Annotated in this window: 59 protein-coding genes (2 of these 59 only partly in view); 31 read left to right on the top strand and 28 right to left on the bottom strand. The window is 44.7% G+C overall.

What is annotated here, in order from left to right; all coding sequences use genetic code 11:
- A protein-coding gene (locus tag LZG72_RS01295; protein WP_233866576.1) for an aldo/keto reductase crosses the window boundary here: on the top strand, positions 1–793 show its 3' portion. The gene continues 230 nt to the left of window position 1, outside the view; only the last 793 of its 1,023 coding nucleotides appear in the window; the start codon falls outside the window, past its left edge; its stop codon occupies positions 791–793.
- Between the two features lie 114 nt (positions 794–907).
- Here LZG72_RS01295 and pyrE read toward each other — a convergent pair whose 3' ends face one another.
- Both pyrE and LZG72_RS01285 read right to left on the bottom strand, forming a co-directional pair.
- The gene (pyrE, locus tag LZG72_RS01290; protein ID WP_233866573.1) at positions 908–1,549 is read right to left on the bottom strand and encodes an orotate phosphoribosyltransferase; all 642 of its coding nucleotides are present in this window, start codon (positions 1,547–1,549) and stop codon (positions 908–910) included.
- Position 1,550: 1 nt separating this feature from the next.
- Entirely contained in the window at positions 1,551–2,855 is a 1,305-nt protein-coding gene (locus LZG72_RS01285) for a hemolysin family protein (RefSeq protein ID WP_255700870.1), read from the bottom strand.
- Positions 2,856–2,955: 100 nt separating this feature from the next.
- Between LZG72_RS01285 and LZG72_RS01280 the strand changes: the two genes are divergently transcribed.
- Positions 2,956–3,648: an NUDIX hydrolase gene (locus LZG72_RS01280; RefSeq protein WP_233866570.1), complete on the top strand. Its 693-nt coding sequence runs from the start codon at positions 2,956–2,958 to the stop codon at positions 3,646–3,648.
- Between the two features lie 2 nt (positions 3,649–3,650).
- Here the strand turns inward: LZG72_RS01280 and coaD are convergent, their stop codons facing one another.
- From coaD to LZG72_RS01260, 4 genes are all read right to left on the bottom strand, one after another.
- Positions 3,651–4,133, bottom strand: coding sequence for a pantetheine-phosphate adenylyltransferase (coaD, locus tag LZG72_RS01275; protein ID WP_233866567.1), 483 nt, complete (start codon positions 4,131–4,133; stop codon positions 3,651–3,653).
- 14 nt (positions 4,134–4,147) lie between these two features.
- Positions 4,148–5,053 (bottom strand): DUF3822 family protein, encoded by a 906-nt coding sequence (locus tag LZG72_RS01270; protein WP_233866564.1) that lies wholly within the window; start codon positions 5,051–5,053, stop codon positions 4,148–4,150.
- Between the two features lie 19 nt (positions 5,054–5,072).
- Complete coding sequence (locus LZG72_RS01265; RefSeq protein WP_233866561.1) at positions 5,073–5,576, bottom strand: NUDIX domain-containing protein; 504 nt, start codon at positions 5,574–5,576, stop codon at positions 5,073–5,075.
- A gap of 131 nt (positions 5,577–5,707) precedes the next feature.
- Complete coding sequence (locus tag LZG72_RS01260; protein ID WP_409017651.1) at positions 5,708–6,130, bottom strand: CBS domain-containing protein; 423 nt, start codon at positions 6,128–6,130, stop codon at positions 5,708–5,710.
- 158 nt (positions 6,131–6,288) lie between these two features.
- On the opposite strand from LZG72_RS01260, the gene LZG72_RS01255 reads away from it, so the two are divergent.
- Entirely contained in the window at positions 6,289–7,716 is a 1,428-nt protein-coding gene (locus LZG72_RS01255) for an ATP-dependent RecD-like DNA helicase (protein WP_233866555.1), read from the top strand.
- A gap of 3 nt (positions 7,717–7,719) precedes the next feature.
- Here the strand turns inward: LZG72_RS01255 and LZG72_RS01250 are convergent, their stop codons facing one another.
- On the bottom strand, positions 7,720–8,676 hold the full coding sequence (locus LZG72_RS01250; RefSeq protein ID WP_233866551.1) for an L-threonylcarbamoyladenylate synthase: 957 nt from the start codon (positions 8,674–8,676) through the stop codon (positions 7,720–7,722).
- Between the two features lie 166 nt (positions 8,677–8,842).
- Between LZG72_RS01250 and LZG72_RS01245 the strand changes: the two genes are divergently transcribed.
- Together LZG72_RS01245 and LZG72_RS01240 are read left to right on the top strand one after the other, a co-directional pair.
- The gene (locus LZG72_RS01245) at positions 8,843–10,582 is read left to right on the top strand and encodes a GMC family oxidoreductase (RefSeq protein ID WP_233866548.1); all 1,740 of its coding nucleotides are present in this window, start codon (positions 8,843–8,845) and stop codon (positions 10,580–10,582) included.
- A 28-nt stretch (positions 10,583–10,610) separates the two neighbouring features.
- The gene (locus LZG72_RS01240; RefSeq protein ID WP_233866545.1) at positions 10,611–11,246 is read left to right on the top strand and encodes a gluconate 2-dehydrogenase subunit 3 family protein; all 636 of its coding nucleotides are present in this window, start codon (positions 10,611–10,613) and stop codon (positions 11,244–11,246) included.
- 79 nt (positions 11,247–11,325) lie between these two features.
- Here LZG72_RS01240 and LZG72_RS01235 read toward each other — a convergent pair whose 3' ends face one another.
- The 5 genes from LZG72_RS01235 to folP form a co-directional block, all read right to left on the bottom strand.
- Positions 11,326–12,939, bottom strand: coding sequence for an ABC-F family ATP-binding cassette domain-containing protein (locus LZG72_RS01235; RefSeq protein ID WP_233866542.1), 1,614 nt, complete (start codon positions 12,937–12,939; stop codon positions 11,326–11,328).
- Between the two features lie 132 nt (positions 12,940–13,071).
- Positions 13,072–14,346, bottom strand: a complete 1,275-nt coding sequence (locus tag LZG72_RS01230) for a WD40 repeat domain-containing protein (protein WP_233866539.1) — start codon at positions 14,344–14,346, stop codon at positions 13,072–13,074.
- Between the two features lie 160 nt (positions 14,347–14,506).
- On the bottom strand, positions 14,507–14,770 hold the full coding sequence (gene rpsT / locus LZG72_RS01225) for a 30S ribosomal protein S20 (protein WP_233866536.1): 264 nt from the start codon (positions 14,768–14,770) through the stop codon (positions 14,507–14,509).
- A 96-nt stretch (positions 14,771–14,866) separates the two neighbouring features.
- The gene (cdaA, locus tag LZG72_RS01220) at positions 14,867–15,670 is read right to left on the bottom strand and encodes a diadenylate cyclase CdaA (RefSeq protein WP_233866533.1); all 804 of its coding nucleotides are present in this window, start codon (positions 15,668–15,670) and stop codon (positions 14,867–14,869) included.
- Positions 15,671–15,707: 37 nt separating this feature from the next.
- The gene (folP, locus tag LZG72_RS01215) at positions 15,708–16,559 is read right to left on the bottom strand and encodes a dihydropteroate synthase (RefSeq protein WP_233866529.1); all 852 of its coding nucleotides are present in this window, start codon (positions 16,557–16,559) and stop codon (positions 15,708–15,710) included.
- 24 nt (positions 16,560–16,583) lie between these two features.
- Between folP and LZG72_RS01210 the strand changes: the two genes are divergently transcribed.
- The 3 genes from LZG72_RS01210 to LZG72_RS01200 are packed head-to-tail and all read left to right on the top strand — an operon-like array spanning position 16,584 to position 18,779.
- Positions 16,584–17,132, top strand: a complete 549-nt coding sequence (locus LZG72_RS01210; protein ID WP_233866526.1) for a DUF1599 domain-containing protein — start codon at positions 16,584–16,586, stop codon at positions 17,130–17,132.
- A gap of 51 nt (positions 17,133–17,183) precedes the next feature.
- Complete coding sequence (locus LZG72_RS01205; RefSeq protein ID WP_233866524.1) at positions 17,184–18,275, top strand: BT_3928 family protein; 1,092 nt, start codon at positions 17,184–17,186, stop codon at positions 18,273–18,275.
- Entirely contained in the window at positions 18,276–18,779 is a 504-nt protein-coding gene (locus tag LZG72_RS01200) for a shikimate kinase (protein ID WP_233866523.1), read from the top strand.
- 55 nt (positions 18,780–18,834) lie between these two features.
- Here the strand turns inward: LZG72_RS01200 and LZG72_RS01195 are convergent, their stop codons facing one another.
- Together LZG72_RS01195 and LZG72_RS01190 are read right to left on the bottom strand one after the other, a co-directional pair.
- Positions 18,835–20,391 (bottom strand): OmpP1/FadL family transporter, encoded by a 1,557-nt coding sequence (locus LZG72_RS01195; protein WP_233866522.1) that lies wholly within the window; start codon positions 20,389–20,391, stop codon positions 18,835–18,837.
- A gap of 116 nt (positions 20,392–20,507) precedes the next feature.
- Positions 20,508–21,812 carry a hypothetical protein gene (locus LZG72_RS01190; RefSeq protein ID WP_233867505.1) on the bottom strand — a complete coding sequence of 435 codons (1,305 nt, stop codon included), beginning with the start codon at positions 21,810–21,812 and terminating at the stop codon, positions 20,508–20,510.
- A gap of 181 nt (positions 21,813–21,993) precedes the next feature.
- Between LZG72_RS01190 and proS the strand changes: the two genes are divergently transcribed.
- Positions 21,994–23,469, top strand: coding sequence for a proline--tRNA ligase (gene proS / locus LZG72_RS01185; protein WP_233866521.1), 1,476 nt, complete (start codon positions 21,994–21,996; stop codon positions 23,467–23,469).
- A 58-nt stretch (positions 23,470–23,527) separates the two neighbouring features.
- Complete coding sequence (locus tag LZG72_RS01180; protein ID WP_233866520.1) at positions 23,528–23,959, top strand: peptidylprolyl isomerase; 432 nt, start codon at positions 23,528–23,530, stop codon at positions 23,957–23,959.
- A 52-nt stretch (positions 23,960–24,011) separates the two neighbouring features.
- On the opposite strand, the gene LZG72_RS01175 is transcribed toward LZG72_RS01180, so the two are convergent.
- Entirely contained in the window at positions 24,012–24,641 is a 630-nt protein-coding gene (locus tag LZG72_RS01175; protein ID WP_233866519.1) for a helix-turn-helix domain-containing protein, read from the bottom strand.
- Between the two features lie 4 nt (positions 24,642–24,645).
- Positions 24,646–25,770 carry a DNA-processing protein DprA gene (dprA, locus tag LZG72_RS01170; protein WP_233866518.1) on the bottom strand — a complete coding sequence of 375 codons (1,125 nt, stop codon included), beginning with the start codon at positions 25,768–25,770 and terminating at the stop codon, positions 24,646–24,648.
- A 119-nt stretch (positions 25,771–25,889) separates the two neighbouring features.
- Between dprA and LZG72_RS01165 the strand changes: the two genes are divergently transcribed.
- Positions 25,890–27,713 (top strand): alpha-amylase family glycosyl hydrolase, encoded by a 1,824-nt coding sequence (locus tag LZG72_RS01165; protein WP_233866515.1) that lies wholly within the window; start codon positions 25,890–25,892, stop codon positions 27,711–27,713.
- 47 nt (positions 27,714–27,760) lie between these two features.
- Here the strand turns inward: LZG72_RS01165 and lepB (LZG72_RS01160) are convergent, their stop codons facing one another.
- From lepB (LZG72_RS01160) to LZG72_RS01125, 8 genes are all read right to left on the bottom strand, one after another.
- Positions 27,761–28,939, bottom strand: a complete 1,179-nt coding sequence (lepB, locus tag LZG72_RS01160; protein ID WP_233866513.1) for a signal peptidase I — start codon at positions 28,937–28,939, stop codon at positions 27,761–27,763.
- 133 nt (positions 28,940–29,072) lie between these two features.
- Complete coding sequence (lepB, locus tag LZG72_RS01155) at positions 29,073–30,209, bottom strand: signal peptidase I (protein WP_233866511.1); 1,137 nt, start codon at positions 30,207–30,209, stop codon at positions 29,073–29,075.
- 27 nt (positions 30,210–30,236) lie between these two features.
- Entirely contained in the window at positions 30,237–30,956 is a 720-nt protein-coding gene (gene dapB / locus LZG72_RS01150) for a 4-hydroxy-tetrahydrodipicolinate reductase (protein WP_233866509.1), read from the bottom strand.
- Between the two features lie 28 nt (positions 30,957–30,984).
- Complete coding sequence (locus LZG72_RS01145) at positions 30,985–31,686, bottom strand: DUF5683 domain-containing protein (RefSeq protein ID WP_233866507.1); 702 nt, start codon at positions 31,684–31,686, stop codon at positions 30,985–30,987.
- Between the two features lie 4 nt (positions 31,687–31,690).
- Complete coding sequence (locus LZG72_RS01140; RefSeq protein WP_233866504.1) at positions 31,691–32,605, bottom strand: ParB/RepB/Spo0J family partition protein; 915 nt, start codon at positions 32,603–32,605, stop codon at positions 31,691–31,693.
- 31 nt (positions 32,606–32,636) lie between these two features.
- Positions 32,637–33,428, bottom strand: a complete 792-nt coding sequence (locus LZG72_RS01135; RefSeq protein ID WP_233866502.1) for a ParA family protein — start codon at positions 33,426–33,428, stop codon at positions 32,637–32,639.
- A gap of 164 nt (positions 33,429–33,592) precedes the next feature.
- Positions 33,593–34,615 carry an SPASM domain-containing protein gene (locus tag LZG72_RS01130; RefSeq protein WP_233866499.1) on the bottom strand — a complete coding sequence of 341 codons (1,023 nt, stop codon included), beginning with the start codon at positions 34,613–34,615 and terminating at the stop codon, positions 33,593–33,595.
- Between the two features lie 82 nt (positions 34,616–34,697).
- The gene (locus LZG72_RS01125) at positions 34,698–35,159 is read right to left on the bottom strand and encodes an Lrp/AsnC family transcriptional regulator (RefSeq protein ID WP_233866496.1); all 462 of its coding nucleotides are present in this window, start codon (positions 35,157–35,159) and stop codon (positions 34,698–34,700) included.
- A gap of 175 nt (positions 35,160–35,334) precedes the next feature.
- Here LZG72_RS01125 and ald point away from each other — a divergent pair, with 175 nt between their 5' ends.
- From ald to LZG72_RS01110, 3 genes are all read left to right on the top strand, one after another.
- Positions 35,335–36,447, top strand: a complete 1,113-nt coding sequence (ald, locus tag LZG72_RS01120; RefSeq protein WP_233866493.1) for an alanine dehydrogenase — start codon at positions 35,335–35,337, stop codon at positions 36,445–36,447.
- A 442-nt stretch (positions 36,448–36,889) separates the two neighbouring features.
- Positions 36,890–38,674, top strand: coding sequence for a DEAD/DEAH box helicase (locus LZG72_RS01115; protein WP_233866491.1), 1,785 nt, complete (start codon positions 36,890–36,892; stop codon positions 38,672–38,674).
- A 64-nt stretch (positions 38,675–38,738) separates the two neighbouring features.
- Complete coding sequence (locus LZG72_RS01110; RefSeq protein WP_233866487.1) at positions 38,739–39,260, top strand: DinB family protein; 522 nt, start codon at positions 38,739–38,741, stop codon at positions 39,258–39,260.
- Positions 39,261–39,266: 6 nt separating this feature from the next.
- Here the strand turns inward: LZG72_RS01110 and LZG72_RS01105 are convergent, their stop codons facing one another.
- On the bottom strand, positions 39,267–40,136 hold the full coding sequence (locus LZG72_RS01105) for a zinc dependent phospholipase C family protein (protein WP_233866486.1): 870 nt from the start codon (positions 40,134–40,136) through the stop codon (positions 39,267–39,269).
- Positions 40,137–40,645: 509 nt separating this feature from the next.
- Between LZG72_RS01105 and LZG72_RS01100 the strand changes: the two genes are divergently transcribed.
- Complete coding sequence (locus LZG72_RS01100) at positions 40,646–41,050, top strand: Dabb family protein (RefSeq protein ID WP_233866484.1); 405 nt, start codon at positions 40,646–40,648, stop codon at positions 41,048–41,050.
- 62 nt (positions 41,051–41,112) lie between these two features.
- Here the strand turns inward: LZG72_RS01100 and ung are convergent, their stop codons facing one another.
- Entirely contained in the window at positions 41,113–41,778 is a 666-nt protein-coding gene (gene ung, locus LZG72_RS01095) for a uracil-DNA glycosylase (RefSeq protein WP_233866482.1), read from the bottom strand.
- Between the two features lie 147 nt (positions 41,779–41,925).
- On the opposite strand from ung, the gene apaG reads away from it, so the two are divergent.
- The 11 genes from apaG to LZG72_RS01040 all read left to right on the top strand — a co-directional run bounded on the left by apaG (position 41,926) and on the right by LZG72_RS01040 (position 52,376).
- Positions 41,926–42,312, top strand: coding sequence for a Co2+/Mg2+ efflux protein ApaG (apaG, locus tag LZG72_RS01090; protein ID WP_233866479.1), 387 nt, complete (start codon positions 41,926–41,928; stop codon positions 42,310–42,312).
- 7 nt (positions 42,313–42,319) lie between these two features.
- On the top strand, positions 42,320–43,096 hold the full coding sequence (locus tag LZG72_RS01085; protein ID WP_233866476.1) for an O-methyltransferase: 777 nt from the start codon (positions 42,320–42,322) through the stop codon (positions 43,094–43,096).
- Positions 43,097–43,201: 105 nt separating this feature from the next.
- Positions 43,202–44,179 (top strand): DUF2157 domain-containing protein, encoded by a 978-nt coding sequence (locus tag LZG72_RS01080; RefSeq protein WP_233866472.1) that lies wholly within the window; start codon positions 43,202–43,204, stop codon positions 44,177–44,179.
- Complete coding sequence (locus LZG72_RS01075) at positions 44,163–45,305, top strand: hypothetical protein (RefSeq protein WP_233866470.1); 1,143 nt, start codon at positions 44,163–44,165, stop codon at positions 45,303–45,305. The genes LZG72_RS01080 and LZG72_RS01075 overlap by 17 nt, the downstream gene beginning before the upstream one ends.
- A gap of 53 nt (positions 45,306–45,358) precedes the next feature.
- Positions 45,359–46,366, top strand: coding sequence for a glycoside hydrolase family 43 protein (locus tag LZG72_RS01070; protein WP_233866468.1), 1,008 nt, complete (start codon positions 45,359–45,361; stop codon positions 46,364–46,366).
- Between the two features lie 40 nt (positions 46,367–46,406).
- Positions 46,407–48,401: a sialate O-acetylesterase gene (locus LZG72_RS01065; protein ID WP_233866466.1), complete on the top strand. Its 1,995-nt coding sequence runs from the start codon at positions 46,407–46,409 to the stop codon at positions 48,399–48,401.
- 113 nt (positions 48,402–48,514) lie between these two features.
- On the top strand, positions 48,515–49,288 hold the full coding sequence (locus LZG72_RS01060) for an EcsC family protein (protein WP_233866464.1): 774 nt from the start codon (positions 48,515–48,517) through the stop codon (positions 49,286–49,288).
- A 39-nt stretch (positions 49,289–49,327) separates the two neighbouring features.
- Complete coding sequence (locus LZG72_RS01055) at positions 49,328–50,116, top strand: ABC transporter permease (protein WP_233866462.1); 789 nt, start codon at positions 49,328–49,330, stop codon at positions 50,114–50,116.
- A gap of 2 nt (positions 50,117–50,118) precedes the next feature.
- Complete coding sequence (locus tag LZG72_RS01050; RefSeq protein WP_233866460.1) at positions 50,119–50,883, top strand: ABC transporter ATP-binding protein; 765 nt, start codon at positions 50,119–50,121, stop codon at positions 50,881–50,883.
- Positions 50,884–50,886: 3 nt separating this feature from the next.
- Positions 50,887–51,900, top strand: coding sequence for an MlaD family protein (locus LZG72_RS01045; protein ID WP_233866457.1), 1,014 nt, complete (start codon positions 50,887–50,889; stop codon positions 51,898–51,900).
- 107 nt (positions 51,901–52,007) lie between these two features.
- Complete coding sequence (locus LZG72_RS01040; protein WP_233866454.1) at positions 52,008–52,376, top strand: Hpt domain-containing protein; 369 nt, start codon at positions 52,008–52,010, stop codon at positions 52,374–52,376.
- Positions 52,377–52,404: 28 nt separating this feature from the next.
- Here LZG72_RS01040 and LZG72_RS01035 read toward each other — a convergent pair whose 3' ends face one another.
- Together LZG72_RS01035 and LZG72_RS01030 are read right to left on the bottom strand one after the other, a co-directional pair.
- Positions 52,405–53,583: a glycosyltransferase family 2 protein gene (locus LZG72_RS01035; protein ID WP_233866451.1), complete on the bottom strand. Its 1,179-nt coding sequence runs from the start codon at positions 53,581–53,583 to the stop codon at positions 52,405–52,407.
- A 2-nt stretch (positions 53,584–53,585) separates the two neighbouring features.
- The gene (locus LZG72_RS01030) at positions 53,586–54,503 is read right to left on the bottom strand and encodes a glycosyltransferase family 2 protein (RefSeq protein ID WP_233866448.1); all 918 of its coding nucleotides are present in this window, start codon (positions 54,501–54,503) and stop codon (positions 53,586–53,588) included.
- Between the two features lie 227 nt (positions 54,504–54,730).
- Between LZG72_RS01030 and LZG72_RS01025 the strand changes: the two genes are divergently transcribed.
- The 5 genes in view from LZG72_RS01025 to LZG72_RS01005 are tightly spaced (at most 3 nt apart) and all read left to right on the top strand, a layout consistent with a single transcriptional unit that may run on beyond the window.
- Entirely contained in the window at positions 54,731–55,234 is a 504-nt protein-coding gene (locus tag LZG72_RS01025) for a hypothetical protein (protein ID WP_233866446.1), read from the top strand.
- Positions 55,231–56,397 (top strand): response regulator, encoded by a 1,167-nt coding sequence (locus tag LZG72_RS01020; protein WP_233866443.1) that lies wholly within the window; start codon positions 55,231–55,233, stop codon positions 56,395–56,397. The genes LZG72_RS01025 and LZG72_RS01020 overlap by 4 nt, the downstream gene beginning before the upstream one ends.
- Positions 56,394–56,732 (top strand): STAS domain-containing protein, encoded by a 339-nt coding sequence (locus tag LZG72_RS01015; protein ID WP_233866440.1) that lies wholly within the window; start codon positions 56,394–56,396, stop codon positions 56,730–56,732. Before LZG72_RS01020 ends, LZG72_RS01015 begins: the two co-directional genes overlap by 4 nt.
- A 3-nt stretch (positions 56,733–56,735) precedes the next feature.
- Entirely contained in the window at positions 56,736–57,302 is a 567-nt protein-coding gene (locus tag LZG72_RS01010; protein WP_233866437.1) for an anti-sigma regulatory factor, read from the top strand.
- Between the two features lie 2 nt (positions 57,303–57,304).
- On the top strand, positions 57,305–57,671 hold the 5' portion of the coding sequence (locus LZG72_RS01005) for an acyltransferase (protein ID WP_233866434.1). 746 nt of this gene lie beyond the right edge of the window; the window shows 367 of its 1,113 coding nt (coding positions 1–367); its start codon is at positions 57,305–57,307; the stop codon falls past the right edge of the window.

Raw genomic sequence — 57,671 nt, 5'->3', positions numbered from 1 at the left:
GGTTCTGGCTACCAAGTTTACGCTCAAAGACCGCAATGATGATCTGAATTTTGCAGGCAACCATCGCAAGAATATGATCCGGTCCGTCGCATCCAGTTTGAAACGTCTGAATACGGAATACATTGATTTACTGTGGGTTCACATGTGGGATAATACGACTCCGGTAGAAGAAGTGATGCGCGGCCTCGACGACCTTGTTTCCCGCGGAATGGTGCATTACATCGGGATCTCCGATACACCCGCCTGGATTGTTTCGCAAGCCAACACCATCGCCGACTTCCGGGGCTGGAATGCATTTGCAGCCATTCAGTTCGAATATTCTCTTTTGCAAAGAACACCCGAGCGGGACCTGATCCCCATGGCAAAAGCACTCGACCTGGCAGTAACCCCGTGGGGTGCGATCGGCGGCGGCGCGTTGACCGGAAAATATTTACGTGGTGAAAAGGGCCGTGTGCCGGACAACAGCGTCCGCAGGAGCGAACACAGTAGCATTATTGCTCAAACTGTGGTAGATGTTGCCAACGATTTAGGCGTCACACCCGCCCAGGTCGCCATTAACTGGACCAGGCACCGCGATCAGGTGATGATACCGATTATTGGTGCCTCAAAAGATACCCAAATGAAAGATTCCCTGGGCTGCCTCGACTTCCAGATTCCACAAGAAGCATTGAATAAACTCAACGAGGTCAGCAAGATCGAACTTGGTTTCCCTCATGAATTCTTAAAATCAGACGGGGTCAAAGAAGAAGCATTCGGGGGATTATTTGAGAAACTGGACAATCATAGAGGGTGACTAGGGGAATGGAAGTGATTTTTGACGATTGACCATCGACGATCGCCCTCCATGGTCAATCGTCGATGGTCAATCGTCAAATATCCAAGCCGATAACCGACTGCCGATAGCCTCCTACTTTCCCCACACCTCCGGCGCCAGTCTCCATGCGCTCAGGCTTTCTAATTGAGATTCGTCGATATAATTGTGTTCGAGGGCCGTTTCGATCAATGCGTTGTAATTACTTATCGTACTGAGCTTTACATTTTTTTCCTTGAAGTTGTTTACCGCGATTTCAAAGCCATATGTGAAGATCGCAACCATGCCCGCAACATGGATCCCTGCCTCGCGCAATACGTCGACCACCTTTAATGAACTCCCACCTGTCGAAATCAGATCTTCCAGTATAATCACTGACTGGCCGTTTTCGAGTCTGCCTTCGATCTGATTACCCATTCCGTGTTTCTTGGGTTCCGGGCGAACATAGGCAAAAGGAAGTTCCAAGAGATCGGCAACCAGCGCACCCTGCGCGATCCCGCCAGTCGCAACGCCTACCACAGCCTGCACATCGGGATATTCGGTCCGGATTAGTTCAGCAAGCGTTTTCTTTATAAAAGTCCGTGTGTCAGGATATGAAAGTGCGACGCGGTTATCGCAATAAATGGGCGAAAGCCACCCGGAACTCCATTGAAACGGTTTGTCGGGGCTTAGTTTAATGGCTTTGGCTTCAAGCAGTAGTTCTGCGATTCTTTTTGTGATATCCTGATTTGTCAACATATTACTCTTCCGATTCTTCTTTATTATGATGGTTTACTACTAAAAGCTTGTCAATCCGGCTACGGTCCATATCGATCACTTCGAAATCGAAATGCTTCCATTTGAATTGCTCGCCGGTTTTGGGAATATTCTCCAGAACATGCAAAACGAAGCCACCCAGCGTATTGAAGCCCACCAGTTCTCTCCGGTCGGATTCAGGCATATTTACATTGAAATACTGTAAAAACTCATCAAATGGCAATTGGGCATCGATAAGGTAACTTCCATCGTCGCGTTTGACGATTTCTGACGCTTCCTCAATATCTTCGGAAATATCCCCTACCAGCGCGTCCATAATGTCGTGCATGGTCACTACGCCAAGCATTCCGCCATATTCATCGACGATAATTCCAAAATATACCCGCTGTTCCTTAAATTTTTCCAGTGCCTGGTAAGCCCGGTTACTTTCCGGAAGATAGACCGGATCACGAACAATGTTGGTTAAATTGCCAAGTTGCTCATCAATATCCGTGGCAATCAGGTCTTTTACGTACACCAATCCAACAACATCGTCGACCGTACCACGGCAAACCGGATAAATGGAATGTCTGGATTCGAAGATCTTGGCCTTATTCTCCTCTACCGAATCTTCCAGGTCGAGCCAGGTGATTTCCTGGCGGTTGGTCATCAGAGATGTAACTTTCCTGTCACCCAATTGAAATACATTGTGAACAATTTCCTGCTCAATTTCTTCAAAAACGCCCCCGGATGTTCCTTCCTGGATCAGGCTTTTTATTTCCTCCTCCGTCACTGAATTTTCACTCTGGCGGATGTTCAAGACTTTAATAATAAGGTCACTGGAAAAGCCGAGAAGTGAAATAAACGGCGCGGTGAGTTTCGACAGCAAATTCATGGGGGTGGCCATGAATTTCGAGATCGCTTCGGGGTTTGCCATTCCAATACGTTTCGGAACCAGTTCGCCCAAAACCAGAGACAAATAAGTAATGAAAACCAGCACCGTACCCACGGCCAGAGAATGGCTATATGCTGCAAGGGCCGGCACATTTGCTATAATGCGCTCAAAATCAGCGGTGATATTATCTCCACTGTACATCCCCGTTAAAAGACCTATCAGTGTTATTCCAATCTGGACGGTCGATAAAAATCGGGTTGGGGAATTGGCAAGGTTGAGTGCCGCTTTTGCGCTGGAATCTCCATTTTTGGCAGCTGCTTCGAGACGGGATTTGCGGGAAGAAACAAGTGCGATCTCAGACATGGAAAAAATACCGTTGAGCAGCACAAGAAGTAGAATTATCAGGAGTTCCAAGAACCGTGTATTTGATACGGTACAAATTTATCAATAATAATCTCTGCCTAAACTAAACTCTTTACTTAATTTTGGCATCGATTCACGTACCATTTGAAAAATGATCATTTTTTTTGACGACCGTCCATTCAAAATTGTACGGACCAATAAACTCACTGTGGGGAAGGCCCAATTCGATCACATTGTCGATTTGAGGCTGGAGAAGTTGCAAAAGACGATGTTAAAAGGCCATGTTCTGTTCCTCAATTCCACGGTTACAACTGCTTTCCAGGTGATTCAGTTTTTGGAAAAAGAGATTCCGAAGGAAATGCTGTCCATTACGATGGCTACCAAAGAAGAATCGGAGATTGAAGCGAAGATCAAGGGATATTATAAGGTGATCAAAGCTGCAGGTGGTGTAGTGGTAAAAGATGGAAAATGGCTGTTTATGTTCCGACGCAAAAAATGGGACCTTCCCAAAGGCAAGCTGGATAAAGGAGAGGATTCGAGAACGGCTGCGATCAGGGAAATTGAGGAAGAAACAGGCGTAAAAGCATTAGTCCGTAAAAAAATCTGCACTACATGGCATACCTATACATTAAATAATAACCGCATTCTGAAGCGTACCAAGTGGTACCTTTTCGATTGTATCGACGATTCAAAAATGACGCCTCAGGCTGAGGAGCAGATTGAAAAATTGGATTGGTTCACGCATTCGGAGGCAAAGGCACTTTTGATCAACTCATACAGCTCCATTCGGTATGTTGTCGACAGCCTCACTAAAATGGCAAAAATCAAAGAGTCTGATAAGTAAGCTCAGCTTTCCTGGCTGAGTTTATCAAGCTCGGAAAGGGAGTACGGGAGAAAATCGTCCACGCGTTGTCCGTACCGGTGAAGGTCGCGGATAATGCTTGAACTAATGGGAGCAAAGTTGGGCGAGGTGATCAGGAAAACGGTTTCAATTTCTTCGTAGAGGTACCGGTTAACCTGAGAAATGCCGTTTTCATACTCAAAATCGGTTGTATTTCGTAAGCCTCTCAGAAGAAACGTGGCTCCCAATTCGCGGGCGGTATGTGCGGTGAGATCGTCATATGTAATGACTTTTACATTTTTTTCACCTGAAAAGGTCTTCTCAATCATCTCCTTCATCACTTCCAGGGCGAAGTAACGCTTTTTGGTGGCATTATTACCGATACCAATCACTACCTGATCGAACAACCGCAAGCCCCGTAAAACGATGTCTTCATGTCCTTTTGTGAAAGGATCAAAAGATCCCGGAAATAGTGCTACACGATTCATAACGTCGGTTTACATTAAGATGAAACAAGATAGGTATTGAAAAGCCCAAAATAACGGTGACCAGGCACTTCTGCACATTGGCTACTGTACTTCAAGGTACTCGGTCTGCTGCCGATCTGCAAATTTGGAAAAAAGCGGGAAAGCTCCTGGAAAACGTCCGAAGATGCACTCACCTCGCCGTAACACAACACTTTCAGTTCTTCGGGAAGCAGGTTCAACTGATTCAAGGTAAACAGGATAATGTAAGCTAGCTCCTGTATCTGACTGTATCTGAAACGGTTGCACAAGATCAGCTGCTGACTCTCGGTAACCACCAGTGTGAAATGATCTTTTTCGAGATACAGGGAAACGATCCTGATTTCCTGATGTTCCAGATGACTTACCAATGCGCCGATTATGAGCGGGCTGGTCAAATGGTAGAATGTAATATTGGAAGATCCGAAATGATTGATGATCCAGTCATACCAAACCTGGGGAATGCTGAACACATTGTTGGCATGAACCAGCGGCAAATCATGGAATAACACTTTTTCCTGCGCCGGAACGGCTGTTCCCAATGCAAACGACAGATAGTCTTTGCTCGACTCTTGATCGAAGATCGCATTCGGGATCAGGCTGAATGCATTTGAGTTCACGGCAATCCGCACGTTTTTCCAACTACCCGACGACCAAAGTACGTGACCCGCGAAGATCTTTTTCAGTTTCTCAAAAATTTCACCGGGACTAAGAATAGTATCAAAACTGTAGTCTTCCAGCCAGATACATTCCATGTTCTCGTCCCTGATCACGCAGAATCTGATCCGGCGTTCGTCCACCTCAATGCACAACGTACAAAGTGGGATGCTTGCCGGGTCAAAAGAGCTATCGCCCACAAGCAATGCAGGGATTATCTCAATGACCTGGTTTTCAGAATTTGCCACATTAACTCGTTAAATGGTACTAAAAATGATTATTAACACCGGAAATGTATTTGCCAAGCTTCCGGAAACCCTCTAATGAAGCAAGTCGGCTAAAAACGCTATGAACCTGATCACTATCAAATTCACGAATGTCATTCCAGCCCATAAATTTCACTTCTTCGATGATTTGCCCGCTGTTCGAAATTTCCGGATCGTTTCCTTTTGATAAAACACCCTGAAAGGATCTGATTTCGAAAAACAGTTCGACCGCATGTAATGGAGCCTGGATATGTTCATTTACAAACAACAACTCCCCTACCTCGACAGTTAAACCTGTTTCTTCACGAAACTCTCTTTGTAAAGCCTCCACCGCCGACTCGCCAAACTGGATCCCGCCACCCGGTGGTGCCCAGAAAAATCCGTTTTTGCTGTAAAGCGAATGATTCACCAGGAGAATTTTGCCGTCGCTGATGCATATCCCGCAAACCCGGACACGCACAAAACCGCCGTAAAGTTCCTTTATCTCATCATTTACAGTTTGCAAGCCTGGTTTTTTTGAGGGGCAAAGATAACGATCGAACCCAAATTGACAAGTAACTATGAAACCGAAAAGGTTGGCGTGGCAACAAATAAGAAGCGCCGCCAGCCTTACAGGATATGTTAAATGGAAAAGTCTCAGGAATAAGGACTTCCGGAAATGTAGCTTTCCAGTGTAGAAATATGTTCTTTTTGTTCGTGAATGATTGCAGATACGATGTCATTAATGGATATGATCCCGATCAGCACGCCATCCCGGTTTACCGGTAAGTGACGAATGTGTTTATCGGACATGATCTGCATACATTCCTCAATCTTCTGATCTGTTTCAACGGTGATCACCTTGCTCGTCATAACGTCCCGGATCAATGTATCGCGCGATGCCCTGCCCTGCAGAATCACTTTTCTGGCATAATCCCTCTCGGAAAAAATACCGATTAGCAGATTGTCTTCCAAAACCAAAACCGCACCAATGTTTTTTTCGGCCATGAGTTCAAGAGCCTCAAACACTGTGTTGTCCTGGGTGATCGACCAAAGCGCATTGACAGGCTTGTTGCCCATTACATGTTGTACTAGCATAGATGTTCAGGTTAGGCAGTTGTGAGAATAAGGGATCCTAATATAGGTATTAGACGTATTAAAGTCCAATTAATTCTGAGTATATTTTTGTAACAGAATTCTGTTTTGAATTTCGTTATCCTTCCGTTAGATTCGTTGGTATGGATCCCGAAAAAATTATTCCCTCAGTCTTACTCCGAAAAAAATTTCCTTTCAAACCTACTGATGGTCAGCTCCGTTTCTTTGAACAAACCAATGATTTCCTGATTGAAGAAAAAGGGCTCGAACGTTACCGGGATTGTTTTTTACTAAAAGGCTACGCAGGTACTGGCAAAACCACGATTATCAGTACGCTGATTAAAGTACTTAAAAATTTCGGTTATAAATCGGTTTTGCTTGCCCCGACGGGCCGGGCTGCGAAGGTAATGTCCGGTTATGCAGACAAGATTTCGCTGACGATACACAAGAAGATCTACAAGCAAACGGCTGATGCATTCTCTGGAACACTGAGTTTTCAACGTCAAAAAAATTACCACGACAATACGCTTTTCATCGTGGACGAGGCATCGATGATCACCGATGAGGCGGATTTCGGCAGTCGCAGCTTGCTGGCCGATCTGATTGAGTTCGTGTTCGAAAATCCGGGCAACAAGCTCATGTTGGTTGGCGACGTGGCCCAGTTACCGCCGGTAGGCCGTGAACTTAGCCCGGCACTGGATCGCGATTATCTTGAAAAAACATTCTATATGTCTGTTTTTCAGGAGGAATTAAAGGAGGTAATGCGGCAGGACGAGCAATCGGGAATCCTTTATAATGCGACGGTACTTCGGAACCAGCTTGCCTCGGAAAAACCCGAAATCCAGATTACTACCCGCTCATATCGGGATGTTTTTAAAATGACCGGGGAAAAGTTGGAGGAAGGCCTGCGTTATGCATATGATAAATACGGGCAGGAAAATTCCATCATTCTAACACGTTCGAACAAAACGGCGGTCCAGTATAATGAATATATCCGGCGCGCCATTCATTTTTCGGAAGAAGAACTGGATGCGGGCGACAGACTGATGGTAGTCCGGAACAACTATACTATTCTCGATGAAGATTCTCCCGCGGGATTCATAGCGAATGGCGATTTCGTTGAGCTGCTCAAAATCCGAAAAACACAGGAAATGTATGGTTTCCGGTTTGCAGACGTCACATTACGGTTGACGGATTATGAAAAGCAGCCTGAATTTGATGCCAAAATATTTCTGGATACGTTGCATTCTGCCTCGCCATCAATGTCTGTCGAAGATAACCGGAAGCTCTATGAAAGTGTGCAGGCGGATTATTTTCATATTCAATCAAAAAAAGAGCGGATTGAGGCGCTCCGGAAAGATCCTTTTTTAAATGCGTTGCAGGTGAAATTTGCTTACGCACTCACCTGTCACAAGGCCCAGGGGGGACAATGGAGTGCTGTTTTTATTGATCAGGGATATTTGCCGGAAGAGCAGATCAATGCAGAATTTATAAGGTGGCTTTATACCGCCATTACCCGAGCGACCGATGAAGTTTTTTTAATGAATTTTCATTCACACTTTTTCAAATAACTGTTATTCCGTGGCTGCTGCGCGCTGCAATCTGTCATTAATGGCGAGCCCAAGCCCACTCATAGGAACCCGTTCTGCTTTGATGAAATTCACATCCATTGCATCCAGTTCCCGCAAATAGGCGAACAAATTATGCGCTGCTTCTTTCAGATCACCCGACGGGCTCAATAACCGCTGGTATTTTTTATCTACATTTTCGAGGTACGTATCAAACAAAAGATATCCGGTCTGATCGGGATCAAAAACTGAAATAGACGCTCGTTTTTCAAGATAAAGTGGTTTCCGCGGAGCATAATGACTTTTCAGCATGCCGGGTGCTTTTGGGTCCGAAGATGAATGCGGCATAAAGCTTACCTCCCCGATCAGGTCACGAATCTGGTCAATTTCCAGACCTCCGAGCCGGTAGATGATCGTTTCGTTATTTTCAAAACCGATAATCGTCGATTCGATACCGACCTCGCATTCACCACCATCCAGAATGTAGGAAATCTGGTCGCCAAGTTGCGCATTGACGTGTGTTGCATTGGTAGGACTAATGTATCCGAACGGATTCGCACTCGGTGCCGCCAGTGGAAAATCCAGCTGACTTAACAGATCCAATGCAACAGGATGTTTGGGAATACGTACCGCAACCGTATCCAGGCCGGATGTTACCAAATCCGGAATGATGATTTTTTTAGGTAAAAGAAGCGTTAACGGGCCGGGCCAAAAATGACTGGCGAGCGTTCTGGCCTTTTCCGGAATCTCTGACACATACTGCTCAATTTTCGAAATGGTATCGGTATGTATGATTAATGGGTCAAAGGCAGGCCTGTTTTTTACCTCAAAAATCGAAAGGACAGATTGCTCATTTAATGCGTTCCCCGCTAGCCCATATACCGTTTCCGTCGGTATTGCTACTAACTCACCTTTCATTAAAAACGCTTTCGCAACACGTATGTCAGTCCCGGTAACAGCCAAAATAGAGTCAATTTAAAATGCAAAATTACTTCTCTGAGCTTTAATTCCGAGTATTCTCATTTAGATTGTTTTTAAATAACCCTGAAAGTGCAACGCATCTATATCTGTTATCTATTCCCTGTTTATATTTATTGATTGAATAATACTCTAAAAAATCCCAATAATTATGTTTCAAATCAAAGAACAACCTGCCGTTTTCGACGTCTGCATCGTAGGCTCGGGAGCAGGAGGTGGAATGGCGGCTTATCAACTTGCAAAAGCGGGCGCCAAGGTTGCACTTTTGGAGGCCGGTGGGTACTTTGATCCTGCTGATCCTAAATATATTACGCAATTAAAATGGCCATACGAATCGCCGAGACGTGGCGCGGGTAACCACCGTCCTTTTGGAGATTTTGACGCAGCATGGGGAGGTTGGGAGATTGAAGGTGAACCTTACACACGCAAAAACGGAACCCAGTTTGACTGGTTCAGGTCGCGGATGCTGGGCGGGCGCACCAACCACTGGGGTAGAATTTCCCTGCGTTTCGGCCCAAAAGACTTTAAAAGAAAAAGCATCGATGGCCTTGGCGACGATTGGCCGATCAGCTATGATGATGTGAAACCCTATTATGATCGGGTTGATAAGCTGATCGGAGTTTTCGGAACGGTCGAGGGAATGGACAATGAACCGGACGGTATTTTCCTTCCTCCCCCAAAGCCTCGGTTACATGAGCTGTTTATAAAACAAGCTGGTAAAAAAGCCAATATCCCTGTTATTCCTTCCAGGCTTTCGATTCTTACAAAACCGGTCAATAACGAGCGTGGGGTTTGTTTTTATTGCAGCCAGTGTTCTCGCGGATGCCAGGCTTACGCGGATTTCTCGGCATCATCAGTTCTTTGTATTCCTGCTATCAAAACTGGTAATGTAACGCTGATCAACAATGCAATGTGTCGCGAAGTACTCAGCGATCCCGTAACCGGCCTTGCTACCGGCGTGTCATACATTGATCGTGAAAAACTGACGGAACATACTATTAAGGCCAAAGTGGTGGTTCTTGCCGCCAGTGCTGCCGAATCTTCGAGATTGCTGCTTAACTCAAAATCAGAACGTCACCCAAATGGAATGGCGAATTCAAGTGGCGTGGTTGGGCATTACCTGCACGATTCTACGGGTGCTTCCCGCGGCGCATTCTTGCCCCATTTGATGGACCGTAAAAGGTATAATGAAGATGGTGTCGGTGGAATGCACGTGTATACTCCGTGGTGGCTGGACAACAAAAAACTGGATTTTCCACGTGGCTACCACATTGAATACGGAGGCGGAATGGGAATGCCGAGCTACGGATTTGGCTCGGGAATTGAGAACCTGAATGGCAAGTACCCGACTAAAAGTGGCGGAATGAAGCCAGCCGGTGGCTACGGCGCATCTCTCAAGGATGATTATCGCCGGTTTTACGGTGCAAATATTGGAATGGCCGGTCGCGGGGAAGCAGTTCCGGACTTCAACAACTATGCTGAAATCGATCCGAATGTGGTGGATAAATATGGCATACCAGTATTGCGGTTCCATTACAAATGGTCTGATTATGAGATCAAACAAGCCAAACACATGCACGATACGTTTGAAGAAATGATCCATGCATTGGGCGGAGTTCCGACCGGAACGAAGCCGGGGGCTGATACGAATTATGGTATCGCCGCTCCCGGACGTATTATCCACGAAGTAGGAACGGTACGGATGGGTGATGATCCGAAAACATCTGCATTAAACAAGTATTCCCAAGCCCACGAAGTTAAAAATGTGTTTGTCGTAGACGGAGGTTCATTTGTTTCACAAGCCGACAAAAATCCAACTTGGACGATTCTCGCATTGTCTATGAGAGCGTCGGAATACATCATTAATCAGGTTAAACAGAAAAATATCTAGTTGGAACGCAGTTTCAATTCATACTTATATGAAACGTAGAGATACACTTAAAGCACTGACCCTAAGTTCTCTGGGGCTCACAGCAATGAACCCGCAGGTTGCATTGGCTGAACAAAGAGAGCTGGATTTGCAGTCGCCTCCGGAAACGCCGATCAAGATACCGGGAGGCAGGCTCAAAGAAGAAGCGATCCGGGACGCAAAACTGATGAAGGAAAAGTTCTTTACGGTCGCCGAGCTGGCTACGGTGAAGGTTTTGGTTGATATCATTATTCCGGCAGACGAAAAATCGGGAAGTGCCTCACAGGCCGGAGTTCCTGATTTTATCGAATTCATCGCGAAAGATATGCCTCAAAATCAGACGCCGCTTCGCGGAGGTTTGAAATGGCTTGACCGTGAATCGAACAAACGGTTCAGCAAAATCTTCACACTTTGCACCAAAGCGCAGCAATTGCAGATCATTGACGATATCGCGTATCCCGAAAAAGCAAAATCCATTTACAGCCAAGGAGTTGCATTCTTTAATCTGATGCGTAATCTAACAGCATCGGGCTTTTATACATCGAAAATCGGGATTGCAGATCTTGGCTATATGGGTAATACGCCCAATATCTGGGAAGGAGTCCCGGCAGATGTGTTGAAACAATATGGTTTGAGCTACGATTAAGCGAGGGTTGGAACTTAGTTAAAAGCAAACGGGGCTGGTGAGAATTTTCACCAGCCCCGTTTGCTTTTAACTTAAGATATCAATACAACTTCTGACGCTGCTGTTTCACCGTTTCGTCCTGCAAAAACTCATCGTAGCTCATAAGCTTGTCCAAAATACCTTTCGGTCCGATTTCTATGATCCGGTTCGCGATCGTATGTACGAACTGGTGATCATGGGAATAGAATAAAAGGCAGCCCGAGAAATCGATCAGGCCATTGTTGAGTGCTGTAATGGATTCGAGATCCAAATGGTTGGTTGGATCATCGAGTACCAATGCATTAGCTCCCGAAAGCATGGTCCGGGAAAGCATACAACGCACTTTTTCACCTCCTGAAAGTACTTTTGCTTTCTTCAACGACTCTTCCCCTGAAAACAGCATTCTTCCCAGGAAGCCACGAATGAAACTTTCGTCCTTTTCTTCGGAATATTGACGAAGCCAATCGACAAGGTTCAGATCAACATCGAAAAACTGCTGCGGATCCTTTGGAAAATACGACTTCGTGATCGTAACTCCCCAGGTGTAAGTTCCTTTATCCGCCTTCTGAACTTCGCTAATGATGTCAAAAAAGCTGCTGATCGCATTTACATTCCGACTTACGAATGCTATTTTATCACCTTTATTGATGTTAAAATTAAGGTTATCGAAAAGCTTGGTTCCATCATCGGCCGTTTTGGATAACCCTTCCACCCTTAAAAGCTGGTCGCCTACTTCACGCTCGGATTTGAATGCGATATACGGATACTTCCGGGATGATGGTTTGATGTCGTCGATGGTGAGTTTTTCAAGAAGCTTGGCGCGGGACGTAGCCTGTTTCGATTTGGAAGCATTCGCGCTGAACCGGCGGATAAAATCTTCCAGTTCCTTCCGTTTATCTTCCGACTTTCTGTTCGCATCCTGACGCTGCTTCAATGCAAGCTGGCTGGATTGATACCAGAAAGAATAGTTTCCGGAAAACATCTGGACTTTACTAAAATCAATATCGACAACGTGCGTACAAACTTCATCAAGAAAGTGACGATCGTGGGATACTACGATCACGGTATTTTTAAAATCGGCCAGGAAGTTTTCCAGCCACAATACCGTTTCTACGTCCAGGTTGTTGGTAGGTTCATCTAATAAAAGCACATCCGGATTACCAAATAGCGCCTGCGCCAGCAGAACCCGTACCTTGTCGTTTGAATTCAGGTCACCCATTACCGTTTGGTGCAGGTCTTCACCAAGTCCTAATCCACTCAACAATTGCGCAGCTTCGGTTTCGGCTTCCCATCCATTCAAATCGGCAAATTCAGCTTCCAGGTCCGCTGCTTTTTCACCGTCGGCATCTGTGAAATCCTCCTTTTCGTAGATCGCCTCACGTTCCTTCATGATTTTGTAAAGCCGCTCGTGGCCCAAAATCACCGTATCCATTACTGTATAGGCGTCAAACTCAAACTGATCCTGTTTCAGAAAAGTCATCCTTTCGCCCGGATTCATACTTACATTTCCAGTCTGCGGTTCAATTTCACCCGAAAGGATTTTCAGAAATGTAGATTTCCCCGCACCGTTCGCACCGATCACACCATAACAATTCCCCGGAACAAACTTTATATTTACTTCGTCGAACAATATCCTTTTACCGTATCGAAGCGATACGTTCTGAACCGTAATCATCTTATTATTGATTATTTATGAATGAGACCGCGAAATTACAAAAATCAGCCTACTTCGCATAGTTTGAAGGCATGAAAACAAACAAAGCAGACCGGATTTCCAGCCTGCTTTGCAAAGTTGTTAATCTAAATATCAGGGAATAACGCGCAATGTATGTGCTCCTTTACCCACGCTGATCCTCGCACCCTGTTTTTTCAGCGACGGAGCATCTCCTTTTGCAACAGTCCAGAATTCCACGCCACCATTTCCGCTACCAAATTCCAGGTATTCAAAGACTGAAACAGCCAGGTTGGATCCATCTTTGTCGAAAGCTACGCTCTGAGCCGAAATACCTTCAAATGGATAATCTGCAACTTTGGTTAATGCACCGGTTGCCCCTACTTTATATAAAGTCAGAGAGGAACCCGTGCCAGCACCGGCTTCGGTCCACGGCGCGCCACTTTTGCCAGCATTAGCGGTCACCAGTAACGTTCCGTCCGGGCTGACAGCAAATGAACCCGTGTTGAGCCCAACCGGTGCCTGCCCTGCGACTTTGTGTTCCGTGGCGCCGTCCATTGAAAAGTCCACCACGAATATCTCACCTTCACCGGAAGCCTTTCCAGGCGCGGCTTTGCTATCCAAAACAAGGTAATGCTTCCCATCCGTTGTAAAACGACCGAAGGTTGGATCAGCCCCAACTTTGACAGGTTTTCCAACCAGCTCTACATTTTTCAGCTTTCCTGCTTCCCGGATTACTTTATAAAGACCGACTTCGTTGGAGTTATCCAGCGTGAATGCGATGAAGTCGCCAGAAGGATGCCATGAAACATCAATGATTTTGTTAGTTGTATCAATGGCGGCAGGCAGATTAAGAAACCGCGCCGGCTTTCCATCCGGACCAGCCTCAATGAAAACAAGCTCTTTACCGGCATCGCTTGTGGTAAGGATCAATTCATTTTTATTAACGTCGATCGAAGTTGGCTTTCTGCCTACCGGGAAACCGAATTTAGCTTTTGGAGCAGCCAGGTTGGCAATATCAACAACAAACAACTTTTCGCCAACCGGAAACTCCTTCGACGGATCTTTGAATTCGGTTACAGCATCCTCCGGCCTGATCCTGTTTTCAAGCACGTACGCCAGCCCGCCTGCGGCAGGCACAGCCAGTGTTTTAGAATATCCCAGCGCCGAATTGGATACCAATGCAGTTCCAAGACCTTTGCTGCCCCGCTCAACAGGGAATTTAATGGTACTCAATTGGTCTCTTGAAGTGTTGTCTCTTAATAGCTTCCCATCCACCAATGACGAAGCCGACATATCGGCATCCGAAACCACTACCAAACCACGGGCATTGAATGTGATGGGGGATTGGGCAAAGGACGAAATACTCCCGAAAGCTGCCAATCCAGCAATAAATGCGACTTTTTTCATAGAAAGGAATTTAAGTTTTAGGTGGTTAACAATGAGATTAAAGTAAAAGAACCTTGCAGTGTAAAATTTCACTGCAAGGTTCTTTCTGAAATCGCAATATACAATAAAAAAAGAAAACCCCGATAAACGCGTTACCGGGGTTACATTTCCTTGTAAAGAACTAAGCTGCTGCCGCCAAAGAATTAACCAATTTAGCCAATTTCGATTTCTGGTTGGAAGCCTTTTTCTTGTGGATGATATTTTTCTTTGCCAAACGATCCAACATAGAAGATACTGTTTTGTAAACTTCAACAGCTACTGTTTTGTCAGTCGTTTCACGCAATTTTTTGATATACGAACGTGTAGTCTTGTGTTGGTAACGATTACGCAAACGCTTGGTTTCATTCGCGCGGATTCTTTTTAATGCTGATTTATGATTTGCCATTTTGTATAAGTATTTTTCTATCTTTCATTTCGGTGTGCAAAAATAGAAATTGCCACCTAGAAAGCCAAATTTAGCTGCGTATATATTTTAAAAACCTCATTTCCTCATTCTTTGTACATCCGAAGATAGATATTCCTGGATACGCTCCTCCAATTCATTATAAGGAATATTACTATGCAACTCACCTTCCACCGCCAGTGAGATTTTACCGGTCTGTTCCGAAATCACAATCACAATCGCATCCGTCGCTTCACTCATTCCCATTGCGGCTCTATGACGAAATCCCAGGGATGAGGGTACATCCACACCATCTGCAACAGGTAATACACATCTGGCCGCCTTCAAAACTCCATCCACGATCACCACTGCGCCATCGTGCAAGTCACTGTACTGATTGAATAGCGATACCAGCAATGGTTTGGAAACCCGGGCGTCCAGCTGTTCGCCGGTCTCCACAAACTTGGTAAGATCATCTCTCTTATTGACGACGATCAACGCGCCGGTGAAGTTTGCTGCAATCGTTTTGCTCGCATCTACGATCTCTTTCAGATTTTTCGTTTTCAGATCCAGCACGGAACTGCCCAGTACTTTTTTCAGCAAGCCATTATTCGTGTAAATGGTAGACTTACCGATAATGAGAAGAAACCGCCTGATTTCCTGTTGAAAAATAACGATCAACGCCACCGCCCCTACGCCCATAAAATATTGCAAGATCGCAGTGAGCAGCCCGAGACCCAGGCCTTTTACCACTAAATAAAACACATATACAAACAGATAGCCCAGAAAAACCCGGCTTGCAATGCTGCCTCGAACAAGTGTATATACCTGATAAAGAAGAATCGAAACTAAAAAAACATCCAGGATATCAGCCCAATTGATGTTTAGAAAACCAACACGCATAAGAAAAGCAATATTATTTCGCGACTAAATTACCACTTTAATTTAAACCCATACCAGTTGCCTCCCATAGTTTTACAGCTTCTACCGCTGGCTTCACATCATGTACTCTTAAGATAGCGGCACCCTGAGTCAATGCCAGTGTATTTAGCACGGTTGTGCCATTTAAAGCATCATTGGCTGAAATATTCAGCGTCTTATAAATCGTCGTTTTTCTGGAAATTCCGGCGAGTAGCGGGTACCCCAGCAAATGGAATTCGGACAAGCTTTTCATCAATGCAAAATTCTGCTCGATCGTCTTCGCAAAACCAAATCCCGGATCAACAATCAAATCAGAAACACCCAGTGCACGTAATGCCAGAATTTTCTCCTGTAAGTCGGTCAGGATTTCCGGTACGAGTTGTTTATAAGCAGTCATCTGATTCATGGTCTGTGGTGTTCCGCGCATATGCATTAAAATATATGGAACCTTCAATCTTGCCGCCGTTGCAAACATTTTCGCATCAAGCGTACCACCTGCGACATCATTGATCATGCTCGCTCCTTTTTGAACAGCCAGCTCAGCAACGTCGGATCGAAAGGTATCAACCGAAAGAATCAGATCCGGGAAATATTTAGCTAGCGGTTCCACCGCCGAAGCTACGCGCTCTTTTTCTTCTCCGGGCTCAATATGCCTGGCTCCGGGCCTGGTGGAATATCCGCCGACATCAATCATACCCGCACCTTCATCCAGCATTTTCCCGGCCACGTCTGTGATTTCATTTGTCTCATAAACCCGGCTCCCCGAATAGAACGAATCCGGTGTAATATTCAGGATTCCCATTACAACCGGAGTGCTCAGATCGACGAGCCTGCCCCGGATGTTGAGCGTTTTTTTGCTAACTTGCAGCATAAATAAGATGCTATAAATTCTTACATGGTGAAATCCACAGAATCGGAATATCAGGAAATCATTCAGTATTGCCAAGATCTTTTCTCAAAAAAAAATAAGGATTACGGTACTTCATGGCGCATTCTCCGAATCCCTTCCATTACCGATCAAATATTTATCAAGGCCCAGCGCATTCGCACGATTCAGGAAAAAGGTGTTCAGAAAGTGAACGAAGATGTATCATCTGAATTCATCGGGATCATCAACTATTGCGTAATGGCGCTGATTCAAATCGCTGTCTCAGAGGGTAATCAAGACATCGATGACTCCGATCTCACAACACTTTATAACATACAGGTGAGCGAAGTAAAGGAGCTGTTGTTCAACAAAAATCATGACTACGGCGAAGCCTGGCGCGATATGCGGGTTAGTTCCATGACGGATATTATTTTAATGAAATTATTACGGATCAAACAGATCGAAGACAATCAAGGACTTACGCTCGTTTCCGAAGGAGTTAAGGCAGGCTATCAGGATATCATCAATTATTCCGTTTTCTGTCTGATCAAATCAAATGCATTAAATACGAATTAAAAATTCTCATTGCCGCGGCACTCAAATGCTGTTTTTCCAATAAAAAACACAATGAAGATTTTCGCTCAGATTTCCCGTGTCGTTGTTGGCTTGCTTTTTATCTTCTCAGGTGCAATCAAGCTCAATGACCCGATTGGCACGCAATACAAATTAGAGGAGTACTTCGAAGTTTTCGCAGCTGACCTGCCTGCATTTCATGATTTCTTCATGGCCCTCGTGCCATTAGCATTGTACTTTTCAGTATTTCTGTGTGCTGCGGAAGTGGTTTTGGGAGTTGCACTGCTCGTGGCCTACAAGCCGCGGACGGTGTCCTGGCTACTTCTGGCGATTATTCTCTTTTTTACATTTCTCACCCTTTATTCCGCATATTTCAATAAAGTGACTGATTGTGGCTGCTTTGGAGCTGCCATTAAACTGACTCCGTGGACATCCTTCGGCAAGGATTTGCTGTTGCTGGCCCTGATCCTGGTCATTGTGTATTATAGAAAAAAGTTCAAAGCATTCCCGACAGGTATCATCGTGGTAATCACCACCGTTGCTTCCTTAGGTGTGGCTGTCTACGCGCTTCGCCACCTGCCGATTTTGGATTTGCTTCCCTACCGGGTCGGCGCGAACATCCCAGCGCAATTGAAACCTTCTGAGCCGCTTCGATATCTGTATATTTTTGAAAAAGACGGCAAAAAATTTGAATACGAGAAGTACCCTACTGATACCACCTTGGTATTCAAAGAGATGGTGGTCTTAAATGAGGATGCAAAGCCTAAAATCACCGATTATAAAGTTTGGAATGATGAAGGCGATTTCACCGAGGAAACATTTAAGGGTAAAAAGCTTTTTTTGATCATTAAAAGTCTGTCAGATATCAATACTGCTGCATTGCCTGATATCAACAAGCTCATAATAAGTGTGAAGGCTCAGGGTGTGGAGCCGGTTATCCTTACTTCCGGAAACAGTGAAGAGATTGTAAGTTTCTTGTCGGCGCACCAGTTGAATGTCCCCTACTACTATGTCGATGCAACCGTTTTGAAAACAATTCTGAGATCGAATCCGGGTTTATGGCTTTTGAAGAATGGGATCGTGAAAGGTAAATGGCATTATAATGATACTCCAACTGCTGAGGAAGTAGTTGATCTGGTTAAATAAATGAAGAATATCATACTAGTCGGCATGATGTCGTCCGGCAAAACAACGCTTGGAAAAAAACTGGCAAGAGCTCTCAATTTCAGATTTGTTGATCTAGATAAGTTGATTGAAAGCGATCAGCAGATGAGCATTTCATCCATTTTTGCAGAAAAAGGTGAAGCTTATTTTCGGGAGGTTGAAAGCGAAATTCTTCGAAAAACGGCTGAACAAAAAGGCATTGTGCTAGCCTCGGGCGGCGGGACGCCATGCTTTCACGAAAATATGGACGTCATCAACGCAATGGGAATCAGCATTTTCCTCGACGTTCCTGCAGAAGATCTTGCTAAAAGAATTCAAAATCACGGAAAGGACGACAGGCCTATTCTGTCAGGTTCAGCATCACTGAAGGCTACTCTGGAAAACAAAATCAACGAGCGAATGCCTTGTTACTCCCGGGCGCATTTCACATTAAAAGGCGACATCGATCTCACTCATTTACTGGAAGTTATCCAGCCTTTAATGTAAACAAGAAAACCTGTATTCAGCAGGTTTTCTTGTTATATCTTCTCATTGTTGCTGATCAGAAAAAAGTACCAATCGTGACCATCACATTTATCGGCTTGTGGGTAATCTCAACCGATGAGTAATCCGCTGCATTGTCCAGTACATACGGTGTATATGCCGTTTTATAGCTGGAGTAGGATCCGGTCAAGTCAGCAAAGAACCTGCTTCCACGGTATCCCAGCCCTGCCGAAAGAATCAGTTTATCTCTTTTAATACCGTCATTATTCAAGTACGGATCTCCAATGTAGGCACCACCTACCCTGAACCTGAGCATATTGGCGCGAAACTCACCACCTAATCTGAAGTTAACCGTATTTCTGAAAGTATCCGTGATCTCAGATCTTGTGTTGGCCTTGAAATCATTGTTATCAGTGCTATTCAGATATTTCGTCCGTACCCGCATGCCGCTATAACCTGCATATTCGATCGAACCAGTGATAAATCCTTTGTCCTGCAAAAACACTGTGGCTCCGATGTTACCTCTCATTGGACCAGTCAATGAATATTCGAAATCGTTTGGAGCGATCGCCAATGCAGTATAGTCCGGCGTAATTAATGTGCCATCCGGACCAGTTACTTTCCCATCAACAAATCCGGCATTGGTATATTGGCTGAATGTCTCCTTAATCGAGGTAAACGTTGGGCTCATAATAACGCCGCCGAGCTGAAATGTAGGATTCACCTTGTAAATCACACCTAATGAGACATTGATACCCGTTCCGGTGACGGTCAGATCTTCGGATTGCTCCGTATAGATAATTTCAGGGCTATCGATATAGTTATCAGTCAGGTAACGCGTGTACTTGTAACGCAACCGATTAAAACCTACGTTTCCGCCGATGTAAAACTTATCATTCAGGTTTCCGGCATAAGCAATCGTCCATTGCGAATTAGCTCCTGTGGCACTGTATGATCCTAATTGATCGACAACACTATTGCGATCAAGCGCAGAATATGGCGGGCCTGCCGCTGTCGATGGGTTGATCAGGTACATTTGATAGTACGCTGCCGGAATTGAATAAGCCAGCGGCCTTCCCGTGTTTGGATCAGATGGTTCAAAATCAGCTTCCAGTTGCGCGGCGGAAACCTTATCAAAATTCGCGTCCTGCACCACCTTGTCCACGTACGCACTGCGATTATTCACCCCGGCAAAATTGTAAACGTCCTGAAAAGATTGCTGACGTGAAAAAGATATCCCCAGCGACGAGCGTTTCCATTTTCTCTGAAAACCAGGTTGGCTGGAAATAATCAGGGAAGCTTGTGGAATGTTAAAGTTGGTCTTACTATCCGAGCTATTTTCGCCGATATAGTTTGCTTTGGTACCGATATTAGTAAAACCCGGGCTAATGGTAAACTCCGAACGGTTGTAAAATCCCAGCCCAGCCGGATTTCCATGTATGGTACTGGGATCTCCACCCAATGCGGCATGATTTCCTCCAAGAGCCTGGAAACGAGCTGAGCCTGTCAAATCCATTTCAGAATAGCGCAATGCATCGGATGCATATTGTCCATAGGACGAGAAATAGCTTAACAGTGCGAGCAGAAAAGATGCTCCGTAATATGATCTGGTCATGGTTTTTGAAGAATAAAATCAGGCCTAATTAACAGCTAATAAACGAAAACCCTGCAAAATTATGACATCTTGCAGGGTTTTGTATATCAATATCTATGCCTGAAAATCAACTTAGATTATCTTGGCCCTCTTGAAGAAGAACGGGTAGCTCCTCCTCCACCGCCCCCAGACGACGCGGGTGCGCTGTAACTTCTTGAAGGTGCACTGTAACTAGGTGTACTTGGCTGGCTGTAAGTCCGGCTTGGTGCGCTGTAAGACTCTGATCTGTTTGGAGTCGAATAGCTTCTCGTTGGCGCACTGTAATCGGATTGGCTTCTTGCCGGTGCACTGTAAGTGGGCGAATTGTATGTGCTACCTCCTCTGGACGACCGCGAAGTTGTACCTCCGGAATTGTCAGGTGTGTAAGCACTTGACGCTGCCGAACGTGGCCGGGAATAATAAACATTATTTCCTTCACTGGCTCCGCGAGTGCTGTAAGACTCACCACTTGTCCTGCCGCCGGCATTATCCGTACTGCCACTTCTTCCGTAAGTGCGTGACGACCTTGGCGAAGAATAAGAATCGGTTGCAGAAACTGCATTAGCAGATCTTCTGCCATTACGATCGCCTGTTGCTGAACCCGAACGAGGTGAATTCACATAGTTCGAATTGTAGCCGCTCGTCGATCTTGAGTTTCTGCTGTTGGATGCAACTCTTGGTCCGTAGGTTCTGGAAATGCCTCTTTCATACGAATTGTTCACGACGATAACCGGACGGCTGTAAGCCCAGGGCGAATAACCGTAACCTCCGTAGAAGCTATCATAGCCATAACCACCGCCAAAGCCATAAGGGTTATATCCCCATGAATTATAACCGAATGGATCATAACCGTAGCCCATCATGCTGCCGTAGCCCATCATGCCTCCATAACCGAGCATGCTTCCGTAACCCCAGGGTGAATACCCCATTCCCATCATGGAACCCATACCAAACCCCAGGTATGGACGCATTCCAAATGAGTTCCCAAATCCAAACCGTAACCCGATTGAAGAACCTGGCCAGAAAGACCCAAGTCCGCCGTAGTAAGGATTTGAAAGTGCATTGACACCTGCTTGATTGTAACCATCAATAAAGCCGGCATTATAGCCGACATCATTAGAAATGGCACGTTTTACACTTCGGGAGGAAAGGTATGACTCATCATAGTAGTCACTCGTTCCATTCTCTGCATAATCTCCGGTGTAGCTGTAATCCGGATTATCTGTACGGGAGACTTCTTGATCTGCACCTCGGTCTACTGATACAATTCCGGAATTAGGATTGCCGCCGTATAGGTCGTCATATCCGCCACCTGAACGTGATACATATTGATTTGTGGTACATCCCCAAGCTCCCAACAACACTAACAAAGGCAAGTATTTTGCTTTATTGATCGTACTCATGGCTTTAAAGGATTAAAAGTTTGTTGCTAATATAATTAAAAATGCGTTCCAAACTACTAAGTAAACGAGGGATACATGACATTAATTCCAAAGTTAACATAAAAAACTATCTTTGCAACTCCTCAAAAAGGAGCTTCGATTTAACGATATTCTCCATTTACATTACAAAATAATCCTACGAATGAGTAAATCCCTGCCAACACGAAGTGAAAATTACTCCGAATGGTATAACGAATTAGTAAAAAGGGCTGATCTGGCCGAGAATTCCGCAGTGAGAGGTTGTATGGTAATCAAACCATATGGCTATTCGATCTGGGAGAAAATGCAGCGTGCACTAGATGACATGTTCAAGGAAACAGGCCATAGTAATGCATATTTCCCTCTTTTTATACCAAAATCATATCTGAGTAAAGAAGCCTCACATGTGGAGGGTTTCGCAAAGGAATGCGCGGTTGTTACCCACTACCGCCTCAAAAATGATCCCGATGGAAAAGGTGTCATCGTAGATCCTGACGCGAAACTGGAGGAGGAACTGATCGTTCGTCCTACCTCGGAGACGGTGATATGGAGTACTTACAAGAACTGGATCCAGTCGTACCGTGACCTTCCTTTGCTGATCAATCAATGGGCAAATGTGGTTCGCTGGGAGATGCGCACGCGACTGTTTTTGAGAACGACAGAATTTTTATGGCAGGAAGGTCACACGGCGCATGCCACCTCAGCAGAAGCGATCGCTGAAACAAAGCAGATGCTAGAAATCTATGCGCAATTCGCCGAGGAATGGATGGCACTACCCGTTGTAAAAGGAAGAAAAACCGCAAATGAAAGGTTTGCCGGTGCCGAAGATACATTTTGCATTGAGGCATTAATGCAGGACGGAAAAGCTTTGCAAGCGGGAACTTCCCACTTTCTGGGCCAGAACTTTGCAAATGCTTTTGACGTGAAGTTCCAGGATAAAGATGGGAAGCTGGAATATGTGTGGGGAACTTCCTGGGGGGTGAGTACGCGGTTAATGGGTGCGCTTATCATGGGACATTCCGATGACAGCGGACTGGTATTACCACCCAAGCTGGCACCTATACAAGTCGTGATCGTTCCGATTTACAAGAATGAAGAGCAACTGGCGCAGATTTCTGAAAAGGTTGCGGAAATTTCAAAACAGTTGAAAAAGCTGGGAATCAGCGCCAAATATGATAATAGTGACGCCTATAAGCCTGGCTATAAATTTGCGGAATACGAATTAAAAGGTGTTCCCGTTCGTCTCGCACTAGGTGGACGAGATCTGGAAAATGGCACCGTTGAAGTCGCCAGACGCGATACCAAAACAAAAGAGACGGTATCTCTGGATGGAATTGTGGAGCATGTGCAAGCCCTGCTCGATAACATCCAGGAATCTATTTACAACAAGGCGCTGGCATTTCGCGAGGAAAACACATATCGGGTTGACACATTCGAAGAATTCAACAATGTGCTGGATACCAAAGGCGGCTTTATCCTGGCGCATTGGGATGGTACTTCCGAAACGGAGGAAAAAATCAAGGAAGAAACCAAAGCGACGATCCGCTGCATTCCACTCGACCAGAAAGAAGAAGCTGGCACCTGCATTTATTCAGGAAAGCCTTCGACCGGCCGGGTTGTTTTTGCCCGGGCATATTAATTTTATTCACTGATTTTCATATTGAAGATCTCATTTTTAACCACTTAAGATAATTAGAATGAAGCAGGCACAGACAGGTGATAACGTACAGGTTCACTACAAAGGGACTTTGCCGGACGGACAGCTTTTTGATTCCTCCGAGGGTCGCGAACCTCTCAATTTTACACTTGGGAGTGGCATGGTGATCAAAGGCTTTGATGACGGCGTAACGGGTATGGAAATTGGAGATAAAAAAACGATTCATATTCCAAACGCAGATGCATATGGTCCGGTAAATGAGGATATGATCATCCATTTTGATCGTAAGCAAATCCCGGCTGATGTTCCTTTGGAAATCGGCAGCACATTAAATATGCATCAGGAAGGGAACGGCCAGGTAATTCCGGTCGTGATCCGTGAAGTGACTGAGGAAACGGTAATTCTTGACGCCAATCATCCGCTGGCTGGGCAGGATCTCGTTTTTGAACTGGAACTGGTAGGAATTAATTAATGCGATACATTCGAAAAAAGGCATTTGGCTGATAGCAGTCAGATGCCTTTTTCTATTTAGTCCATTTGAGACTGAAAGCCTCTGGTTTCGCTCTGGAAATTTTCAAAAGGACTTGCTTTGAAGCCAGATCGTTGAGCATCCTTTCCGCCCGCTTTTCCGAGATATTAATGATTTTTGAAAAACTTTTCGCAGTAACCGAATCAACCTCTTTCAGATAATTTACCAGCGTTTTCACATGTTTGCTGGCCAGCAGCTTTCCGGTTTCCGCATCGTTTTCGCCATAAAGCAGTAATCTCGGAATCGGTAAGCTTTTATCTTTCACCCGGATATAGATGATACGATCCCCTTTTTCAGTGACTGCATAATGCGGCTTATCGTCGGTCTCATCGATTTCCACCAGCAATATTTTCTTCCCATCCAATAAATGCGACTTAATGCGCACGAGAATCTGCGGTTCAATAAGTTTAGAAATCGCAGTTTCCAATCTTTCAAGCTCCTTTAATTCCGAATGAATTCCGAGAATGGAACCGTTGTCAGCGATGCCGACCAACAAGCTTCCGCCAGAAGTATTTGCAAATGAAACAATGGTTTTGGCAATTTTAAAGGAACTGTCAATGGTCCTTTTAAATTCGATGGTTAACCCCTCGCCTTGTTGTATTTTCTGAATAATGCTTTTTGTCATGAAATTAAATCAAACCATATTTCTTACCCGGCAGCGACCGGATCATTCCCTGAAATTCGAGGTTTAAGAGCAAATTTGCCAGTTTATTTAAATGGATACCGGTTTGCCACGCAAGTTCGTCAATCTGTATAGTCCCCTTTTGTTTTAAAATCGATAAAACCTGGCTCTCATCTTGCGTAAAGCCCTCGAAGCTGGCTGGCTCGGCAAAAGTCCGGGCCATTTCTTTTGGCTTTTCTCCCAGATTCCAGTCCAACGCTTTTGCCATATCTTCAACGGAAGTAAAAATGGAAGCTTTATGGTCACGAATCAAATGATTACAACCTTCCGACTGTCCACTTCCTATCATTCCCGGCACGGCGTAAACGTCTTTATGATAATTTTGTGCAAACTCAACAGTAATTAGACTCCCTCCCTTTGTACCGGATTCCACCACGATGATAACATCACTCAGGCCGGCAATAATTCGGTTGCGCGCAGGAAATCTCATAAAATCCGGTTTGGTACCCATCGCATTTTCCGTAACTAATCCTCCATTCACCTGCATTTCCTCAGCCGTGCGTTTGTGAGAGGAAGGATAGATCACATCCAGCCCACTCGCCATTACTCCTATCGTCGGCAGATTACTCCTCAGGCATGCACGGTGCGCGGTAATGTCCACTCCATATGCAAGCCCGCTCACAATCAGTGGATTGTAAGCTTCAAGGTCTCTGATCAGATTTTCGGTGACCGTCTTGCCATACTCGCTGATTTTACGTGTTCCCACAATCCCGACAGCACGCTGCGAATTGAAATCGATCACGCCTTTGGCATAAAGTACGATGGGTGCATCATACAATGGTTTTAATCGGGCCGGATAGGTCGGATCTGTAAAAAAATGAAGCTGCACATCCGACTTTGAGCACTGCACAAATTCCTTTTCAGCCTGATCAAGGGTTGTTTTGCCCAGAACGGCTTTAACGACTTTATCACCAATACCCGGAATTTTAATGAGCTTTTTATAATCCGCCTCAAAGACATTAGAAGCACCGCTGCAATAGCTGATGAGCTGGCGGACCGTAACGGAACCGATACCTGGTGTTTGAATGAGTGCAAGAATACAGATCTTCTCCGCGTCTGTGGAATGTAACATGTATAGTGTGTTTTTGAGTTAAAAAGGGCGAAAAAGTGACGTCACGGGAAGTGGCACGCATTTTGCCACTATACGTCATATATTTCATCTCAAAAATAACAATAATCCTCAAAGGGTATATGGAAAATTTACAAGCCGATGAAGCTGAAACCGCGAAGCAATATCTGGGTATGGGTGCCGTCTGTCATCCAGAAGGTGTTTTTTACCGGGTTTGGGCACCGCATGCAGAAAGTGTTTCCGTTATAGGCACTTTTAATGACTGGAATGAAGGGTCAAATCCACTTATTCCGGAAGAAAATGGGATGTGGGGTGCATTGGTGGAAAATTCGAAGGAAGGTGACGAATACAAGTTTTTGCTAAAAACGCCCGCAGGTGATTTACACCGAAATGACCCTTATGCCCTGAAAATGACCAATTCATCAGGTAACTGTATCGTTTACAATCACGCTTCATTTGATTGGCAGGACGTTGACCTTCAAATTCCTAGCTGGCATGAGTTGGTGATTTATGAATTACATGTCGGTACTTTTCATGTAAAAGAAAAAGATCAGGTTGGGACGCTTTACACCGCCATTGAAAAGATTCCATACTTAAAAGAAATGGGCTTCAACGCTGTTGAATTAATGCCCTGTTCTGAGTTTCCAGGATCGCGCTCGTGGGGATATAATCCCGCAAATCCATTTGCTATTGAATCGGACTATGGCGGACCGGATGGCTTGAAAGCATTCGTAAAAGCAGCCCATGAGGCCGGGATCGCAGTTATCCTCGATGTGGTCTACAATCACTTCGGGCCTTCGGATCTCGATTTGTGGCAGTTTGATGGCTGGCAGGAAAACGACGGCGGGGGTATTTATTTTTATAATGACTGGAAGTCGGAAACACCCTGGGGTAATACGAGACCGGATTTCGGGCGCAATGAAGTCCGCCAATACATCCACGACAACGCAATGATGTGGCTAAGAGAATATCGTATTGACGGGTTAAGAATGGACATGGTACCTTATATCCGGAATGTAAAAGCGGATGGAAACCCAGGCAATGATCTTGCGGAAGGTATCACACTCATGCAATGGATCAACAAAGATATCCGTGACAATTTCCCGAATTGCATTACCATTGCGGAAGACATGCATTCGCTGGATTTTATTACAAATTCAGTCGAAAATGGCGGTTTGGGTTATGGTTCTCAATGGGATGCGGAGTTCGTACATGCGGTCAGGGACGCCATTATTACCGCCAACGATCCGGATCGGAATATGGACAGTGTCGTCAATGCGATCATGAACCGGTACAATACCGATTCTTTCCAGCGCATTGTTTATACGGAATCACACGATGAAGTCGCCAACGGTCAGGCGCGTGTTGCCGAAGAGATTGCCGATGGCGATGTGAATAACTGGTATTCCAAAAAACGGGCTGCGCTGGGAGTCGCATTGGTGCTCACGTCGCCGGGCATTCCTATGATATTCCAGGGCCAGCCTTTGCTCGAAGACAAGTGGTTTTCGGACAGCGATCCCATTGATTGGACGCGGCTGGAAAAGTTCAGCGGTTTCGCCACCCTTCATAAGGATCTGATCCATTTGAGAAGAAACTGGTTTGGGGTAACCAAAGGTTTGCAGGGGCAGAATGCGCAGATTATCAGAGCCGATAATGATAAAAAGGTTATCATTATGCACCGTTGGAGCGAGGGTGGTCCGAAAGATGACGTGATGGTTGTCCTCAACTTTTCGATCGAAACATTTTCAGATTATAAGGTTGGGTTTCCGAGAGCCGGAAAATGGCATCTTCGCTTTAACAGCGATAATGAAAACTATGATCCGGAATTTTCACATCTTGGAGTTTTTGATATAGAAACCGTGGACGGAGAGTTTGACGAAATGCCTGTACATGCGTCATTGCAGATTCCACCTTACTCTGCATTGGTTTTTTCACAGGAAGAGTAACCATTATATATTAGCAAAAAAATGGCCCGAAGTCGGGCCATTTTTTGTTACTTGATAATCCTGAAAATCCGGTCCCAACGTATCTTATTGATAAAACTGGTTGGATTAGGATCAATAGACATCCATACAAAAACTGCTTTTCCTACAATGTGATCTTTGGGAACAAAGCCCCAGTACCGCGAATCCGCCGAATCGTGGCGGTTGTCACCCATCATGAAATAATAATCCTGCTTAAAAGTGTAGCTCGTCAGGGCTTTTCCTTCCTGGGTTAAATGCCCATTTTCTATTTTGATATTTTCATTGCCGTCGTAATTCTTAATCGCCTCGCCATATAAAGCGACGTTTGCTTCATTTAACGAAATCTTCATGCCTTCTTTCGGGACAACGAGTGGACCATAATTGTCTTTATTCCAATCGATTGCAGCATATTCGGGGAATAAAAACGGCTCCTTCAAACCTTTACTCAAAAAAACGGGCTCAATGCGTTTTACAAAGTCATAAGATTTTAGTTTTTCAGCGAGAGTCGAGGTTGTTTTTACAATATACCCAAACTCATCGTTTGCAGCGATTGTATCATAAAAAGTTTCGGTAAACTGCGAATAGTCTGCTATTCCGTTTTTATGAAACACATTCTCTTCATTCACTGCCGTTGATACAGATACAAAATACTCATTTTGCATACGCACCGGCTCGGGTTGCAGCTGGCCATTCACATATACTTTTCCTGACTTTATTTCCAGTTTATCGCCAGCGATGGCTACACATCTTTTTATATAATTAGATCGCAGATCGACCGGATGCGGGTGCAGATCTGGCAGTACATTACTGTATTTCGAAATAGCGTCGGGATGCTCAACTGGCAGGTTAAACACAACAACATCGCCATTTTTCACATCGGTAAAACCGGGGAGCCTAAACGATGGCAGCTTAATCCAGTCCAGGTAAGATGGGATCTTTGTCCCCCAAATCGTTTGGTGGGTCAATGGCACCTGTAACGGTGTTACCGGAGTGCTGCTTCCATAATGCAACCTGCTTACAAACAAATAATCCCCAACCAAAAGGCTGTTTTCCATCGATGGAGTCGGTATTACAAATGCGCTGAAAAAGAGCCAGCGGATCAATGCAGCCGCAATTACAGCGAACAAAATGGAATCTACCCATTCACGGAACGGTGATTTTTTCAGTCTTTGATGCTCTGACTTTTGATGAACTTCCGTGAGGTGCATTCTACGCTATTTTTCCGCAATATAACCGAATCTAAATACTAAATAAACAACTATATTAAATTTATTTATATATATCAAATAGACAAAAAAAATGGAGACATTGTAATGTCTCCATTTAGCTGATTTTCACTAATTAGTTAATGACTCTGAACAACCGGTTCCACCGGATCTTATTAAAGAAGCTGGTAGGGTTCGGGTCAATCGACATCCAGACAAATACTGCTTTTCCGACGATGTGATCTTTTGGTACAAAGCCCCAATAACGCGAATCGGCGGAATTGTGACGGTTATCGCCCATCATAAAATAGTAATCCTGCTTGAATGTATAGCTGGTAATTTCCTTCCCGCCGATTTTAACTGTTTTCTCGCTTAATTCGACATCTTCATTTTCCTCGTAATTTTTGATTACCGGACCGTACATTGCTACATTTTCCGGCGTCAGCTGCACGGCAACACCCGCTTTTGGAACAGTCACCGGGCCATAATTGTCTCTGTTCCATTTGAATAGCGAAGAATTCGGATAAAGCATCGGCTCGCTGATATCCTTGGCCGACTTCACTAATGTGATGCTTTTAACAAAATCATAGGTTTTCAATTTGGCAGCAATATCAACTGTTGTGAATACCAGATAACCCATCTGATCATTCGCCGCAATGGTATCGTTGTAGTTCTCCGTGTACGTGTTGTATTCGGAAACTCCGTTTTCTTTGAAAACTTTCCCCTCGTTTACCGTCGTTGTCGTGGCTACGAAATACTCATTCTCCATTCGCACCGGATTTTCTACGGCAGTACCATTGGCATACACCTGCAAATCCCTCACTTCCAGCTTATCACCGGGTAATCCAACGCATCGTTTGATATAATTAGTCTTTAAATCGACAGGATGCTGCAGTTCAGGAGGATAATTAAATACAACCACATCTCCTCGTTTTACCTCACTGAAACCTGGCAACCGGTACTGCGGCAATTGGATCGCATCCGTGTAAGAAGGGATGTTCGTACCCCAGATCGTCTGATGCGTCAATGGAACTTGCAAAGGCGTTTTTGGAGTGCGGGTTCCATAATGGAGCTTGCTCACAAATAGAAAATCACCAACCAACAAGCTGTTCTCCATGGAAGGAGTTGGGATTGTAAAGGCTTCAAAAAACAACCACCGGATCAGGGTTGCGGCTATAACAGCAAATAAGATCGAGTCAAACCATTCTCGGATGGGGGATTTCTTATTTTTAGTATGAACAGGATTAGAAGTCAATTCTTTGTTAATAGCCATGCAAGATGATATTGATAGTTAAGAGTTTTAATCTAAATTATTGAGGAGATCGTTCATCCCGAACACTCCTGTTTTACCGGAAAGCCATTCCGCAGAAACGACAGCGCCAAGCGCGAATCCTGCCCGGCTGTGAGCAGTATGTGTGATTTCGATGGTGTCAACCTCCGATTGATATCTCACAATGTGCGTCCCCGGAACTTCTCCTTCGCGTTTTGCCAAAATCTGCAGGTATCCATCCTCGTCTTCCGGTGCCAGTTTCCAACCTTCAAAATTCCCATTCTCCTCCATAATGCCTTCTGCCAGGGTAATTGCGGTACCACTCGGAGCATCCAGTTTATGAATGTGGTGGATTTCTGTCATTGTTGCGTGGTAAGCCTGGCCACTCATCAGCTTCGCCAGTTGCTTATTCAGTCTGAAAAACAGGTTTACTCCAATGCTATAATTCGACGCGTAAAAAAAAGCTCCGGACTTTTCGGCACACAATTTCTCAATTTCAGCGCGGTGTTCAAGCCATCCGGTTGTACCGCTTACAATGGGCCAACCTTTTCTTAAACAATAGGTTATGTTATCAAAAGCTGCTTCGGGAGAACTAAATTCAATGGCGACATCCACATCGGCAGGTCCGAGCTCGTCCATATCGGAGCGATTTTGTACATCTATTTTCCCAACAATTGAATGTCCGCGTTCGAGAGCAACTTTTTCAATTGTCTTGCCCATCTTTCCATACCCGAGTAATATTATTTTCATTCACTAATTATTTGATACTAACTATAACTCATTTCAAATTAAAAACCAGCCTTACGCCCGGCGCAGGAGTTCTCATTGCTGGCTGTTGCAATTTTGGCTCAATCCGCAATGTCAGATCATCCGAAAGATCAAACGTTTTTAAATGAGCCGCGACATTTGCCTCGATGATCGATAATGTATAAATCAAACCAGTTACGATCAGTGAAAAACCCCGGTTTCGTCGCCAGTAATTTTTACCCCTTGCAGCCTGGTCTCTTCTTGCAGGCAAATATTCACTATTCGTATTCAGCAAATTTCTGACTCTCACCAACACCGTTGAATCGACCATTTCCGGCCTTTCCTTTCCATAATTTTTACTGTCTTTATCCAGATCATAGAATGACTTATAGGCATTCAGATAGTCATGGTATTTCAGCGAGTTCAGATAGTATGTATACAAACCTCCGCCGAATGCGATGTAGACAATTGGCAGCTTCCAGTAATCACGGTTGTAGATCTGTCCGCCCCCCGGGATTAATGCTAGCCTTGTTGCTCTTTTGGGTACCGGCATAAACTTGCCTTCGCCATTAGATTTAACTTTTTTTAACGAATCCTCTCCGAATGCAACCGTACTATCCGTTAATATAATCGGTGATTTTTCAACTCTCAGCGTATCCTTTCTCGTGGCTTCCTGCGCGGCTACTTGGTAAGAAAACAGCAACACAGTGATCAGCCCAAACCAGTTTTTCAAGTCTTTATTTGAATTTCAGTGTATCTAAAATCTTCTTCAATTCGTCCTGAGAGGTAAAAGGGATCTTAATTTCACCCTTATGGTCCTCGCTGCTTTTTACCGAAACCTTGGCTCCGAAAAAAGAGGATAATTGAAACTGTAACGACTTTATTTCCTGATTAATTGTCGGCTGCTTTTTAGTCGCGAAGGTATCGTTGCTCATCATACCCAGCTTTCGAACCTCATCCTCCACCTTTCTCACAGACCATCCTTCTTCAATGATTTTGTTAAAAATCTTCAATTGGCTCTGATCGCTGTTAATGGTAATAATAGCCCGGGCGTGCCCCATGCTGATCTGATTATCCCGAAGTGCTGCCTGGATCACCGGCGGCAGTTTGAGCAAACGGATGTAGTTGTTTACCGTTGTTCTGTTCTTACCAACCCTGATCCCGAGTTCTTCCTGCTTCAGATTGCATTCAAGAATCAGCCGCTGATAGCTGAGCGCAATTTCTATGGAGTTGAGGTTTTCCCGTTGAATATTCTCAATGAGCGCCATTTCCAGCATTTGCTGGTCATTCGCCGTCCGGACATACGCAGGAATTGAAGTTAATCCAATGGAGCGGGAAGCCTGAAGTCTGCGTTCACCGGAAATCAATTGATAGGTATCTTCGGAGATTTGTCGTACCGTAATCGGTTGAATGATGCCCTGAACGCGGATCGAGTCTGCCAGTTCCTGCAGAGCTTCCTGGTCAAACCGTGTTCTGGGTTGGTAGGGGTTCGCCTCGATCTGGCTCACATCGATCTGGTTCATCGATCCCACCGTTTCTGCTGCGTGTACACGCGCATTCGTCCGGGTGGTATTTACTTTTTCAGAGTCCTGCAAAAGAGCGCCCAATCCTCTTCCCAGCCCGGTCATTTTTTTAGTCTTGCTGTTCTCCATTTCTTCTACTTGCTTTCAGCTATTTATCCGTTTAGCCCATCAGTTTATCTGAGGAGAGCAAACCATTTTTTGTCAGAATTTCTCTTGCCAGATTTAAATAGCTGATCGCACCTTTACTGTCCGAATCCTGCGCCATTACAGGTATCCCAAAACTTGGCGCCTCGCTGATCCGAACATTCCGGGGAATGATGGTATTGAAAACCAGTGATTCAAAGTGGTTGGTAACTTCATTCACGACCTGATTGGACAATCTCAGACGCAAGTCATACATGGTCAATAGAATGCCCTCGATAATTAAAGCGGTATTGAGGCGCGACTGGATGATCGTGATCGTATTTAACAACTTGCCAAGACCCTCCAATGCAAAATATTCGCATTGAACCGGAATGATAACGGAATCTGCAGCAGTAAGGCTATTTATGGTGATCAGGCCTAATGAAGGTGAGCAGTCGATGATAATGAAATCGTAATCGTCACGTACTTCTGCAATGGCGTCCTTCATACGGTTTTCCCGGTTTTTGAGATTAATCATCTCAATTTCCGCACCGACCAGATCTATATGTGAGGGCAATAAATGCAGGTTAGGAAAATCCGTTTCGAGGATGATGTCAGAGGTTTTCGCCTGCTCCACCATGCACTCGTAAATGCTGTTTTCCATCTCCTGAGGATTGAACCCCAGCCCTGACGTGGAGTTAGCCTGAGGATCGGCATCAATAATTAAAGTACGAAATTCAAGAGCGGCCAAACTGGCGGCCAGATTAATAGCTGTGGTCGTTTTTCCTACCCCTCCTTTTTGGTTTGCAATCGCAATTACTTTGCCCATGTATTGATTTGAGTTACCAATGTCAAATTTCTGCTATTCAAGTCAATTCACCAAAAAATGTTCCACGCAGATTTGAATTATAAAAATAAGATACTCTCTAATAGTCAGTTAGATCAAATTATTATTTAATTAAAATTCATTTACACTAAAAATCGGGTAGTGTTTCACGCCCAGACCTGGGTACCTTCCGTGCAGTTTTTGCACATTTCAATTTCGGAACGTGACCGGATGAGTGAGGCGCGGAAATCCTGGTATTTTTTTCCCCTCCAAAGTTGACGGAAGGTCTGTCTTTTCATATCTCCCAACTGGTATTCGGCATCTTTGTCGAAGCAACACGGCACTACGGCGCCGTCCCAGGTAATCACACACGAATGCCACATTTTCCAGCAGTGATCCACAAACTTGTTTTTAATGGAATATTTGCCGTCCTCCTTTTTCTCATACCTCGCGTATTTTTCAATCGTCGGAATAAGATCCGAACCTTCTTCATAGTCATAGATCTGAGCCGTTTTTAACCCAACTTCATCCACTCCCATTTCCTCTGCGAGTTTCTTAACTTCCTCGATCTGATGTTCATTTGGCTTTACCACCAAAAACTGAAAGATGACGTGTGGCGTCGCGGATTTAAGTTCTTTTTTCCACTTGATGATGTTACGGGTACCCTCCAAGACTTTTTCCAGGTTCCCTCCTACCCTGTATTGCTGATAAACATCCTGCGTTGTGCCGTCAATGGAGATAATCAACCTGTCCAACCCCGATTCAACCGTTTTTCTCGCCTTTTCATCCGTGAGATAATGAGCATTGGTTGAGGTTGCCGTGTAAATACCTTTGTCATGAGCATACTGGACGAGTTCAAAAAACTTGGGATGCAAATAAGGTTCGCCCTGGAAGTAAAAGATCAGATAGAGCAGTGTATCTGCAAGTTCATCAATCGTTTTCTTGTATAACTTTTCTTCCATCATGCCCGTTGGCCGCGTGAATGATCTCAACCCGCTCGGACATTCGGGGCAGCGCAAATTACATGAAGTGGTAGGTTCAAAAGAAATGGCAATGGGCATACCCCAGTGGACTGGATTACCGGTTGCTTTTGAATAAAAATAGCTGCTTAATATTTGGATCGCATTCCACGCTCTCTTTGGTGTCACTTTGGACATCAGGTTGAGACCATCTTTATAATTTTTATTCATTGTTTTATGGCTGTAAGCCGTCAGCGTTCATCGGTCAGCTGTCGGCGTTTAATTTTAAGCAAGTAATCCGCTCGTGTGGAAATCAAATAACTGCAATGCCGGTAGTATGCTTGATCTCGGAAATTACAAAGTAACTGCTGATGTGTAACACACTTTTCAGTGCCGAAAGTTTGTGCTGATAAAATTGATTATACGCTTCTCCGTCCTCCACCAATATTTTGAGCATATAGTCGAAATTGCCCGAAACTACCGAACATTCCAACACCTCAGTCATGTTAACGATCGCCTGATTGAAGTCCTCGAAACTTTCCTTACGTTGTTTATCCAGTGTGACATTGCAATAAACAAGCAGTGTTTTTCCCAGTTTTCTGCGGTTCAGCAGGCAAACGTATTTATCTATAAACCCTTCTTTTTCAAGCTTTCTGATCCGCTCATGCACGGGCGTGACCGATAAATTGATACGACTGGCGATCTCTTTAATCGTCATTTGCGCATTGCCTTGTAAGAGTTCGAGAATTTTGCGATCAGTGAGGTCAGGCTGCATACAGTTTTTTTTCTTGTCAACGATCCATTTTTCCGATAAGAAACAGTTTTTTTTCTTTCGAACAGACCCAAAAATAGTTTTCTTTTCTGTCTTAAAGTTCGCAAATAGAATCTTTTTCCGCAACAGACTAATTTTGAGAAATTAAAAGCTGCTAACAATATCACCACCTGCTACCATGATCATTGGTGTTCCCAAAGAAATCAAAAATAATGAAAACCGCGTCGCGCTAACCCCAGCCGGTGTCACCGAATTCCGTAAACATGGCCATACTGTTTACATACAGACCGAGGCTGGAAAAGGCAGTGGTTTTTCAGATGAATTATACTCGGAAGCAGGCGCTACTATACTTCCAACAATCGAAGAAGTTTACGGCATTGCGGAAATGATTATTAAGGTAAAAGAGCCGATCGAAAGCGAATATCCATTGATCAAGGAAGATCAGTTGTTGTTTACATATTTCCATTTCGCTTCTTCGGAGCCTTTGACCCACGCCATGATCGAGCGCAAAGCAGTTTGCCTTGCGTACGAAACAGTTGAAAAAACCGATAGAAGCCTCCCATTACTGGTACCCATGAGTGAAGTGGCCGGAAGGATGGCCATCCAGGAGGGTGCAAAATACCTTGAAAAACCGATGGGCGGGTTCGGGATCCTACTCGGTGGAGTTGCCGGTGTAAAGCCTGCGAATGTCCTGATTTTGGGTGGTGGGATCGTTGGAACCCAGTCTGCAAAAATGGCTTCCGGTCTGGGTGCGAATGTAACAATCGTGGATATCAGCCTCGCACGCCTGCGTTACCTGGAAGACATTATGCCAGCTAATGTCGATACGGTTATGTCAAATGAATATAATATCCGTGAACTGATAAAAGGTGCGAACCTGATCATCGGCGGCGTGTTGATTCCGGGTGCGAAAGCTCCGTCACTCATTACCCGCGACATGTTGAAATTAATGAAACCGGGGACAGTCATGGTGGATGTGGCGATCGACCAGGGCGGCTGCTTTGAAACCTCAAAAGCAACAACACACGAAAATCCAATTTATGAAGTAGATGGCGTGGTGCATTATTGCGTTGCCAACATGCCGGGTGCAGTACCTTACACATCTACGCTTGCATTAACGAATGCGACATTGCCTTATGCACTTCAACTCGCCAATCTGGGTTGGAAAAAAGCGTGCGAAAACAGTGAAGAACTTCGCAAAGGCCTGAATGTCGTCAACGGGAAGGTCGTTTTCAAAGGTGTCTCCGATGCCTGGAATCTGACTTATACCGACGTTAAAGAATTATTCTGATTCAACAAACCTAGCTGAATAAACCCTGGCAGGAAATATCCTGTCGGGGTTTTACTTTCTAAAAATATTGCAATTACTTTTTCGATTAGATTGATTATTCGGATAATCCTCTTACTTTTGCATAAAATTTGAACGAACATCCGTTCGCTTCTCTGCTTCATTCACGGTTCAGCACCTTAGTCGCTACCAACCATTTCATATTCGTCCCGGTTGGATTTTCCGTTTCCGCATGCAGAGCCCCACGGATGGTTTGTGGTGGGCTTTGCGAAATCCCTTGTTTTTAAATCTTGTATTCCGCCTTGCACGAAGTTGCATGTTCCAGTTTTGTCAGGACAATCAGCATTTGGCTGAGCTATATTCGTATATGTCCTGCCCAGCCGGAGCTCCGTTCAGAAATACTCAATAAGAATTTTCAAAAAGAATTAATACTAAAATACATATAATGACAACTGAAACAATTGAATCATTTTCAGAGCTTGGTCTCTCCGAAAATATCCTTAAAGCCGTAACCGAAATGGGTTTCGAAAAACCCTCACCGATTCAGGCGCAAGGAATCCCAGCCGTAATGCAGGGATCCGACGTAATTGGCCAGGCTCAAACAGGAACCGGTAAAACCGCTGCTTTTGGTATTCCGGTACTGGAAAGAATTGATCCAACAAATAATGCTGTACAAGCTGTAATCCTTTGCCCAACCCGTGAATTGGCTGTACAGGTTTCCGAAGAAATTGGCCGTTTGGCTAAATACCTGAGAGGTGTGCGCATCGAAGCGATCTATGGAGGTGACTCGATCGACCGTCAGATCCGCTCATTGAAAAAAGGCGTTCATATTGTCGTGGGAACTCCCGGTCGTGTGATGGACCACATGGAACGCAAAACGCTCCGTTTTGACCAGGTAAGAATGATGGTTCTTGATGAAGCGGATGAAATGCTCGATATGGGATTCCGTGAAGACATCGAAAGCATTCTGGCTGACATGCCGGAAGATCGTCAGACGATCCTGTTCTCTGCAACGATGTCAAAACCCATCATGTCGATCACAAAACGTTTTCAGACTGACCCAATTTTGATCAAAGTCGTTCGCAATGAATTGACTAACGTAAATATCGAACAGGTTTATTTCGAGGTAAAGCCCCAGGCTAAGGTGGAAGTAATGACCCGTCTGATCGATATGCACCACCTGAAATCCCTTCTTGTTTTTTGTAACACAAAACGCAAGGTTGACGAGATCGTGGAAGATCTTCAACTAAGAGGATATGCTTCTGAAGGTATTCATGGCGATTTACGTCAGCAACAGAGAAGTAACGTAATGAGCAAGTTTAAGGCTGGCGTAACTACGATTCTCGTTGCAACAGACGTAGCAGCGCGTGGTATCGACGTGAGCGGATTGGATGGTGTTATTAACTACGATATCCCTCTCGACGAAGAATATTACGTTCACCGTATTGGTCGTACAGGCCGCGCGGGAATGTCCGGAAAAGCATTTTCTTTGGTAGCTCGTGATGAGAAATATCGTTTGAAATCTATTGAAGGATATACCAAAGTAAAAATCGAAAAAGGTGTAATACCTTCTTTTGAAGATATTATCGGTGTGCGTAAAGCACGGTTCGTGGAAAGCATTTCGTCTTCCATTAAAGAAGAGGAAGATCAGGATTTTTACAACGATGTTCTCGAAATGCTGCATCACAGTGGCTTTACTACCGAGCAGGTTGTTGGCGCAATGGCCAAACAAATTATGGGTGTTCAGAAAAATGAATACTCGGATGGTAACCTTGCATGGGAAGAAAGACGCGGTGACAGAGACGGTGGACGCCGCGAAGGTGGCGACCGATTTGAACGCCGTTCATCTGGCGGTAGCCGGTTTGAAAGAGGTGGTGATCGCGGAGGTGACCGTCGCGGGGCTGATCGTTATGCACCAGCGGGAAGATCTGATTCTCGTCGCTCCGAAGGTGGAGGTCGCGATGGCGATTCGCGCAAACCATCGGCAGTTGAAGCAGGTATGACACGTTTGTTCCTGAGTCTTGGACGGAAGGACCACATTATGCCAAAAGACATTGTCGGCGCAATTGCTGGTGAAGCTAACATTCCCGGAAAAACAATTGGAGCTATCGACATTTATGACAAGTTCACTTTTGTAGATGTTCCAGAACGTGACGCGAGAGCGGTTTTACGCGCAATGGATGGAAATACAATTAAAGGAAAACCTGTCCAGATTGACATTGCCAAATAATTAAGTTGCATTAAAAACGTAAAAGGGACTTGTAAAAAGGTCCCTTTTTTTGTTACATTTCGTAATGCAAAAAATCGAAAAACCGGAAGTATGGCTTCGTGGTCCATTACCGGGAATACCTCCGCTCTTGCAGCCAGTAGCCCATGCACTGTTGCAGGCACAGGAAGAACTTGGTGTTTTTGAGTCCAAATTCCCTACAAAGCTTCTTTGGGAAAAACCTGCCGGAATTGCTTCCGTTGGCTTTCATCTGCAGCATTTGGCCGGCGTACTCGACCGATTATTCACCTATGCCCGCAGCGAATCTTTAAGTGAGACGCAACTTGCATTTCTCAAAGCCGAAGGAAATGAACCTTATAGTGGTTGCAGTTACAATGACCTGTTCCATACATTAAAAGAAAGGATCCAGCTAGCATTAAAGCAACTAGGACAAACAGATGAAAACTCTCTGACTGAGATCAGATATGTTGGCCGTGCCATGATCCCCTCAACGCAACTGGGCCTGTTATTTCACTCGGCAGAACACGCTCAACGGCATGTCGGTCAACTCCTGGTTACTGCCAGGATTTTATTAGCCGGTCATCAATGACTTGCATTAATCCTCCGCTTCGGGCCTAACCATAAATAACCTTTTAAACCAGCCTGCTTCTTCGGCGCCATCTATTTTTTTATCCGCTCCATTGAAAGTAAAACCGGATAACTCTTTCAAATCGGGCTGCCCGGCATTCACCCAGCAAGTATACCAGATATCACCTACCATTTTGATCGAGAGCCTCATCCTGTGTTCCACCTGGTTATGGAGAAGCTGATGATACTTCTCGGAAAACTCGCGTGAATAAGTTCGGGTTAATACGTTATTCCTCAGTTCGTAACTATACTTCTTATCAGGTTTAAAATCCTTACTGAGCTCCTTCTCAAACAATAACACGGAGTCCGACGCCAGATGTGACGCGGCAACGGTATTCCAGATTTGCTCTGCTATAGGATCCTTATATTCAGCAGCGCCTATCCAAAGATCATATTTGTCGGCAAACAACTCCGGTAAACGTGATTCCCAAAATCCATGAATTCCTTCCTGATTTGTGAGTTGACCGTTATAATTTCTGGTTGTATGCAACGGCACATGTGCATCTGCGATGTAATGTCCCAGATCCGCTGAAATCCGAAGAATTCGCGCGGCATCCTTTTCCTTGAATGCATTCGTGAGTTGGAAGGCCGCAGTTTGCACGTGCCAGGGAACAATACCGTGCTTTCTCAGGCTATCCTCGCCCAGTTTCTTCACAGCATCCGGCCAGTATCTGGGTAAAATATGAAGTGCGCTATCGCCATACATATCCAGATCAATGAAATGCCGTTCCGCTTCTCCAACCACAGAATAGCGCCTCTTGTCGGGATTGGTTGCATTCTCGGTCAAATAGTCAATGTTCTGCCGATAGAAAAACTGCATCTCAACCGGTAGCCGCATGACAGCCAAACGATTAATTCTTTTGTGTGCCCAAAAACCCCAGTAAGCGTTTTGGAACGAAAACTGGATTGAAAGGAGCATAAGGAAGCCCAAATTCAGGCTTAGGATGAAAAAAAATCGATTTTTCTTAAAATTTTTTTCAGCAGGTACGCAGCAGGGCACCATAAAATATTTGGTCAGGTGAATGATAGGCATTTACACCTGTTTAGACGCACTTTGTAAAAAAAGTAACGTGTTTGGCCGATTTATAACTGATAAAAATTTGCGACTGTCAAAATCCATCAACAAAACCGCCGGGAATGCATCTGTTTATAGCTGTTCAATAAAATTTGTCAAAATAAACTTCACAAAATTTTATTTTGATTTTAAGCTCAGTTCAATAGAAATCTTCTACCAGTCCTCTATTTTGCAATATAATTTATATTTAATATTTAAATAATGCAATTTGATATATAAGTTTTATCTTTGTTGGAGTTAAATTAAAGAAGCGTATTTTTCGAATTGTAATAATGAGAACTAGAAATAAAACATTAGGATACCTCGTACCTGTTTTTGCGTTATGCGTTTTTATGCTGATAATTTATGGGGCATATGTACCGCACAAACCAGCTGAAAGCCAACGAATCGTATGTATAAAGTTTAAGGCGGGTACGACGCCGGAAGAAATGGAAAAGCATATGCGTGACTTTGCAAACATGAAGAAGGCCGTGAAAGACCTTACTGCTTATTCAGCAGGGCATGTGCAGAAGTCCGAAAATGGATCGAATGAGTTCGATGTAATTCATTACCTCACGTTCCGCACAAATGAAGGTGCTGAGCAATATGCATTAAATGCCGATCGCAAAGAATTTGTTAAAGACAATGAGGCGAATTGGGACAAAGTGCTGGAAATGAATTCCAACATCGAAAAGTAAAACAATAGTAATAGGAGTGAAAATTTTAAAAAGAGTCGGGCATCCCGACTCTTTTTTTTGCCTCACCAATTGATGGGCTCCAATCCTCTTTCTGTCAGATACGCATTTGCCTGGCTGAAATGATGCATGCCAAACCAGCCTCCGTAATTCGCAGCCATCGGAGACGGATGTTTGGCTTTCAGGATCAAATGCTTTTTATGATCGATAATTGAACCCTTATCCTGCGCATATTTCCCCCATAGCATGAAAACCACATTTTCCTTCTCATCGGACAGACGTTTGATCGCAGCATCCGTAAACCGTTCCCAGCCTTTGTTCTGGTGAGATCCGGGGGTGCCGGCCTGCACCGTCAGCGTTGCATTCAACAACAATACACCTTGTTTCGCCCACCGTTCCAGATTCCCCGAAGCAGGTATCGGCGTTCCAAGATCATCCTTTACTTCTTTAAAAATATTGACGAGTGACGGCGGGATCCGTACACCGTCATTCACTGAAAAACACAGACCGTGAGCCTGGCCCAAGCCATGATAGGGATCCTGCCCGATGATAACCACCTTACAATCCGGAAAATGGCAATACTCGAATGCATTAAATATTTGCTTGCTCGGCGGGAAGATTTGCCTGGTTTTATATTCCTCTTTTATGAATGCTACAAGTGACGCGAAATATTCTTTTTCAAATTCCGGCGCCAGCTGGGCTTTCCAGGATTCTTCAATTCTGACATCCATGTTATGGGTTTTTAGTTTGAGAAACCAAATTATGTGATTTTGATTTGCATTTATCAATGATTGGTTACTATTTTCGTTTAAATTGATGTAGCGCGAGGTATTAGAAGAAGATCGTGAAGAAGGAAATGTCAAATAACCCTCAATTTTATGGTTTCCAAAGTAACTGATGGTGTTAAAGTCACCGTTTTAACGGAATACCAGCCGGATTACTCCAATCCCAGCCAGGATCACTATGTATTTACATATAAGATTCTGATCGAAAATCACAGTGAGCATACCGTCAAACTTTTAAGAAGACACTGGCACATTTACGATGCGAACGGAACGGTTAGAGAAGTCGAAGGCGCTGGTATTGTAGGTCTTCAGCCTATTCTCGAGCCAGGCGATTTGCATGATTATGTCTCGGGTTGCAACCTCAGGACCGATCTCGGAAAAATGGCGGGCACCTATCTCATGGAACGCGTGCTCGACGGCCGCCAGTTCAGAGTGATTATTCCTGCGTTCTCACTGGTAGCTCCTTACCGGTTAAATTAAAATTGCATTGGTTTCAGCTTATTTGAAGTATCTGCTTCGTTCGGGAAACGAACATTCCATTCATTCGCCTTTCCTTTTTGAACTCTATACCAATGTTATTGCGGCCAAAGAGGATGAAAATCCGGATTACCGGGAAATCATCAGGCTTCGCAAAGAACTTCTGGCTTCAAATGAAAAAATTGAAATTCTTGACTTAGGTGCAGGATCGCGGGTGAATAAATCCAACCTTCGAAAAATCAGCACCATTGCCCGGAATGCTGAAAAACCGGCAAAATTTGGCAGGTTATTTTCCAGGCTGATAAAAAGATTTCAACCCGACACCATCGTAGAACTAGGTACTTCTCTGGGATTGACGACATTATATATGTCACGGGCGAAAAGAGATGCTCAACTGATCACTTTTGAAGGTTGTCCTGAAACTGCGCAAAAAGCCGGCCAGCATTTTGCAAAACTAAATGCAAATAACATCGAGATCGTACTTGGAAATATTGATCAGACACTTCCTGAACGCCTGAAAAGCCTGAATAAGACCATTGACTTTGCATACTTCGATGCAAATCACCGGTTGGAGCCTACCGTCCGCTACTTCGAAAATTGCCTTCCCTACATCAAAAATGAATCTGTTTTCATATTCGACGACATATACTGGTCAAAGGAAATGACAGAAGCCTGGGAGCAGATCAAATCCCACCCGAAAGTGACCCTTACCGTTGATCTTTTTTGGGTCGGTCTGGTATTCTTCAGAAGCGAGCAGGTTAAGGAAGATTTTGTTCTCCGCTTTTAGTATTACCGTTTAATTCCTGACGCGTTCCGATAAATAACTTGAACGTTTCGTTTATGCGATCGCTGGGTTATTGGCTTATCTTTAATCTTCTCATTTTAATTCCCGATGACCATTCAAACAATCCTCCAAAAGCTGGTGGAAAACGGAATTATTTCCGGCCGGCAAACTACGTTAATAGCTGACTACGAGCTAAAAAAGCCGTTTTCTATTCACTGGGAACTACGATCCGTCCTGTACATCGGCATTCTCCTGTTTAGCGCAGGTACAGGTATTATCATTTATGAAAATATAGATACCATTGGACACCAAGCCATTATCGCTATCATTGCGACACTTACCGTTGCGTGCTTTTTTTACGTATCTAAACACAGCCTGCCTTATAGTCATGACGAGGTAAAAAGTCCGGTTAAGCTTGCCGACTTTGTCTTGCTGCTGGGCTGCACAACGTTTTTAGCATTAGAAGGCTATCTTCAGTTCCAGTACAATGTTTTCGGAACACGTTACGGTCTGGCGATCATCATTCCAACCATTGTGTTCTTTTTTTGTGCCTACCGGTTCGACCACAAAGGCGCATTATCTATGGCCATTACAGGCCTGGCTTCCTGGCTCGGCCTGACCATAGCCCCAATGTCTATCTTCGAAAATGACTTTACGGAGGGGCGGCTTTTGGTTACTGCTGTAATTCTCGGATCAATGCTGGTTGGGTTTGGCTGGGTATCGGAGGTAAAAAAAGTAAAAAAGCACTTTGCATTTACCTATATGTTTTTAGGTGGCAATCTCTCTTGCATTGCTTCTTTGATCGGATTATTCAGTCAGGATCTCAAAATCGTTTACTTCGTTATTGGCCTGGGACTCACCTGCTTTTTCGTTTTGCGCGCCCGTCATCAGCAGTCCCTCATTTTTCTTTTAATGGGAGTCATTTACGGATATATCATCATTACATACAGCCTGTTTACGCTGTTGGGCGATGAAGCCGCATTTCTTTTGAGTTCTGTTTACTTCATGGCTTCGAGCGTAGGCGTCATTATTTTCCTTTTAAAATTCAAAAAATTCCTCGGTATCAAAAATGAAAAAAGCATATAACGAAACCTGGGTAGAGAACCTCTACATTCTCCGCAAAGCATCCAAATGGTTAGAAAAAGGGCTGTTGAGTACGGCTCAAATGGACGAATTGAAAATCAGTTTTCCTGAACAATTTTACAGGCCGGGCATATTTGTAAAAATCGGTTTATTCTTTTTCGGCACAATTGCATGTTCATTTTTCGTGGGGTTTGCCTCCATTTTTTTCCTTGAAGGAGGCTCCGGGCAATCGTTTTCTGTTCTCAGTATCATTTGCAGCGCATCGTTTTTCTTTTTTCTGGAATACGTGATCAAAAATCGAAATCTCTTTCATTCCGGTGTTGACAATGCGTTGCTCTATGCGGCCGCTTCCTGCGCTGTCGCACCATTGTTTTTATTATTTGAAGATGCACCGCTCTCTGTTTACCTGATTATTTCCCTGTTGGTCCTGATACCCGCAACCCTGCGATATGCCGATCTGCTGGCCGCAGCGGTATCTTTTTTCCTTCTGTTCACGTTGCTGGCCAACCTGATGATGAAATTTCCTCTCGGGAAAGCATTGTTACCATTCTCCTTGATGATCCTCGCCGCATTGGTTTATTTCTGGGTCAAAAGGAACAAAGATGTGTATTACCTGGACTGCCAGAAAGTACTGGAAGTATTGTCGCTGGTCACTTTTTACCTGGGAGGAAATTATTTCGTGGTACGCGAGGGGAACGCATCGCTGAATGCATTGAACCTGCGTGTTTCCCCGCAAATCGCATTTTCATCCATTTTCTATACTTTTACAACCCTGATACCGATTTTGTACATCACATTTGGCTTTAAAAAACACAATCGTATCCTATTGATTATCGGCATGTTAACACTGGCCTTTTCGATCTACACCTATCGCCATTATTTCAGTCCACTCACTGTTTCACAAGAACTGATTTTTGTTGGCGTGATGCTGATCGTTGTCGCTGCCGCCGCGATTCGGTACCTGCATGTTCCAAAACATGGCCTATCGGACGAAAAGGAAGAAGAAAGGCAATTTGCCAATCTGGAAGCCATACTGGTTGCGCAAAGTCTTGGCCAAACACCCCAGGAAAATGGAATTGAATTTGGTGGAGGTAACTTTGGAGGAGGCGGAGCCGGTGAGGTCTATTAATTTTGGACAAAAATTAAGTACTTTACAAAGGTTACTTAATTTTTGTCCAGCTAATGAAAAAACACTACATTCTGGTTTTACTGTCCCACATAAGCCTGTTATCATTTTCCCAGTCTCCCAAAAAATCCTCAGATGGCCCCGCCAGGGACAAAGCGACCTCGGGGAATCCGGTTTTTCCTGGCTGGTATGCTGATCCTGAAGGGATTATTTTTAATAAAACGTTTTGGATATACCCTACTTTTTCAGCTCCCTATAATAAACAGGTCCATTTTGATGCATTCTCGTCAAAAGACCTCATAACGTGGCAAAAGCACGAAAACATCCTGGACACGTCCGCGATTAAATGGGCAAAACGAGCCATGTGGGCACCTTCCATTATCGAAAAAGACAACAAGTACTACTTCTTTTTCGGAGCGAACGACATTCAAAGCGATAATGAATACGGTGGAATCGGAGTTGCAGTCGCCGATCGCCCCGAAGGCCCTTTCAAAGATCTTCTTGGAAAACCACTCATTGATAAATTCCACAATAAAGCGCAGCCGATTGATCAGTTTGTTTTCAAAGACAAAGACGGTCAGCATTACTTATTTTACGGCGGCTGGCGCCATTGCAACGTCGCAAAATTAAAACCTGATTTCACAGGTTTCATACCTTTCGAAGACGGAACAACATTCCGTGAAATCACGCCGGAAGGTTATGTCGAAGGGCCATTCATGTTTATTCGCAATGGCAAATATTACTTTATGTGGTCAGAAGGCGGCTGGACTGGCCCCGACTACTCGGTTGCATACGCCATCGCAGACTCTCCGTTCGGTCCATTCAAAAGAGTTGACAAAATCCTTCAGCAAGATCCCAAAGTAGCAACGGGCGCAGGTCACCATTCGGTCATTCAAATTCCCGGCAAAGATGAGTGGTATATCGTATACCACCGGAGACCGTTGACAGAGACCGATGGCAACCACCGCGAAACGTGTGTGGACGTAATGACTTTCGATAAAAATGGCATGATCAATCCGGTTAAGATCACCGTTGAAGGCGTAAAACCGGTTTCACTCAGATAATTACGTTTTAAACCTAAAAAGAACATTAACGTTTCCTATCATGACTGTGAAACCTCTTCTTCAGGCAGCCATCTTTTTTTTGATTTCTGTAACAGCCAGCCAGGCCCAGCGTTTCTATTCCGTTGTCTTTTCAAAGCTCCCGCAAGATTATCAATTGTACCCCAGAGATGCTGCAAATGAGGCGCTGGTCCCTGTTTCAGGCATCGTGGAAGCAGCAGGATGGAAATACATGTCTATTTTAGTAAGTCGCAACAACACGTTGCAGAAATACTTAAAGGCCGATCTCAAATACCAGAGCAATGGAAAAGCCACATTCGCGGCTGAAACCAAAATCAAAGCCGAGCTGGCAAATTACAGTTTTAAGGTTTTTGTCTGCAAAGATGGAGATTCCGTGTTGGTAGTCGACCGGAAGCATGTCGTGAGCGGCGATGTGTATGTACTTTCCGGACAATCCAACTCGACAGGCTTTTTTACCGAACGGGACACCAGTCAGTTTTGCCGGACCTTTGGAAGAATAACGGACAATCTGAACACTGCAACTTACAATGCTGCCGATACGCTCTGGTCACTATCAAATATGAATGCGTATCATGATAATGTCGGCAATATGGGTTTCGAAATTCAGAAGCAGCTTATGGAAAAATCAGGAATCCCAAACTGCCTGATCAACGCCGGTTTTCACTGGTCTTCCGCATATGGTCACTCAATACGGACGGAGGGTAATCCGGTAGATCTGAACAATGGTTATGGGCGAATGCTATATCGGGTACAAAAAGCGGGACTGGCCAATGCGGTCAAAGCATATATTTTTCGTCAGGGCGAATCTGAGGCTTACAATGAAGGCGGCGGATGGGAAGGCAATTTTGACAAGCTGAAGCAAAACCTGAAAATGGATTTTCCAAACATCCAGAAATTCTACATTTTTCAGATCGACATCATTTACTACCCTTCACCTGTGGGCGCCGTAATTAGAGATTATCAGCGGCGATTGCCCGACATTTATCCAGACGCGGAGTCCATTGCTACTGTGGGAACAACCGGTTTTGATGGTTTGCATTACAGTCGCGAGGGAAATCAGCAGGGTGGGTTTGAGCTTTCTAGGATGATGCTCAAAGATTTTTACACACTAAAAGATACTTCCAACATTTACTCGCCATCAATTAAAAAAGTCTTTTACAAAACTGCCGAGAAAAAGCAGCTGGTACTCGTTTTTGATGAAGGTCAGGAACTCCAATATCCCGCCGCATATACAACTCCATCCAATGTCACGCTGCAGATGAAAGACTTCATTTACCTGGACGATGCAGCAGGCGCAGTCACATCCGGAAAAGCCGAAGGTAACCGGGTAACGCTCGAATTGAGTACGCCACAAAACGCATCGAGAATCAATTACCTCCCGATGTATATAGCAGAAGGCGGGCCCTATTACCCGTTCACCGGCCCATTTATAAAAAACAAGCTGGGAATGCGTGCATTTACATTTTACAACGTTCCCATCGCCGCAGGTCTCGCAACCCCTACCCTTACTGCTGCCGAACAGGCCGACAAAAGTATCAAGCTCACCTGGCCAGCTGTTGCCGAGACATCCGAATTTCTTCTCGAGAGAAAATTATCGTCTGAAAACTCATATAATGCAATTGCGCGTCTTTCCGGTCAGACATTGGAATACCTGGACAAATCAGCTACCGGCACCAAATTGATGTATCGACTGAAGGCAGTCAGTAAAACATCGGAATCGGCGGATTATGGTTATGCGGAAATCGAGGCGCCGGTGGTTCTGGGTGTAGAGCAAGACGAGTACCTTTATGCTGTTTACCCTAATCCGGCCACAAGGAATCAGCCGCTGACAGTAAAGTTCAAAAAACAAATGCGTGGCTCTGTTTCGCTTCTCAATTCGAAAGGCCAGTCCCTGATCTCTCAAAATGTTAATGATAATCAGGTAATGATGGTCGTGCCGGACGGATCTGCTGGTTTACACGTCATTAGGATTAAAGACGGTGATCGCGAATTGACCAAAAAAATTGTCATACGGTAGCATACATATAGGTATCATCGTTTCCGCAAATACACGGTCTGAGGTTTGGAATGATTTTTGCTACCTTACGTAGCAACGATATTTTAATCCTTCTGATCTTACTATTTCCCCGTATGCATCTATCCTCTTATGAAGAAAAAGTATTGCAGGATTTGTTGAAATGGCAGCAGAAAATGCAAAAGCAACCGAATCTTGCAGATAAGGCTTCAAAGGCTGTGCAGGATAAAATCAACAGGATCATCCCGGAAAAAGTACATCAGGCGATTACTGCAACGATCAAACAAATGACCCGGGCCGTTCTCACCGGCGCCGAATTTACGACTCCGAATGTGGTCCAATCAGATTCTTTGGAAGGAATTGAAAGTGCAGTAAAAAAGAAAATTGATTTCTACAAAAAGGCTGGTGCCGCAGAGGGTGGAATTACAGGGGCGGGCGGTTTTTTGCTCGCATTGGCTGAGTTTCCCATTCTGATCGGCATTAAAATGAAGTTGCTTTTTGAAATAGCTGCATTGTACGGGCGTCCCATTGGCGACTACCGCGAAAGGCTGTTTATTCTTCACATTTTTCAACTCGCATTTTCCAGCCAGAAACAGCGGCAAAAAGTGTATGAACAAATGAGCAACTGGCAGGCGAAAAGCAGTTTGCTTCCGGACGACATACACCAGTTCGACTGGAAAACATTTCAGCAAGAATACCGGGACTACATCGATCTAGCCAAAATGGCCCAGCTCATACCGGGAATCGGCGCGGCGGTCGGCGTGATTGTCAATTACAGACTACTTAACTCGCTCGGAACCACGGCTATGAATGCTTACCGAATGCGCTGGCTGGAAGAAAGAACATTGCCCGACAATGCACCGGTGGCGGCACTTCCCTCTGCACGATAATGATAAAAAGAATTACCAGATCACTTTGTCTAAAATTGAATGAGCGCTAAGAAAAAGGAACACGTTTACACAAAAGGTTTAGATTCCGCCTTCCTGGCAGTTTACAACGGATATGTCTTCTTTTTACGGTTCTTCCGGGAAGTCTTCAAAGGAAGGATGGAGTTCCAGGAAATCATCAAACAATGCTACGCAATAGGCAATAAGTCGCTGCTGCTGATTGGTATGACCGGCTTCATTACCGGTATGGTTTTCACCAAACAATCCCGCCCGTCACTCGCGGAATTTGGCGCCGTTTCCTGGCTGCCGTCCCTGGTGGCGATCGCGATCGTCCGGGCACTTGCAGCGTTGGTAACCGCATTGATCAGCGCCGGTAAGATCGGTTCGAGCATTGGCGCAGAGCTGGGATCGATGCGCGTAACGGAGCAGATCGACGCCATGGAAGTTTCGGCCGTAAATCCCTTCAAATTTCTCGTGGTAACCCGCGTGCTGGCTTCTACAATCACCATTCCGATCCTGATGTTCTATTGTACCGCGGTCAGTTTAATGGGTGCCTATTTGAATGTCACGCTTAATGAGGGTACAAGTTTCAGGGCATTTTTTGAAAACGCATTTGAACAAATCACTTTCCTGGACATTTTCACTTCACTCGCCAAAGCTATTGCCTACGGTTTTACCATCGGGATTGTGGGCTGTTATCAGGGTTACAATGCGAGTAAAGGAACAGAAGGTGTGGGTAAAGCAGCCAACTCGGCCGTGGTTATCTCCATGTTCCTCATCTTCATTGAAGAAGTGATCATTGTTCAGGTATCGAATTATTTTAGAAATTAAAAATGGAAGAATATACCGGAACTGCGGCGCCTGTCATTGATATCGAGGATTTATATAAATCTTTCGGTAGCCTGCACGTGCTCAGGGGAGTGAACCTGAAAGTTCAAAAAGGTGAAAATGTGGTAGTACTCGGAAGATCCGGGACTGGTAAGTCTGTATTGATCAAGATCATAGCAGGACTGCTCAGACAAGATAAAGGCAAATGCCTGGTTTTGGGTGAAGAAGTTTCGACGATGAATCAGAGAGAATTACGTGACATCCGTCAAAAAATCGGTTTTTCGTTTCAGAACAGCGCACTTTACGATAGTATGACTGTTCGCGAAAATCTGGAATTTCCACTGGTACGAAATGTCCCTAACCTTACACGCGCTGATATCGACGAGCAGGTCGAATCCGTTTTGGATGCGGTCGGGCTTTTGCAGACCATTAACCAGGTTCCGTCGGAACTCTCGGGTGGCCAGAGAAAACGCATTGGTATTGCCCGGACGTTGATCCTGAAACCGGAAATTATGCTTTACGATGAACCAACAGCCGGATTGGATCCGATAACCTGTCTGGAAATCAACGAGCTGATTAATGAAGTAAAAGAGAAGTATCACACCAGCTCAATCATCATCACCCATGACCTGACCTGCGCCCGGGCAACCGGCGATCGCATTGCCATGCTTCTGGATGGGAAATTTCTCAAACAAGGCACATTTGAAGAAGTATTTGAATCGGACGAGCCGAGAATCAAAAGTTTTTACGATTATAATTTTATTCAGTAAATAATGGAAACATCAACAAGAAAACGCTCCATAACCGTCGGTCTGTTTGTCGTGATCGGGATTTTAATCTTTGTGGTCGTAATACTTACGATTGGCAGCATGAAGAAAGTATTTTCCTCCAACATTGTCGTCAAAACGATTTTCAATGATGTCAATGGACTCAAACAAGGGAATAATATCTGGTACTCCGGTGTGAAGATCGGGACGGTAAAATCCATTCGTTTCCTTTCGGATTCCCGGGTTGAAGTGATGCTTAACATTGAGGAAAAATCACAGGAATTTGTTCGGAAGAATGCAAAAGCCAAAGTAAGTACGGATGGTCTCATCGGGAATAAGATCATTGTTATCTACGGTGGTACCCAAAAAGTGCCATCCATTGAAGACGGCGACGAACTGGCTGTGGAAAAGATAGAGAGTACCGAAGAAATGCTGGCGGTTTTGTCAGAAAATAATAAAAACCTGCTGGGAATTACCAGCGCATTTAAAACCATCAGCGGAAATATTCTCGCTGGAAAAGGTACCGTGGGAATGTTGCTGAATGACGAACGCCTTTATAATGATGTAGACCAAACCCTGGCAGCATTGAAAAAAGCGGCGGGTAATGCGCAGACTTTAACCGCATCTCTTTCCGAATATAGCGGCAAACTGACCAAAGAAGGTGGTTTGGCAAACGACTTCGCGACCGATACCGTAATCATGCGGGACCTGAGGGGTACCATTGGAAAGCTGAATGAAACCGTTTCGTCCGCAAATGTGATGGTCAACAATCTGAAAACAGCCAGTGCTGACCTGAACTCAAACACGACCAGCCCATTAGGTGTATTGCTGCACGACGAATCCACTGCTTCAAACTTGAAAGGCACACTGAAAAACCTTGAATCGAGTACCGAAAAGCTGGATGAAAATATGCAGGCGCTCCGGTCCAATTTCTTGTTCCGTCGCTATTTTAAAAAGAAAGATAAAGAGGCAGCAAAACAGCCATCAAATGAAGCAGTAAAAGACACGGTGAACCAATAAAAGTGATAGTTTTGCAAAAATGCGGTTTTGCTCTCGCGGGACATCCGCATATGAAGATTTAGTAAACCACCTATTTCAGCGTTTGAAAAACCTTTAACAAAAAACCGATGGCTTTACAACTTAATCCGGCTTTGGATGCTGCTTACATTAATCAGGCTTATGGGGAAGATCCGGTAATTCTTTACATGATCTTCGATGCCTTTTTAAGCGATTCACTCCCCCGGTGGCACACGCTTCAACAAGCTTTGGAAACCGATGACCGTAAAGAATCTGCTAGCATTGTTCATGGATTGAAGCCTTCCTTTACAATGACGGGGCTGACGATGATCCGCCCGAAAGTGGATGAGTTGGAAAAAGCGATTAAAAATAATGCCGGATCAGCGGACCTGATGGATCGCTATCTGAGTATTTCGAATGAATTGAATGCAGTCATTCCGATATTAGAAGAAGAATCTGAGCGGTTGAAACAACTTTGAAATAACAAATACCCGAAAAGCGTGCACTTCAAATTTGCACGCTTTTTCTTTTTGCCTTGTCCCAGGCGGCACTTTGTGTCCCTTTAAAATACCTTCGGATTCCCGCGAGGACGGCGTAGTTCATCATGCAGAAGTAATAAGGCACGAACAATGCTTTGACCTTGATCTTCCGTTTTTCCAAAATCCATCCCGCGAGAGCTAATCCATAAAAAAGAAGCTGCCCAGCCAAAATGAGCGCGTAAATCCAGTGCGCAGATTGCGAAACGATAAGGATGTTCAGAATAAATGCAAGAATCATCAGAAAAGGCGTGATGGTCCAGCGGAGAACCCGGTGACTGATGTATTGAAATGATAACATCGGATAATGGAATGGGTTAAGCAATTTTTGAAGCCGCAAAATCGACTGTATGCCGCCCGCCGCAATCCTTACTTTTCTCTTAAGCTCCTCCGTAATATTTTCCGACGAGAGTTCGGACGCGTAGGCATCCGGCTCATAGATGATGCGATACCCCTGCTGTGCAATGCGCATGGAAATCATAAAATCATCCAGAATGGTGTCCGGCTCCACTTCCTTATAAAGCGATCGGCGGACGCTGAACAGTTCCCCGGCAGCACCGACCACCGAATAAAGCTCCGAATCCCATTTTTTCAGCGCCGACTCGTATTTCCAATAGAAACCCTCCCCCGCTGTCGCATCCGATAACGAATCCTGCATTACCCTTTTTTCCCCGGAGACCGCCCCTACCGTCGGATCGGCATAATGCCTGGCAATGAGCAGCAATGCATCTTTATTGAGAAACGTATTTGCATCCGTATAAACCACTACCTCGCTGGTCACTTCGTGCATGGCCCGGTGTACGGCCAGGATTTTCCCGCTGCGAGCAGGCGTGTGCAGGAGCTTTACCTGGCTATATCTGCTGACCAGTTCCGGGGTGCGGTCCGAAGAACCGTCTGTGACGAAAATCAATTCCAGCTTGCCTGCCGGATAGGAGAGTTCAAGCGTATTCAGGATTTTCTCCTCAATGATGCTTTCTTCATTATACGCGGCGATAATCAGCGTCAACGAAGGAAAATCCTGATCCAATCCCGGCGCGAGCCTGCGTCCCTTTAATGCACGGCGAATCCTTACCAGAATATAAAGAACAATGCCGTAACCAAGAAATGTGTAAAAAACAACGAATAAACTGAGCCAGAAGAGTATTTCCATAATTATCGTGTCAGGGTATATCCCAGATCGTCGCTGTCGGGAGAGTTTTTGAAATGCCAGGTAATTGATTTAAGAAAAACAGGGATAAAGCTAAACTCCCGGTTTCGAATGTATTGGATCAGGTTCCGTGGAACCACTGCGGCCATGAAGTAGCAGCAAAAAAGGAAGAAGGTTACACCTGGCGCATTTTTACGGATAAACAAAATGCGGTTGCGGTTCATAAAGTACTCTTTCAGAGCAGATCTTTTCCCGACTGAAACCGATTCTTTGTGATAAATTAATGCAGAAAGATCGACGTGGACTTCAAATCCAGCCTTTTTGAACCGTTCACCCCAGTCGAGTTCTTCATAATAAAGAAAGTAGTTTTCGGCCATTAACCCCGCTTTTTCCATTGCTTCCCGGCGGATCATCATTGCAGCACCATGCGCGTAGCCGGTAACCCCGCTCAGAGAATCGTATTGACCACGATCGTCCTCGAACTGGCCCATGCACGCATTTCGTGCCGTGTAGTAATTCATCGGTGTGTAGCCCGTATACTGCAGCATGTTAGGCTGGTCAAAATAATGGATCTTGGGCGAAATCATGCCGATTTTCGGGTTCGCGTCCAGATCCGCTACAAGCTTCCCAATTAGTTCGGAAGTTACTTCTGTATCATTATTGATCAGGAACAAATAGTCGCCTGTTGCCCGCCGAATGCCGATGTTATTTCCACCGGCGAATCCCGTATTTTTTTCCGAACGGATAAAAATGATCTCCTCGTACCGGGTTTTCCATTGGGGAACAGGATCGACCTTGCTGCCATTATCGACCACGATAATTTCCAGATTCGGGTAGGTATTGACCTCTTTTATAGATTTCAACAAATCCTCGGTAACCTGAGGCTGATTAAAATTGACCGTTATGATGGAAACTTTCTTCATCCCTAGAAATGACTGCTGAAAACCGTTCTAACTGAAGGAATATTTTTGTTGATTTGTAGAACTATTTCAAAAATAAGAATAAAAATATAGCTTTAAGAGAAATGTAGCTTGACGCATCCGATTTTGTCCCAACGAACAGAAAATTGCATTGTATTCCATCCAATCCAACCATTCGTTGCGCGCGTGAAACGATCAGCTCTGGCCATCAATAGGTTTTCGAAAATTCTGTGAGTACCATTTCAAAAAACGAGTCGGATACAAATTTGCTGGCAAATAAAGTTCAGGAACTGATTGAAGTGGTCGGGAAATCGGCCGTTGACAATCATACTTCGCGTTTATACCAACAGCAAATTGCGGACGCATTTGAAAAATCGGTATCTGCCGACAAAAAGCTGGCCCCATTCCAGCAACTGGACCAGGAAAACAACCTCTCCCGGGAAGAATTGCTGGAAGGACTGGAAAAACTACTTGCCGAAAATCAGATCGACAGCACGATCAGCAGCAGCTATCTCAGACGAAATACGATTCAAAAAGCGATCATATTCATCCTTTCCGTCATTTTGATCGTCGTAGGTTTTGCAATGATCATCATGCCGGCACCGCCCAGTTTCGAGATTTTTACGGTGTATTATTTCAATATCAATGATGGCGTCACGGTTATGGACCTGGTTTCTCTGCTGATCATTTTTGGCGGAATCCTTCTTTTTGTTTTAAACTTCAATAAGAAATGATCGCGTTCCCTACCCCTCCGACGGACGTCAAAAAGATCCTGCTGGTTGAAGACAGCAAAGTTTTCGGCAAGGTGGTGGAGCATGCCTTAACGCGGGCCGGGTACCAGTGCATACTTTGTGCTACCGCCGCAGAAGCACTCGAAAGCCTCGTTCTGAAAGCGCCGGACCTCATCCTCTCGGATTATGACATGCCCGGAATGAACGGTTTCGATTTCAGGCAGGCGGTACTCATGAACCCCAACATCAGCGACATTCCGTTTGTCTTCCTGACTTCCTTCACGGACAACAAGCTGGTGCTGGAAGGGCTGAGCATGTATGCGCTGGATTTCATTAACAAGGAAACGCCTATCCCGGTCATCATTTCCAAGTTAAACAACATCATCAAGTCACTTGAAAACGAGCATTCCAGGTCGATACGCGAATTGAAAGTGGCTGCGGAAACACTCGATGTCAAGTCCATTCCGGTGCGTTCCCCGCAGGTTACCGGATTTCATATCCATTTCTGGCATAAGGGATTCCGCGGTTATCCGGGCGGTGATTTCATCGATTTCGTTCAGGTAGACAGCCGGTTCTGTTTTGCATTCCTGGGTGATATTATGGGAAAGAAATGGAAAGCCTGGTTTTTCACATTTGGGTTTCTCAGCTACATCCGCGCCGCAATCCGTTTCTGCGTACTCGATAACGATTTTGAGCTGGATACGATCGTACATAAGATCAATAAACTGGTATACCTGGATGAAAGTCTCGAAAACATACTGTCCAGTCTTTCACTCCTGCTTCTTGACACTCACACCGGCGAGATCCATTACACCGGCGCCGGCGATCTTCCATTAATTCATTTCAATGCCGAAACCGGCCAGACCACCACCGTCCAGTCTTCGGGACTGTTGCTGGGCCTGCTCGAAGATGGGCTTTATGACAAACAAACGATCCGGATGAAGCCGGGAGACCAGCTTGTCATATTCTCGGACGGCATGATCGATATCCCCTCGAAAGGCACTAAAAAAAGCGATTATCCATTTTTTGTTGAAAAAATCAGTCAGTATCTGGGACGCGCCGAAAGCTTCGATTTGATCAAAAAAAATGTCCTGGAAGGCATTGACGACACCAATCAACTGGACGACGCAAGCATCATATTTATTGAAAAATACGAAACCGCATGATTCTCGAAATTAACAAATTAGACCAGGTTGTACAGGCAACCATCCTGCCTGTAGAGGCAAATCTCGGAAATGCCGAGTTGTTCAAAGAAGAAATGATCGACCTCATGGTCAGTGGCGCCAGGTTGATTATCGTAAGTTTTGAAAATGTCAATTATATAGACAGCTCCTTTTTGGGCAGCCTGGTCGTTGCGCTGAAATATGCCCTGCCCCGAAAAATTGATATTTACCTGGTGGCCTTAAAGCCAGATGTACATAATCTTCTGAAGCTGATCAGAATGGACAAAGTGTTCAAAATTTATGAAGATTTCACTGAGGCGATGGAAAATTTAGATTAACGCATGGACCGTCACGGCAAAAGTTTTGACATGGTGTTTAAATGTGATTTGGAAGAAGTTTCAAACACAGTAAATCTTTGCATTGCTCAGATAGAAGAGTGTGTGGGCGAGGATCGGATGGACCTGGGGATCATTACCCGGATCAAGTGGGTAGTAACTGAACTGGTGACAAATGCGATCAAACATTCCGGCGTCGGCGAATGCCTGATGATTATACAGAGTAACGAAAAGGAACTCCTCATCGAGAAACAGGAAGACGGGCATCCATTAACGCTTACAGAATATGCCATCGGTAAATCTGTATCGTGGCCTATCCAACACGACCTGTTTCCACAAGTGTTTCAGCTTTATCACAATGGGTCCGAATCACTTTGGGTCAGCGCGCCCGATCCAAGCCGTGCCGTTTTCCATGTAAAGGAACTTGGCATACCACACATTCCCGAACTTCTGGCTGATACCAGTGAGCATTTCGGGCTGCTCATTTTAACAAAAGCCTCGGATGCATTCGAATACCGTCGCGAAGCGGGCATCAACCATTTTCGCAGCACATTTAACCTTAAAAACGATTGATAATGAGGCATCGGTTTGAAGTACTGGACATTTTTCGCGGTTTGTTCGCGTCCCTGGTGTTTCTTTTCCACCTTGGTCCATTTGCCGATACGCCAATCCTCAACAATGCATTTGTTGAAAATTCCGATATGTTCGTCGATTTCTTCTTTGTACTGAGCGGGTTCGTGATCGCGTACAGTTATCAGTCCATTGCCAGCCGGGAGCAGCTCGGATTGTTTCTTACCAAACGCATTTACCGGATTTACCCGCTTCATTTGTTTATGCTGCTGGCGTTTGTAGGGATGGAGATCGCAAAAAATCTATTAAACCCCTATATTAAAGTCAACAATCTCGTCAATCCTGCGAATAACGTTTACACCTTTTTCACCT

This window comes from Dyadobacter sp. CY323 (genome assembly GCF_021390245.1).
Lineage (GTDB): Bacteria > Bacteroidota > Bacteroidia > Cytophagales > Spirosomataceae > Dyadobacter.
This window is presented reverse-complemented; position numbering and strand designations above follow the sequence as displayed.

Excerpts from the sequence above, each read along its gene's own strand:
- pyrE (WP_233866573.1), bottom strand. The coding sequence starts at position 1,549 with ATGTTGACAAATCAGGATATCACAAAAAGAATCGCAGAACTACTGCTT.
- LZG72_RS01280 (WP_233866570.1), top strand. The coding sequence starts at position 2,956 with ATGATCATTTTTTTTGACGACCGTCCATTCAAAATTGTACGGACCAAT.
- coaD (WP_233866567.1), bottom strand. The coding sequence starts at position 4,133 with ATGAATCGTGTAGCACTATTTCCGGGATCTTTTGATCCTTTCACAAAA.
- LZG72_RS01260 (WP_409017651.1), bottom strand. The coding sequence starts at position 6,130 with ATGGGCAACAAGCCTGTCAATGCGCTTTGGTCGATCACCCAGGACAAC.
- LZG72_RS01255 (WP_233866555.1), top strand. The coding sequence starts at position 6,289 with ATGGATCCCGAAAAAATTATTCCCTCAGTCTTACTCCGAAAAAAATTT.
- LZG72_RS01245 (WP_233866548.1), top strand. The coding sequence starts at position 8,843 with ATGTTTCAAATCAAAGAACAACCTGCCGTTTTCGACGTCTGCATCGTA.
- LZG72_RS01240 (WP_233866545.1), top strand. The coding sequence starts at position 10,611 with ATGAAACGTAGAGATACACTTAAAGCACTGACCCTAAGTTCTCTGGGG.
- LZG72_RS01235 (WP_233866542.1), bottom strand. The coding sequence starts at position 12,939 with ATGATTACGGTTCAGAACGTATCGCTTCGATACGGTAAAAGGATATTG.
- LZG72_RS01230 (WP_233866539.1), bottom strand. The coding sequence starts at position 14,346 with ATGAAAAAAGTCGCATTTATTGCTGGATTGGCAGCTTTCGGGAGTATT.
- rpsT (WP_233866536.1), bottom strand. The coding sequence starts at position 14,770 with ATGGCAAATCATAAATCAGCATTAAAAAGAATCCGCGCGAATGAAACC.
- cdaA (WP_233866533.1), bottom strand. The coding sequence starts at position 15,670 with ATGCGTGTTGGTTTTCTAAACATCAATTGGGCTGATATCCTGGATGTT.
- folP (WP_233866529.1), bottom strand. The coding sequence starts at position 16,559 with ATGCTGCAAGTTAGCAAAAAAACGCTCAACATCCGGGGCAGGCTCGTC.
- LZG72_RS01210 (WP_233866526.1), top strand. The coding sequence starts at position 16,584 with ATGGTGAAATCCACAGAATCGGAATATCAGGAAATCATTCAGTATTGC.
- LZG72_RS01205 (WP_233866524.1), top strand. The coding sequence starts at position 17,184 with ATGAAGATTTTCGCTCAGATTTCCCGTGTCGTTGTTGGCTTGCTTTTT.
- LZG72_RS01200 (WP_233866523.1), top strand. The coding sequence starts at position 18,276 with ATGAAGAATATCATACTAGTCGGCATGATGTCGTCCGGCAAAACAACG.
- LZG72_RS01195 (WP_233866522.1), bottom strand. The coding sequence starts at position 20,391 with ATGACCAGATCATATTACGGAGCATCTTTTCTGCTCGCACTGTTAAGC.
- LZG72_RS01190 (WP_233867505.1), bottom strand. The coding sequence starts at position 21,812 with ATGAGTACGATCAATAAAGCAAAATACTTGCCTTTGTTAGTGTTGTTG.
- proS (WP_233866521.1), top strand. The coding sequence starts at position 21,994 with ATGAGTAAATCCCTGCCAACACGAAGTGAAAATTACTCCGAATGGTAT.
- LZG72_RS01180 (WP_233866520.1), top strand. The coding sequence starts at position 23,528 with ATGAAGCAGGCACAGACAGGTGATAACGTACAGGTTCACTACAAAGGG.
- LZG72_RS01175 (WP_233866519.1), bottom strand. The coding sequence starts at position 24,641 with ATGACAAAAAGCATTATTCAGAAAATACAACAAGGCGAGGGGTTAACC.
- dprA (WP_233866518.1), bottom strand. The coding sequence starts at position 25,770 with ATGTTACATTCCACAGACGCGGAGAAGATCTGTATTCTTGCACTCATT.
- LZG72_RS01165 (WP_233866515.1), top strand. The coding sequence starts at position 25,890 with ATGGAAAATTTACAAGCCGATGAAGCTGAAACCGCGAAGCAATATCTG.
- lepB (WP_233866513.1), bottom strand. The coding sequence starts at position 28,939 with ATGCACCTCACGGAAGTTCATCAAAAGTCAGAGCATCAAAGACTGAAA.
- lepB (WP_233866511.1), bottom strand. The coding sequence starts at position 30,209 with ATGGCTATTAACAAAGAATTGACTTCTAATCCTGTTCATACTAAAAAT.
- dapB (WP_233866509.1), bottom strand. The coding sequence starts at position 30,956 with ATGAAAATAATATTACTCGGGTATGGAAAGATGGGCAAGACAATTGAA.
- LZG72_RS01140 (WP_233866504.1), bottom strand. The coding sequence starts at position 32,605 with ATGGAGAACAGCAAGACTAAAAAAATGACCGGGCTGGGAAGAGGATTG.
- LZG72_RS01135 (WP_233866502.1), bottom strand. The coding sequence starts at position 33,428 with ATGGGCAAAGTAATTGCGATTGCAAACCAAAAAGGAGGGGTAGGAAAA.
- LZG72_RS01130 (WP_233866499.1), bottom strand. The coding sequence starts at position 34,615 with ATGAATAAAAATTATAAAGATGGTCTCAACCTGATGTCCAAAGTGACA.
- LZG72_RS01125 (WP_233866496.1), bottom strand. The coding sequence starts at position 35,159 with ATGCAGCCTGACCTCACTGATCGCAAAATTCTCGAACTCTTACAAGGC.
- ald (WP_233866493.1), top strand. The coding sequence starts at position 35,335 with ATGATCATTGGTGTTCCCAAAGAAATCAAAAATAATGAAAACCGCGTC.
- LZG72_RS01115 (WP_233866491.1), top strand. The coding sequence starts at position 36,890 with ATGACAACTGAAACAATTGAATCATTTTCAGAGCTTGGTCTCTCCGAA.
- LZG72_RS01110 (WP_233866487.1), top strand. The coding sequence starts at position 38,739 with ATGCAAAAAATCGAAAAACCGGAAGTATGGCTTCGTGGTCCATTACCG.
- LZG72_RS01105 (WP_233866486.1), bottom strand. The coding sequence starts at position 40,136 with ATGCGGCTACCGGTTGAGATGCAGTTTTTCTATCGGCAGAACATTGAC.
- LZG72_RS01100 (WP_233866484.1), top strand. The coding sequence starts at position 40,646 with ATGAGAACTAGAAATAAAACATTAGGATACCTCGTACCTGTTTTTGCG.
- ung (WP_233866482.1), bottom strand. The coding sequence starts at position 41,778 with ATGGATGTCAGAATTGAAGAATCCTGGAAAGCCCAGCTGGCGCCGGAA.
- apaG (WP_233866479.1), top strand. The coding sequence starts at position 41,926 with ATGGTTTCCAAAGTAACTGATGGTGTTAAAGTCACCGTTTTAACGGAA.
- LZG72_RS01080 (WP_233866472.1), top strand. The coding sequence starts at position 43,202 with ATGACCATTCAAACAATCCTCCAAAAGCTGGTGGAAAACGGAATTATT.
- LZG72_RS01075 (WP_233866470.1), top strand. The coding sequence starts at position 44,163 with ATGAAAAAAGCATATAACGAAACCTGGGTAGAGAACCTCTACATTCTC.
- LZG72_RS01070 (WP_233866468.1), top strand. The coding sequence starts at position 45,359 with ATGAAAAAACACTACATTCTGGTTTTACTGTCCCACATAAGCCTGTTA.
- LZG72_RS01065 (WP_233866466.1), top strand. The coding sequence starts at position 46,407 with ATGACTGTGAAACCTCTTCTTCAGGCAGCCATCTTTTTTTTGATTTCT.
- LZG72_RS01060 (WP_233866464.1), top strand. The coding sequence starts at position 48,515 with ATGCATCTATCCTCTTATGAAGAAAAAGTATTGCAGGATTTGTTGAAA.
- LZG72_RS01055 (WP_233866462.1), top strand. The coding sequence starts at position 49,328 with ATGAGCGCTAAGAAAAAGGAACACGTTTACACAAAAGGTTTAGATTCC.
- LZG72_RS01050 (WP_233866460.1), top strand. The coding sequence starts at position 50,119 with ATGGAAGAATATACCGGAACTGCGGCGCCTGTCATTGATATCGAGGAT.
- LZG72_RS01045 (WP_233866457.1), top strand. The coding sequence starts at position 50,887 with ATGGAAACATCAACAAGAAAACGCTCCATAACCGTCGGTCTGTTTGTC.
- LZG72_RS01040 (WP_233866454.1), top strand. The coding sequence starts at position 52,008 with ATGGCTTTACAACTTAATCCGGCTTTGGATGCTGCTTACATTAATCAG.
- LZG72_RS01035 (WP_233866451.1), bottom strand. The coding sequence starts at position 53,583 with ATGGAAATACTCTTCTGGCTCAGTTTATTCGTTGTTTTTTACACATTT.
- LZG72_RS01030 (WP_233866448.1), bottom strand. The coding sequence starts at position 54,503 with ATGAAGAAAGTTTCCATCATAACGGTCAATTTTAATCAGCCTCAGGTT.
- LZG72_RS01020 (WP_233866443.1), top strand. The coding sequence starts at position 55,231 with ATGATCGCGTTCCCTACCCCTCCGACGGACGTCAAAAAGATCCTGCTG.
- LZG72_RS01015 (WP_233866440.1), top strand. The coding sequence starts at position 56,394 with ATGATTCTCGAAATTAACAAATTAGACCAGGTTGTACAGGCAACCATC.
- LZG72_RS01010 (WP_233866437.1), top strand. The coding sequence starts at position 56,736 with ATGGACCGTCACGGCAAAAGTTTTGACATGGTGTTTAAATGTGATTTG.